Raw genomic sequence first — 55872 nt, forward strand, 5'->3', positions numbered from 1 at the left:
ACCGACGGCTTCCCGGCGAAAGCGCGGCCCGATATCCCGGGGACCGCGGTTACGGCGCTTGTGCCGGATCACATCCAGCACCTGGTCGACCTGGGCTCCGTCGGCCTTGCCGACGCAGACCACCAGTGTGTCGTCCTGCGTCTCCAGAACCTGGCCGCGCATCAACACGTTGTGGCGGAACCCGCCTTCGCTCGCGGAAGCAGCCCCCGGCAGTGCGAAGGAGAAGGCAAAGGCGCCCGCCAGCGCCAGCGCGGCGAACCAGCGATTGGGATTGGTGCGTGGGCCAGCAAAACAGGCGGCATGTGTGACGTTGTTCATTGTGTGGACTCCTTGAATGGATGTGAGGCGAAACAGCGAGACTGCGAGAGCACAAACGGATGGAACACGACGGTCGGCCTTCATCGGACTTCCCCCGCCGATCGGACAGGACCGCGCCGGCGTCGCGGTATGAAGGCCGGCACCTCCTGCATGTAGCTCACGTAGTCCTCGCCGAAGCGGCTCAGGCAATCTCTCTCCTCACGACGCGCGAGGCGGGCATAGGCCCACACCAGCACCGGATAGCTGGCGAGCGTGAGCAGCGTGGGCCACTGCAGGAGGAAACCAGTCAGTACGAGTACGAAGGCGACGTACTGCGGGTGACGCATGCGTGCATACGCGCCCTCCCGGGCAAGCCGACCCTCACGCTGTGCCCGATACAGCACGGGCCAGGCTGCCGACAGGAGCCAGAACCCGCCGCCGATCAGGATGAAACTCGCCAGGTGGAATGGACCGAAATGCGGATTGGCGCGCCAGCCGAACCACATCTCCAGCAGATGGCCGGCGTCGTGGCTGAGCCAGTTGACCTGCGGATAGTTGGCGCTGAGCCACCCGCCCAAGACGTACAGCGTCAGCGGGAAGCCATACATTTCCGCGAACAGGGCCAAGACGAAGGCGGAGAACATACCGAACCCACGCCAGTCCCAACGGGTCAGCGGTTTGTAGAAGCTCCAGGCGAAGAAGATGAAGAACGCGGCGTTGATGGCGGCGAGGAGCCAAAGACCGTAGCCGGAGTCAGGTGCGTGCATGTCGGTGTCCTTCGTTCGAGGTGTCGGACGTTTCGTCGTTCCATGCCCGGTTCCGACGGCTCTGATGGTGGCCATGGGGTGGGTCGTCGGCATTGCCGTCGCGCCCATGACTTCCGTCGCCTCCATGACCGCCATGCCCTTTGTGCATGAACACATGCATCAAGGGACACAGCAGCAAGATGGCCAGCGGCAGCCAGCGGAGCGTCCCCGCAAGGTGGGCGCGGTGCTCGACGCCGAGATAGAACAGGGCCAGCGCCAGGAAGATCCAGAAGACCCAACGTCGGGACCCTGAGGTGGCAGGACCAGGAACAGTCATGGCAAGTTCTCCTGAGTGGGGCGGCGTCCAAGGAGTCGCCCCGGGGTGGACCTGACGAATCCGCCGCCCTCAGCGGCGGCAACGGATTCGATCAATGCGCAGACATCGTCGCCAGTCGGGATGGAGTCCGGCAGCGAAGTCCAGGCGTGGACGGCATGCTCCATCCGCCCGTGCATGGCCAGCAGGTTGTCCAGTTGCTGGCGGGTGTCTTCGAGTCTGCGTCGGATGATGTCGCGCACCAGCGGGCAGGGACTCCTTCGCAGAACACTGTGGCGGACGATTTCCTCGATCTCCGCCAGCGTGAAGCCGAGCTGTTGGGCGGTGCGAATGAAGCGCATGCGCTGGAGCTCCGAAGCCGAGAACAGCTGGTAGCCGCTCTCGGTGTGCCTCGCCGCCTGCAGCAGGCCGCGCCGCAGGTAGTTGCGCACCACATGCACCGTGACATCGCCCTGCCGTGCCAGCTGGCGGACCGTCATCAGCGGCAGCGTCACTTCTTCCTTGGTCGTCATCGGCTTGCTCCCGGCGAGGTGTTGATCAGGCTAGACCTGTGTCTCGCACACAGGTCAACCGGCCTTGCGGTGGGCGAAGCCAGTAACGCGCGAATTGGCCCTAGACGGACGGATGTTCGCGGCCACAGTTGCATGAACCGTCGGTCCCTGCCTGCGTTGAACGGCCCCATCACTACTTCTCCTTGGGTAGTGCGGAGGAGGGGTGCGGCTTCCTGGCCAGCTGCCGCTGCTTGATCAGCGAGTACAGCGCCGGGATCACGACCAGGGTGAGGATGGTCGAAGACACCATGCCACCTACCATCGGCGCAGCGATTCGGCGCATAACTTCCGAGCCAGTACCGCTGCTCCACATGATGGGCAGCAGGCCCGCCATGATCGCGACCACGGTCATCATCTTCGGGCGCACGCGGTCGACCGCGCCTTCGATGATGGCCTCGCGCAGGTCCCGTGAATCCAATGCCCGGCCTTCGGCCTGCCTCTGCGCGGCACGCGCTTCAAGTGCGTGGTCGAGGTAGATCAGCATCACCACGCCGGTTTCCGCGGCGACGCCGGCCAGCGCGATGAAGCCCACGATCACCGCGACGCTGGTGTTGTAGTCGAGCATCCACATCAGCCAGATGCCACCGACTAGTGCGAAGGGCACCGACAGCATCACGATCAGCGACTCGGTGACACGGCGGAAGTTGAGGTACAGCAGTAGGAAAATCAGCGCCAGCGTCACCGGAACGACGACACGCATCTTCTCCGCGGCACGTTGCATGTATTCGTACTGTCCACTCCAGGTCACGTAGTAGCCAGGCGGGAACTGCACCTGCTCGGTGACCGCTTCCTGCGCAGCCTTCACGTAGCGGCCGAGATCGCTCTCTCGGGTGTCGACGTAGATGTAAGCCGCCAGCATCGCGTTCTCGGTGCGGATGCTCGGCGCACCCTTCCTGACCTCAATCCGCGCCAGTTCGCCCAGCGGCACCTGGGCGCCGCCGGGCACCGGCACAAGGACTTGGCTGCCTATCCGGTGCGGATCGTCGCGGAGTTCGCGGGGATAGCGCACGATCGCGCTGAAGCGTTCGCGGCCCTGGAGGATGGTGGTGACGATCTCGCCGCCCAGCGCGGCGGCCACCACGTTCTGCACCTCGCCCAGGGTGACGCCGTACTGGGCCAAGCTGCCAAGGTCGGGGGTGATGTCGAGGTAGTAGGCGCCGGTCAGGCGTTCGGCGAACGCGCTGGTCGTGCCCGGCACTTCGCGCACCACGGCTTCGATCTCGGTGGCCAGCGCGTCGAGTTGCTCAAGGTCCGTGCCGAAGAGTTTGATGCCCACGGGCGTGCGGATGCCGGTGGCCAGCATGTCGGTGCGCGCCTTGATCGGCATCGTCCAGGAGTTGGCGACGCCCGGGAACTTCAGCGCCGCGTCCATCTCGGCGATGAGCTTGTCGGTGGTCATGCCGTCCCGCCATTCGTCCTCGGGCTTGAGGTTGATGACGGTCTCGAACATCTCCAGCGGCGCCGGGTCGGTGGCGGTCAGGGCGCGACCCGCCTTGCCGAACACCGACTCCACTTCCGGGAAGCCCTTGATGATCCGGTCCTGCTGCTGTAGCAGCTCCGATGCCTTGGTCACCGACATGCCGGGAAGCGACGCGGGCATGTACAGCAGCGTGCCTTCGTTGAGCGTGGGCATGAACTCGCTGCCCAGGCGCGATGCAGGCCACAGGCTGGCAAACAGGGCGACCAGCGCGAACATGACTGTGGCCATGCGGTGCCGCAGAACGACGTTGATGACCGGCCGATAGGCCGCAACCAGGAACCGGTTCACCGGATTCTTGTGCTCGGGCACGATCTTGCCGCGCACGAACAGCAGCATGAGTACCGGTACCAGCGTGATCGACAACAGCGCGCCACCGGCCATCGCGAAGGTCTTGGTGAAGGCCAGCGGCTTGAACAGGCGCCCTTCCTGCGCCTCCAGGGCGAACACCGGCAGGAAGGAGACGGTGATGATCATCAGGCTGAAGAACAGCGCCGGCCCGACCTCGCGACAGGCATCGATGATCAGCTGGGTCCGGCTGCGGGAGCCGTCGGAGCGCTCGATATGCTTGTGCGCGTTCTCGATCATCACGATCGCCGCGTCGACCATCACGCCAATCGAGATCGCGATGCCGCCCAGGCTCATGATGTTGGAGTTCATGCCCAGCATGCGCATCGCGATCACCGCGATCAGCACGCCGACGGGCAGCATGACGATCGCGACCAGCGCGCTGCGCGCATGGAACAGGAATACCAGGCACACCAGTGCGACGATCAGGCTCTCCTCGAGCAGCGTCGTGCGTAGCGTCTTGATCGCGCGCACGATGAGATCGGAGCGGTCGTAGACCGCCTGGACGCTGACGCCCTCGGGGAGTCCACTCGCAAGCTGGGCGATCTTGTCCTTCACCCCCCCGATCACGGCCAGGGCGTTTTCGCCGAAGCGCGCAATGACGATCCCGCCCACAACGTCGCCTTCGCCGTCCAGGTCGACGATGCCACGGCGCTCATCGGGTACCAGTTCGACCCGGGCGACGTCGCCGATCAGCACCGGTGCGCCCCCTTCGGCGCGCAGAACCAGGCTCTCGATATCCTCGATACCGCGCAGGTAGCCGCGGCCCCGCACCATGTACTCGGTCTCGGCCATCTCGATCACGCGGCCGCCGACGTCGCGGTTGCTCTCGGCGATCACCTCGGACACGCGTGAAATCGGGATGTCGAACTCGCGCAGCCGGACCGGATCGACGGTGATCGAGTACTGGCGCACGAAGCCGCCGACGCTGGCGACCTCGGCCACGCCGGGCGCGGTGGTGAGCTGGTAACGCAGGTACCAGTCCTGCATCGCGCGCAGCTCGTCCAGCGAGTGGCGGTCGCTCTGCAGCACGTACTGGTAGACCCAGCCCACGCCGGACGCGTCGGGTCCCAGTGCCGGTGCCACGCCAGCCGGCAGGTTTTTCGATGCGACGTTGAGGTTCTCGAGCACGCGCGAGCGCGCCCAGTACAAGTCCGTGCCTTCTTCGAAGATGACGTAGATGAAGGAGGCGCCGAAGAACGAGAAGCCGCGGACGTCCTTCGACTTCGGCGTCGCGAGCAGGGCGCTGGTCAGCGGATAGGTGACCTGGTCCTCGACCACCTGGGGCGCCTGCCCCGGGTACTCCGTGAACACGATCACCTGCACGTCCGACAGATCCGGTTGTGCGTCCAGCGGCGTCTTCATCAGTGCGTAGATGCCACCGGCGACAATCGCCAGCGCCATCAGCAGCACCAGGAAGACGTTGCGCACCGACCATTCAACGAGACGGCCAAGCATGTCAGTGCCCCTCGTGGCTGGTGGCGGGAGCAGGTGTGCCGTGGTCGTTCATCGTTCCATGGTCGCCATGGCTGTCATGGCCGTCGGACGCGCCAGGATCGCTGGCGGCAGCCGGTGGATCTCCCGATGTCGCCGGTATGGCATGGCCTGCGTGGGGATCAGCGACCTCGTCAACATGACCTGCGTGCGGATCGACGGCGTCCTCACCGTGCCCGGCGTGTGGATCCTCAGTGGTGCCCGAAGGCGCGCCGTGTCCTGCATGACCCTCAAGCCCCTGGAGTGCCGACTGCAGGTTGCTTTCGGCGTCGATCAGGAAGTTGGCGGAGACCACGACCTGTTCGCCTTCGGCGATCCCGTCGAGCACTTCGATGCGATCGCCGCCACGGCGACCCAGGGTGACGTCGCGCGGTGCGAACCGGCCGGGGCCGGTCTCGACCAGCACCACCTGGCGCGTGCCGCTGTCGAGCACGGCCGAACGCGGAACGGTCAGGACCGGTCCAGCCCCCGGCTCCTCCAGCACCACCGTCCCATACAGCCCGGGACGCAGGTCGCCAGTAGGGTTGGGCAGGGCGATGCGCACGTCCACGGTGCGCGTCATCGCATCGATGACGGGCTGCACGAAGGTGACCTCGCCCTCGGCCACCTGGCCCGGCAGGGCCACGGTTTCGAAGCGGGCGGGCTGGCCGGGCTGGATGCCCGCGGCCTGCGCCGCCGGGACCTTGGCGATCACCCACACCGTCGACAGGTCCGCCAGGCGCAGGATGGTTTCGCCGGGCTCGAAGCGTGCGCCCTGGACCACCGGCTTCTCGATCACGACCCCGTCCGCGGGCGCGGTGAGCACCAGCCCCGTCTTGCCGAGTTGCGCGTCGCTGATTTCCCAGTTGCGCAGGCGGGTGCGTGCGGCATCGCGCAGGCGGGTCATCGATGCCGCGCTCGCGGGATCGGACCCGGCCAACCTGCGGGCGGTCTCGTCGGCCAGCCGGTATTCCTGCTGCGCCGCCGCCAACTGTGGGCTGTAGACGGAGAGCAGCGGCTGCCCGGCGCGGACGCGCATGCCGGTCTGGTTCGCGTACAGCCGCTCCACCCAGCCTTCAAAGCGGGGCGCGATCGCGTACTGCCGGGTCTCGTCGACCTCGACCGTGCCGCTGGTGCGCACGGTGGCGGACATGGCTCCTCGCTTGACCGCCTCGGTGCGCACGCCCAGCGCCTGCACCTTGTCCGGGGGCAGCACCACCGTACCCGGCGCCGCCGGCGGGGCGTCGTCGGCATAGACCGGGACGTAGTCCATGCCCATCGAATCCTTCTTCGGCACCGGCGACGTGTCCGCCAGGCCCATCGGATTGCGGTAATAGAGCACCTTGCGTTCCGCGGCCGCTGCCTCGGCGGACGTGGCTGCGGTGGGCGAATCGTTCGTGGCGCGGCCCGCCATCCAGCCGACGGCGAGTGCGGCGAGTGCGACGCCGATGGCGAGCGACAGGGTCTGGACACGGGTCATCGGATCTCTCCTTCGATGGCGCGCACGGCGGCGGCGCCCAACAGTTCGTCACGCAGTGCATCGACCCGTGCGAGGTCGGCGCCCTGCCATTCATTGAGTGCTTCCAGCAGCGTCCCGAAGTCGACTTCGCCGACCTGGTAGCTGGCCAGCGCGGACTGCCAGGTGGCGTCGGCCTGCGGCAGCAGCGTGTTCTCGATCAGCGCGCGGCGCTCGCGTGCGCTGGTCCACTGCGACCAGGCGGAGGCGCCGCTTTCCTCGACGGCCCGCAACGTGGCATCTCTGCGGGCCAGCGCCGCGTCTTCGAGCAGGCGCGACTCGCGCTCGCGTTCGCGGCGGGCGCGCTGCTGGAACGGGATCTCGACCTCGAGCATCAGCTCGGTGCTTTCGAGGCCGTTGCCGAGCTGCATCGCACCCACGCCCAGGGTGATGTCCGGAAAGCGGTTGCGACGCTGCAGCACCACGTTCGTGCGCGCCGCCTCGGCGCGGGCCTGCTGCGAGCGCACCGCGGGATGCGCATCGGCGTCATCCAGTGCCTCGGCAAGCGAGGCGCTGTGGACGGCGAGGCGCGGCGCCTCGCCGGGAGTCGCCAGCGGTGCATCGGACCGGCGCCCCAGCACCGCGTTCAAGGTGGCGGCCGCCTCCTGCTTGGTCGCGAGGCGTTCGATCCGCTCGCGCTGTAGGCTGGTCTGCTCGACCTGGGCGCGGATGGCATCCTGCTGCGCCGCGCGACCCAGGGCGTAGCGCACGCCGGCTATTTCCTCGACCTGCCGGAGCAGGGCGATGCGGCGGTCGAGCACGGCCACGGCCTGATCGGCATGCCAGTAGCGCACGTACGCCGCTTCAGCCTCTGCCAGCAGGTCGCGCGCCGCGGTGATGCGGTCAAGCCCGACCGCGACCGCGTCCTGGCTGGCCGCGGTCCGCGCCAGACCACGCTTGCCCCAGAGCGGGAAGCGCTGGCGCAGCGCGTAGTTCACCTCGCGCTCGGCACCGGCGGTGCGCCAGGGCTTGTCCGGATCGAGGCCGCGGAATCCAACCGAGGCCATCGGATCGGGCAGGGCACCTGCGGGAAGGATCCTCGCTTCGGCGGCCTGGGTTTCGAAGTCCATGGCCCGCAGCTCGGGGTTGTGTTCCAGAACCCAGGTGCGGATCGACTCGAGGCTGTGCCCCGGGATGGGGTCGGTGGCGGTCGCGGGCAGCGCCAGCGTCCACAAGCCGCCGGCGAACACGCAGGCAAGCAGGTGCCGGAGCAGTGGCCGACGGCGGAACAGCGGGTAAGGGTGCAGGCGCCTGGCCTGCATCGGGTCGAACAGGGATGCCATATCAGTGTCCTTGGGCCGACGCGACGCAGGTCGCTCGGACGAGGCAGAACACATGCCGTGACGCGCACGGCACGAACGCACAGCACTGCGCCGCACAGAGGCGTGCGGAGCAGTCAGCGTTCGGGCATCAGATCAGCAGGAGAGCCGCTGGATGGGCGGTGGGGCGGTGCCAGGCGGGCCTGGGTGGTGCATCCACCCATGCAGACGAAACCCCGGGACCGGCGTCTGCGGTCTGAGCGACCGCGAACCAGGAGAGCCACGCACCGACAATAAGCGGTGGCACCGGGGGGATGCGACTGCTGTCAGCCGAAATGCCCCCTTCGCTGCAATGTGCGGCACACAGCGCCGTGTCCGCTGAGGGAAGATCGGCGTCACAGCCGTGGTTGGGGTCGTGTTGGGCGTATGCGTCAGCCCCCTCTGCGGTGGTCGCTCCCGGGAGATCCAGGCAACCGCCATGACCGGCCAGCGCGAACTGGGACCAGAGTAGCGCCACCATCGCGAGAAGGGCGGTGCGCTGGAACCAGTTCCGGTGGCGACGGCGGATCATGACTCGAGGTTACCTCTAGCGCGGTCCAATGCAACTGATTCAGATCAACCCTGGGCCAGATCGGGCGTCTGGTCGGGCGTGGTCGCCTTTGGTGACGCCGGAACTGCGGCCGACCTTGCCAGGCGCAGCGCGTTGGCCACCACCGACACCGAGCTCAGGCTCATGGCAAGCGCCGCGACCATCGGGCTCAGCAGTATCCCGAACGCGGGGTAGAGCACCCCGGCCGCAACCGGAACCCCCAGCGCGTTGTAGAGAAACGCGAAGGTGAGGTTCTGCTTCATGTTGGCCACGGTGGCCTGCGAGATCTTCCGGGCGCGCAGGATGCCGCGCAGGTCGCCCTTGACCAGGGTGATCTGCGCGCTCGACATCGCGACGTCGGTGCCCGTGCCCATGGCGATGCCGACGTCGGCGGCCGCCAGCGCCGGCGCGTCGTTGATGCCGTCGCCCGCCATGGCCACCCGCCGGCCTTCGCCCTTGAGGCGCTGCACCAGCTGGGCCTTGTCCTCGGGGCGGACCTCGCCATGTACCTCGTCCAGGCCCAGCTCGGTGGCCACGGCGCGTGCGGTGGTGAGCCCGTCGCCGGTGGCCATGATGATGTGCAGCCCGGCAGCGTGCAGCTCGTTGATGGCGGCCGCAGCCGATGCCTTGATCGGGTCGGCGACAGCGACCAGGCCCGCCAGCCGCCCGTCCACGGCCAGGAACATGGCGCTCGAGCCCTCGCGGCGCATGCGCTCGGCCACGTCGACATGCGCGCCGGGATTGGCGCCCAGGTCGTCCATGAGTGCGGTATTGCCCAGCGCAAGCGCGTGGCCGGCCACGGTTCCGCGCACACCCATGCCGGTGACCGAGTCGAAGTCCTCCACGCGGTCGAACTCGAAGTTCCGGCGCCGGGCTTCGGCCACGATCGCATCGGCTAGCGGGTGCTCGCTGCCCTGGTCCAGGCTGGCCGCCAGGTGCAGGACCCGGTCGGCGTCGAAGCCGTCGAAGGCCACGACTTCTCTGAAGGCCGGGCGGCCCTCGGTGAGTGTGCCGGTCTTGTCGACGATCAGGGTGTCGATGCGGCGCATGTGTTCGATGGCCTCGGCATCCCGGAACAGCACGCCGACCTGCGCCGCCTGTCCGGTGGCGACCATGATCGACATCGGCGTCGCCAGGCCCAGCGCGCACGGACACGCGATGATCAGCACCGAAACCGCGTTCAGCACGGCATAGGTCCAGGACGGATCCGGGCCGAAGTAACCCCAGATGAAGAAGGTCGCGACCGAGATCGCCAGCACCGCCAGCACGAACCAGTAAGCGACGGTGTCGGCCATCCGCTGCATCGGCGCGCGGGAGCGCTGCGCCTGCGCGACCAGCTGCACGATCTGCGACAGCACGGTGTCGGAGCCCACCTTGGCGGCGCGGATCACGAGCGCGCCGGTGCCGTTCTGGGTCGCGCCGATGACCTGGTCGCCCGCGGTCTTCCCGACCGGGATGGGTTCGCCGGTCAGCATTGACTCGTCGACGCTGGAGCGGCCTTCCACCACTTCGCCATCCACCGGCACCTTCTCGCCGGGACGCACCCGCAGGTGGTCGCCGACGTGGACGTGGGTCAGCGGGATGTCTTCCTCGGTGCCATCGGGATTGAGCCGGCGGGCTTCCTTTGGCGCCAGGCCCAGCAGTCCCTTGATCGCCGCCGACGTTTTCGAACGTGCCCGCAGCTCCAGCATCTGGCCCAGCAGCGTCAGCGACACGATCACCGCCGCCGCTTCGTAATACACGCCGACGCGGCCATGCTCGTTGAACGAGGCCGGGAACAGCCCGGGTGCAAAGGTGGCGACCAGGCTGTAGCCAAAGGCCGCCGCGACGCCGATCCCGATGAGCGTGAACATGTTCGGGTGGAGGTTGCGGATCGACTGCACGCAGCGTTCGAAGAACGGCCAGCCGGCCCACAGCACGACCGGGGTGGTCAGCACCAGCTCGACCCAGGTCTGCACGTCGATCGACAGCGGCAGGAGCTGCACGCCGCCCAGTTCGAGGCTTGGGAGATGCCGGCCGAACATGGCCAGCACCAACGTCACCACCGTCAGCGGAAGCGTCCACCAGAACCGGCGCGAGAAGTCGCGAAGTTCCGGATTGTCATCGTCCTCCAGGCTGGGCATTTCCGGCTCCAGCGCCATGCCGCAGAAGGGACAGGTGCCGGGACCGGGTTGCCGGACTTCCGGATGCATCGGGCAGGTATAGATGGCGCCGGGCTGTGCCACCTCGGGCTCCCGTGGCGACAGGTAGCGCTCGGGATCCTCGACGAACTTCGCGCGGCAGCGCTCCGAACAGAAGTGGAAGGGGACGCCGGCGTGGTCCGCATGATGCGGCGTGGTGGCGGGATCCACCTGCATGCCGCAGACCGGGTCGGTCACCCGACCATTCGCGGTTCCAGCAGTGGTGGTCGCGTCATCAGGGTGGGAATGGTGGTGGGAAGACGGTGGGTTCATGCCAGATGATCTTCGAATTGGAATGGACTGCCAAGGTTCCAGTTGCACTGCATCCGTGAAGTCTGCCTGATGCTGGAGCCAGGCCGGGCGGAATCCCCCTCCGAAGACGGGCAGCAGATGGAGATGGTTAAGAAGCCTAGTCGAGACGGGATCTGATGCTCTCCATCTGGTCGATTTCGGAGCGCTGCGCCTTGGTGATGTCGTCACACAGTGCCAGCAGCTCGGCGTCATGCAAGCCGGCTTCCCGGCACATGAGGATCGCACCCGAGTGATGGGGGATCATCGAATCGATGAACTGTCGGTCATCCACGAGCGCCTGCGCCCGGGTTGCGGCGAATGAGCCGATCGTCACTACGGCGAAGATCGCATGGAGCGCAAGGTTCAGGCGCTTCTTGGGGAACATGCCAGGCATGGTGGCGAGCATAAATATCCCCATGGGAGCCCACATGGTCAGTGCCATGTAGAACATGTTCAGGTTGTTCCGGAAGTCGTGGACACCGTCGATCATCGAGAACATGACGATGTACATGACCGCAAGACCGAACACCATGTTGACCCAGAACAACAGATAGGGACGACCGCCGCCCTCGGAATTCTTGTGACCTGTGCCGTGATCAACGTGTGCCATGTCGATTCTCCTGGTGTTTCCGACTTGATATCCCACCCCGATGCCCAGCATCCTCAAAAGCCTTGCACTGCCAAAGTTAGGGAAACGTGTGCGGTCGGGACCATGTTGCTTCGGATGCATCGGGCACGCATGACCTGCCAGCATGTGCCATGGAAAGGAATAGTCAAACGGGGCTGAGCGTCCCGAGCACTGAAACGACAATCAGGATCAAGATGGCCAGCGCGGCCTCGGCCGTCACACTCTGCCGCAAGACCCGCACCTGTCGCGCAGGGTCACCGCTGCTCAGCGCCCGTCCCAGACGCGGCACCAGCGTCCATCGGTGCAACGCTCCCAGGACGAGCATTCCACCAAACAGGGAAAGCTTGAACAGCAGCAAGTTTCCGTAGGTGCTCTGCAGCAGCGCCGACAATGACCATGCGGTGAGATCTCCATAGTGCGCGATTCCGGACAAGACGAGCGCAGCAACGAAAATCGTTCCCAGCGTCGAAAATCCATGCAGGAAGTCATGCGTCGATCGCAGACGCCCGATGTCCGAGGGCTCCTTGTCGCGCAGGAGCATCCCCAGAAACATCAGGACCGCTGCGATCCAGCCACCTGCCGCGAGAAGATGGATGAAGCCCGCAGCAAGCCGGACCGCGCCTGCCACGCCCTCGCCAGCAGCGGCGTGGCCGTTCCATGCCAGCGAAGCGAGTGCGCCGCCCGCCAGCGTCGCCGCCAGCGGGAAGGCGGACTCCACCTTTCCGCGGCGGCGATGCCATCCGAGCACACACACCATGGCGATCAGCAGCGCGCCTCTCGCCATGGCTGCGCGGCCTGCGGACGTCTCAAACAGATACCAGCCAAGCGATTCGCGATCAACGTCGGCGACCGGCATTCCCATGATGCCGGCGGTCTTGAAGACGACATCGGCCCCGGTCAGCACGAGCCCGACGGCGGCACTCACCAACAGAACGCCCATGAATGGCCACCCGGCCAGGGCGTCGGCGAGTGCCGGTCGACGCGAACCGTACCAACCGAACAGTGGAACCCCGAAAAGAACCATGAGAACCAGATATTCGAGGAATCTCAGTGCATAAGCCGACAGGTCGAACATTCGCGACTCCTCAGCGCACCGTGAAGCTGAAGCTGCCCGGCATGGGGTGGTTGTCACCACCGACCGCGCGGTACTCCACGGTGTAGACGCCCGGAGCAAGCGGACCAGTCAACCTGGCGCGCAGGGTCTTTCCGTTGTTGACGATCTCGGTGGTGAAGTTCTCGATCGGCATGGCGGAGCTGCCGTGCTTCATGAGCAACTTGAGACGCGACGCCCGCGGAATCAGTGTTTCGTTGAACACGAGATCGATCTGGCCTGGAGAGGCCACCACCGCATCTGCCGCCGGTGTGGACTGCTGCAGCGCAGCGTGGGCATGCGCGATCTGCAGCGAGAACTGCCCTGCAGCGATCGCCAGGACGAGCGCGAAGGAGCGGAAAAGGTCTGACGACTTCATGGATTGTCCTCTTTGCGAGTGTGATGCAAGGTCCCGTTCCTGGGGCCGTGCAGTGGTGGACCCGACAGCGTTGGCTGCCTGCTTGTCAGTGAAACAACGGTTCGTCGACTCTTGATGCTTGTGGTTTCGCGAAGTGAGGATCCCGCTGGTTACGGCGGGATCCCCGACGCATCAGGCTGCCATGGCACTACAGCTTTCCGCGCAGCGGCGACAGGCATCGGCGCAGCGCGTCATCTCGGGGTCGTTCATGGCATCGCATGCATCGGCACACTGGCGGCAGATCTCCGCGCAGGCACCGCAAACGACGGAGTGAACGCTGGCGCCACGCAGCATCGCGTCGGCGCTGGTGGCGCAGATATCGGCACACGTCGCCAGCAGGGCGATGTGCTCCGGGGCTGCGTGGGCACCTCCTTTGCTTAGGCAATAGTTGATGGTCTCAAGGCAAATCGCGTGGCATTGCGTGCAGTTGTCGATGCACTCGTTCATGGCCTGAGACCGGTGGTCTTCGGAATGGTGAGTCATGTGGATCTCCTGCTTCATCGCGGACGAGAATCGGCGCGCCCGCAACACCGCCCCCTGGTGCTCTTGCGGATCAATGCTGTGCGAAGGGTTCGGTGGTTCCGTCGTGATGGACCAGCTCGACCGTATACGGCTGCTGGCGTCCTTCCGGGACCTCCATGCCCGGCGAACCGAGCGGCATTCCGGGCAGGACCAGGCCGCGTGCGTCCGGCTTTTCTTCGAGGAGGCGCTTGATGTCCTCGGCCGGGACATGGCCTTCGATGACGTATCCGCCGACCTCGGCCGTGTGGCAGGAGCCCTTTGCATAGGGGACACCCAGGCGCTCCTTGACCGGACCCAGGTCATCCATGTCATGCACATCCACGGTGAACCCCGCCTTCTTCACGTGGTCGATCCAGCTACCGCAGCACCCGCAGGTCGGGGTCTTGTGGACGGTCATGCGTGGCAGGGCGGCTGGAGTCGCGTCGGCTGTTTTCGGGACGACCTGTGCAGTGGGCGCGATGGTGGATTGCGCGGGTGTAGCCGCTTGGGTGCAGGCACCCAGGCCGGCGACCGCAAAAGCCGCCCACGCCAGTCGGTTCAATCTGCAGGTTTTCATTTCTGGTTCTCCGCTCAGCGCTTGGTCCGCGAAGACCAGTGGATGTGGGCGATCCGCCAACCGTCGGTGGTCTGCTTCAGCACCATGGTCTCGGTGCTCTGGACGGTCAGTGGCTTACCGTCTTTCTGGGCGTGCAGCTCGCTTTCGGTTCCGACCCATGCGAACTCACCAGCGGTGCGTGCACGCTGACGGAGCAGCTGGCGATGGGCGCCCTTGAGGAATGCCGCATCGCTGACTGCGTGATGACCCAGGTATTCCTCGCGGCTGCGCTCGGCACCACCGGACTCGAGGATGAGGACGTCGGGAGCGAGCAGGGATCCGACCGTGGCCAGGTCGCCGCTGGAGAGGGCGGCGTTGAAGCGCTCCGCCACGTCGACGGCGGCCTTCGCGGCGGCCGGCACGTCTACGTCCGCCGCTGCCGCAGCGGCGGGGTGATGTGCATGCGACTGTGCCGTCTGCGCCATTGCGGGCGACACCATTGCCAGCATCAGCGCGAGGCCAGACGAAATTGCTGTTGCATTCATTGTTCAACTCCAGGTTTTCAGTGAGTGTGCGCAGGGCCGTCTTCGGCCTCGGTCATATGGGGTGAAGGTGGAGACTGCACTTTGCCATCGGCATGGCGATGCTCTACCGCGCGGACTTCTGTGTCGGTAACACGCTTTCCGTGGTCATCGTCCATACCCGGCGACTGCGCGTGCGGCATCGCGTCGCTCCCGGCTGTGGGCTGGGCAGGGTGATCCTCCGTCGCCGCCTCGTCATGGTCGTCGTCGTGTGTCTCGCCGCCGCCATGCGCGTGGCCTTCGCTGCTGTCGACCAGTTCCCTGTATGCAGCCGCGTCGAGCGTGGGCAGCACCTGCAGGAACGCGGCCATGTTCCATATGTACTCGTCCTCCATGTTCTTGCCCCAGGCGGGCATGCCGCTTGCTTTGATCCCGTGCTTGATCACCCAGAACGCTTTTGGCGCATCGACCCCGTACTGGCTGAGGTTGGGCGGGGCTGGATACAGGCCTTGGCTCATCTCTGTTTCGGCCATCGATGGAGCCAGGTGGCACCCGGCGCACATCGCTGCGTAGTTGCCCGCGCCCTGCACGATTCTCGCTGGATCGTCCAGGCCCGGCGGGACGTCCAACCTTCCCGCACGCGCCAGGATGGAGCGCTCGCGTGCGGTCTCGAGCACAAAGTGCACGGGCCTGGTGTGCATGTCATCCGCGGCGACGTTGTATACGCCGCCCCAGATAAAGCCCGCCGCGCCCACTGCGGCAACCAGGGGAACTCCGATCAGCCAACCACGCTTGCGAGTCTTCGGTTGCATACGAGTACTCCGATCAGAACCAGATCCTCACGCCCGCCACGATACGGGTGTCGTCGACATCACCGGACTCCGCGCGACGGAAGTCTGCGGTTCCGCCGTAGGCACGCTCCCAGACCACGCCGACATACGGCGCGAACTGTCGATGGAACTCGTAGCGCAGCCGGAAACCGGCTTCGACCTTGCTCAGCCCGCTGCCGATTCCAACCGCCGGATCATCCTTGCTCCAGGCTTCGCCCTCGACCAGCCACTGGCCGATCAACCGGTTGGTGAACAGCATTTCGTATTCGGCTTCCGCGCCGAGACCGACCTGGCCGGACTCGCCCACGTAGGCGGTCGCTTCGACTTCGAACTTGTACGGGGCGAGACCGATGACACCAAGCGCGGCATAGGTGCGCGATGGACCGCCGTCGAAACCGAAGTCATGGCGGACACCGGCGACCGCGTCCCACCAGGGGGCGATGGCCCGACCGTACAGGACTTCCACATCCGCCGACTCGGTGGATCCGCCCGCACGCTCGCCCTCGCTGCGGAGCCAGAGCCGGTTCAAGTCGGAGCCGACCCAGGCTTTCGCTTCCCAGGCCATGCCGGTGCCGTCCTCATCCGCGTCCCAGGCCTCAAGCCGGTCAAGCGACCAGTAGGAGTTGATCGATTCGCCGTGTATCACGTGCGCGTCGAGGTCCTGGAACGCCGCGGCCCGATCGGCCGCGGTGATGGCAGGAATAGGCTCGCGCGGCTCCGCGGTCGCCGGGAGATCCTGGCTGGCACCAGGCTGATGGCCCATGGACGCATGGTCCATTCCCGCGTGGTCCATCCCGGAGCTGTCCATGCTGGAGTGGTCCATTCTGGAGTGATCCATCGTGGAGTGATCGTCGCCGGTCGTGTCTGCGGCCCCTTGCTTCATGGCGCCGTGGTCCATGCTGGCGTGGTCCATGGTCCCGTGGTCATCGGAACTCTTGGCGGGCGGAGTTGGCTGATGACCCGCGTGCGGGTCATCAGGCTTGGCCGGCGCCGGAGTTGCAGCTGGAGCTGGCTTCGCTGCCGCGTGGTGCGCGGTGTGGTCCGTCTCCTGCGCCCACGCCGGCGCGAAGCCCGCTGCGAGAGACAATGCGGAGGCCAGGCCGACGGCCAGGGGATGACGACTTGAAAGGATCATGGCGTTCATTCCTCCACCCGCACTTCGCGGAACATGCCGGCTTCCATGTGGTAGAGCAGGTGGCAGTGGTAGGCCCAGCGGCCAAGGGCATCCGCACGCACGCGGTAGCTGCGCTTGGTGCCCGGCGGCATGTCGATGGTGTGCTTGCGCACCATGAAGTTGCCCGATTCGTCCTCGAGGTCGCTCCACAGGCCGTGGAGGTGGATCGGGTGCGACATCATCGTGTCGTTGACCAGCACGATCCGCATGCGCTCGCCGTAGTTCAGGCGCAGCGGTTCGGCATCAGCGAACTTCACTCCGTTGAACGACCAGGCGAAACGCTCCATGTGCCCGGTCAGGTGCAGCTCGACCGTGCGACCGGGCTCACGCCCGTCCGGGTCGCTGAACGTGCTGCGCAGGTCGGAGTAGGTCAGCACGCGGCGGCCGTTGTCGCGTAAGCCGATGCCCGGGTCATCCAGCCTGGGCGCGGGCGCCATCGTCTGCATGTCGACCAGGGGGTTGCCGGTTTCGGTGGCAGGGTGTTCCTGCATGCCGCCGGCACCGTGGTCCATCCCGGCCATGCTCCCGCCGGTGCCATGATCCATGCCGGCCATGCTTCCGCCGGCCATTGCGCCTCCAGCCATCGCCGACATGTCGTGACCGCTGTGATCCATGCCGCCGGTTGCCCCACCGGCCATTGCGCTGTGAGACATCGAAGACATGTCATGGCCGCCGCCACCCATTCCGCCGTGGCCCATGTCGTCCATGGTGAGAATCGGCTTGGGATCGACGTTGGGCACGGGAGCCCGCAGCCCTTGCCTGACGGCGAGCGTGCCGCTGATGTAGCCGGTACGGCCACTGTCCTGGGCAAAGATGGTGAACGCATCCTGCCCGGTCGGTTCGACAATGACGTCGAAGGTCTCGGCGGTGGCGATGCGGAATTCGTCGACCGTGACCGGATGCACGTACTGGCCATCGGCTGCGACCACGGTCATCTTCAGGCCCGGGATGCGCACGTCGAAGTAGGTCATCGCGGACCCGTTGATGAAGCGCAGGCGTACCTTCTCGCCGGACCGGAACAGTCCGGTCCAGTTGCCGAGCGAGGTCGTGCCGTTCAACAGGTAGGTGTAGGTGTTGCCGTTGACGTCCGACAGGTCGGTCGGTGTCATCCGCATCTGGCCCCACATCTTGCGATCTTCGACCGTGGCGGCCAGGCCGTGCTGTTTCACGTCGGCGAAGAAGTCGCCCACGGTCTGCTTGGAGAAGTTGTCGAAATCCGACCGCTTCTTGAGCCGGGCGAACAGACGCTGCGGATCCAGGTCGGTCCAGTCGCTGAGCATGACCACGTAATCGCGGTCATAGGCGAAGGGCTCGGGCTCGAGTGGCTCGATCACCAGCGGCCCGTAGAGGCCGGCCTGCTCCTGGAAACCGGAGTGACTGTGGTACCAGTAGGTGCCGCCCTGTACGACGTTGAAGCGGTACTGGTAAGTCTCGCCGCGGTCGATGCCGTCGAAGCTGAGTCCCGGCACGCCGTCCATGTTGGCTGGCAGCAGGATGCCGTGCCAGTGGATCGATGCCTGGTGGCCATGGATGGAGCCTGGCGGCAAGGCATTGCGGACCCGCAGGTTGACGGTAGTGCCCTCGCGCCAGCGCAGCAGCGGTGCAGGAATCGAGCCGTTGACCGTGATGGCAGGACGCGTGGCGCCGGTGAAGTTCATCGGCGTCTCGCCGATGGTCAGGTCGAACTCGGTGCCAGAAAGTACGTTGGGCACGCCTTCAGCCTTGACGGCCCAGCTGGTGCGCGGCCAGAGGCCAAGCGCCGCGGCGGCGCCTCCGGCGGCAAGTCCTTGAACAAAGAGGCGGCGCGACGGGGCAGACAGCCCTCCGGCACGGCCGAAAGAATCGGATGACATGGGAACTCCGGGAAAGGTCGAGGGCTCGCGAAGCGAGCGTGACCCTGTCGGTGCGGACAACGCGGACAGGGTCCATCGGCGCCTCAAAGGCGCTCAGCGACACTTAGCCGATCGGAGGTCGGAAGAGATTGGTCAGGGCCGCGGACGCGTGCACCGACAGAAACGGTTCGGCGATCTGCCGGTAAAGAACTTCCACGACGGGAGACGCCGACCCTGCGAAGGCCGCGAAGCAATGGTGCATGCACGCACAGCAACTGTCCGTCTCACAGCAGTCGTCCCACGGCGATACCGCTCCGGCCTCGTCAGTGGCCTGGGGGTGATGGTGTTCATTGGCCCCCGTAGCAGCCGCTGCTCCTCCATGGCAGGCCGCCATGGCCTCGGCTGCTGTCGGTGCCGAGGTGACGTCACCGGCGGAGTCGCGCACGTGCTCCATGTGCATGGACGCGCCAGCGATGCCCGGACCGTTGGCGAGCAAGGCAACGACCAGGAACAATCGCATCAGGAGCGCGCGGAAAGGCATGCGCCTTAGTATACGTGCGGATATAAACTCCGGATGAATACAGTGACAACGCACGGGGGATCGAGCCGCGGGTCTTCGTCGCCTGCCTGACCCAACGTCGCCTCCCGCTTTTCGGCTACAGGGCCATGTCTTCGTAGCTGCGGGGATCGGAGACCGGTTCCAGGTGCCGGGTCACGCGCATGGCGGGAAACTCCGCCACGATCTTCTCCACCAGGTCTTCCATGGCGTCATGCCCGCGCAGCACCGTCCAGTCGCCGGGCACCAGCATGTGCATCTCCATGAACTGGCGGGCCCCGGACTCGCGCGTGCGCACGGCGTGGAATTCGATCCGGCCCGGTTCGGCGTGCGCGTCCAGGATGGCCTGGATCCGGGCGTTGTCCTCGGGGGACAGGGTCGCGTCCATCAGGCCGGAGGCGGATTCGGACATCAGCCGGTAGCCGACAACCAGGATGTTCACGCCCACCAGGATCGCGATCACCGGATCCAGCCAGTTCCAGCCTGTCAGCCACGCCAACCCCAGGCCCACCACGACCCCGACCGAGGTGTACACGTCGGCCATCAGGTGCTTGCCGTCGGCGCGCAGGGTGATGGAGCGGTGGCGCGTGCCGACCTTGATCAGGATCCGCCCGACGATGCCGTTGAGGACGGCGGCCATGATCGAAACGGCGAGGCCGATGCCGAGCGATCCCAGCGGCCGGGGGTTGAGCAGGCGATCGATGCCCAGGTAGATGATCGAGGCCGCGGCGACGAAGATCATGATCCCTTCCAGCGCGGCGGAGAAATACTCCGCCTTGCTGTGGCCGAAGTGGTGGTCGTCGTCGGCCGGCCGGGCGGCGATGGTCAGCGAGACCAGGGCGACGATGGCGGCCACCAGGTTGACCATCGATTCGGCGGCGTCCGACAGCAGGCCCACCGAGCCGGTGATCGCCCAGGCGCTGCCCTTGAGCAGCACCGTCAGCACCGCGGTCACGATGGCCAGCCAGGCGTATTTCCTCAGGTCCGGCGTGGCTTCGGCCGGTCTGTCGCGGGGTTTCATGGCGACCATTGTCTGCTGTGCGCGCGGGTCCGGCCAGCCGAAGCCTGTCGCCTCACGATCACCAGGGTCGCCCGGAATCTCCACGTGGCCCGTACGTACACGTTATCATTGCGGCGCGCGCCGGGCGATTTCCTCGCGCGGCGGAGGATGCCCCCGTTGGTCATGGTCTACCACACCCACCGCATCCCGAGCAGTTCGTCGCTGACCTGAAATCGCTCAGCAACAGCTAGCCGTTGGGGCGCCGAGTAAACGATACCGGCGCCGTGATCGTAGGCCGCTTTGGCCGGAAGCGAACATCGATAGGGCAGGGGATTAGGGATGTTTATCCCGTGTCAGCCGCCTGAGGCCTGCACCAGGGGGGGCATTCAGTACGAAACTGGAATGTGCCGCCGCGTGCTAGCGCTCGGTAAGCGCTGCATTTTCCGTTTGTCAGAATCATGGCCGGCAGCGTGCTGACGAGAAGCAAAAGCGGTCAAGGGCGCGCAGGCTCTCTTCATGAGCCCTGCCGCGTCTAGCCAACGTGGGTTCGGTACGCCAACAGCCGCAGCGCATTGAAAACCACGAGCAAGGTGGATCCTTCGTGAATAGCGACTGCTGGTCCGATCCCCAAGCCCAAAATCGTTGCGGGCACGAGGAAGGCGACAATGCTCAGGCTGACGAACACGTTCTGACGGATCACCTTGCGCGTGTGACGGCTCAAGTCCACCGCAAATGGCAGGTGGCGGAGGTCATCGGCCATCAGCGCGACATCCGCGGTCTCCAGTGCGACATCCGAACCCGCGGCGCCCATCGCGATGCCGACCGTGGCGCTGGCCATCGCCGGCGCGTCGTTGACGCCGTCACCCACCATCGCGACCTTGTCCTGCGCGCGCAGCTTGCGTATGGCCTCAACCTTGTCCTCGGGCATCAGGTCGCCCCAGGCTTCATCAAGGCCGACTTCCGAGGCGATCGCCTCGGCGACCCGTTGGTGGTCGCCGGAGATCATGATCATGCGGGTGATGCCGAGTTCACGCAGTGCCTTCAGCGCTTCAGGCGCACCGGCCCGCGCGGTATCGAGCAGGCCGATGGCGCCGAGATCGCGCGCCCCTTGCCTGACGACCATCGAGGTGCGCCCTGCAGCGCGAAGTTGTGCGATGGCGGCAGCCGCCGATTCCCCCAGCGGAGCGACGCCGTCGGCGCCGAACATCTCGGCCTTGCCAATCCAGACCGTCTCGTTGTCGAAGGTGGCAGTGACGCCGCGTCCGATCAGATTCTCGAGCCCGTTTGCGGCCGGGATCTCGCGCCGACCCAGCCGCTCGCGGCCATCCCGGGCGATCGCCGCGGCCAGCGGATGGTCGCTGAGAGACTCAACTGCCGTTGCAACGGTGAGCAGTTCCTCCTCCGCCACCCCATCGACGGCGATGACATTGGTGATGCGCGGACGCCCTTCGGTCAGGGTACCCGTCTTGTCGAAGGCCATTGCACTGAGCGAGCCGAGTTCTTCCAGGGGCGCGCCGCCCTTGATCAGCACGCCGCCGCGGGCCGCGCGGGCAATGCCTGACAGCACCGCGCTGGGCGTGGCGATGGCCAGCGCGCAGGGACTGGCGGCCACCAGCACCGCCATCGCGCGGTAGAAGCTGTCCCGGAAGGGTTCGTCGACGACCACCCACGCGAACAACAGCAGGAAGGCCAACACAAGCACCGCAGGTACGAAGATGCGCTCGAACCGGTCGGTGAAGCGCTGGGTCGGCGACTTCCGCGTTTCGGCCTCGCTGACCATCTGGACCACTCGCGCCAAGGCCGAATCGGTGGACTTGCGCGTGACCTCGACCTCGATTGCGCCGCTGCCATTGATGGTCCCGGCGAACACCCGTGAGGCGGCATCGACGCTATCCGGCCGTGTGCGCGCGGTCGAGGGGTCGTCCACGGGCCGCTTGTCAACCGGGATGCTTTCGCCGGTCACCGGTGCCTGGTTCACGCTGGAGGTACCGAGTACGAGAAAGCCGTCGGCGGACAGGCGTTCGTTCGGCTTGATCAGGACGACATCGCCGACAACCAGTTCTTCAACTGCGATCTCCTGTATCCGGCCGTCGCGTCGTACGGTCGCGGTGGCCGGGGCGAGCTCAGCCAGGGCCTCGATGGCGCGCTTCGCCCGGCCCATCGCATAGTGCTCCAGGGCGTGTCCGAGACTGAAGAGGAACAGCAGCAACGCGCCCTCGGCCCACGAGCCGAGGGCCGCAGCACCGGCCGCCGCCACCAGCATCAATGTATCGATCTCGAAACGCTTCAGGCGCAGGTTGTCGATCGCCTCGCGCAGCGTATAGAAGCCGCCGAAGAAGTAACCCGCGACGTAACAGGACAACGGCAGCCAGGCTGGCGCGCCGGCAACGAAGGTGTCCACGAGAAAGCCGGCGAGGAGCAAGCTGCCGCACGCCAGCGAAAAGATCAGCTCGGTGTTCGGGCCCAGCAACCCGGCATGTACGTGCGCCTCCCCACCCGTGCCATGGAGATGGTCGTCGCCCTCGCGGTGCACGTGTCGCGAATCGTCTGCTCCATGTGCATGTTGATCGTCAGCCAGAGTCTTCACCGGAACGACCTGCATGCCGGCCAACACGCTCAGGATGCGCGCTTCGGACACCTCGTCGCGGTCGAACTCGACACGGACGAGACCCGCCGCGCTGGCTTCGGCTTCGAGCACACCCCCGAGCGACTTGAGTTGCTCGGCGACGGTGCCGGCACGACGCTGGTGGCCAATGCCCCTCACTTCCCACAGGGCATGACCGTAGCGTTCGCTGATCGCCGCGCCGGCACGCTCGACCACCTCGCGAATGCTGGCGAGTGGCACGACGTCCGGGTCATGGTGGACGCACAACTGCGTCGGCGTGCCGTCCGACCCCGCGCGCAAGTGCACCTGCACAATGCCATCGCGGCTTTCCAGGTCGTGAATCAGCCGCCTGACGCAGGCGTCGGACTCGTCCGGCACCTGCGGTAGCAGTATCTGCAGGTCGATGCGGAGCTTTCCGGTCATTGTTGTTCTCCCACGATTCGAGCGCTGGTGTCGCGCCTGCGCAAGCGTCTTGTGCATAGACCCGTCGGCAGGCCACGGCGGCATGGCCGAACTCTATCCATCGGATCGCTTGTTCTCGCGGACGCTCTGCAGGATCTCGATGCCGCCTTTGAACGCGACAGCAGCAATCAAGGCACCTGCCACCAGGTCCGGCCAGGACGACCCGAGCCAGAGCACCAGTACCCCGGCCACGACCACGCCGCCATTCGAAATGAAGTCGTTGAAGCTAAAGGTCTCGGCCGCCTTCATGTTCACGTCGTCGGAACGGAGGCGGCGCAGCAGCACCAGGCACCACAGATTGATGGCTCCGGCGACGAGCGCCAGTCCGATCATGACGGGGCCGAGTGGCTCGGCCCCATACATCCATCGCCGGACCACGTCCGCCAGCACCATACCCGCGAAGATCAACAGAAGGACCCCCGACACGTTCGCCGCTCCCCGCTTCCAGGTGGGGCGGCGCTCGAGGGCAAGGTAGCTCAGCAGATAGACGGCCGCATCCGAACCGTTGTCGAGGGCATTGGCGAGCAGCGCGCTGGAATCGGCCACCCAGCCTGCCACCCCCAGTCCTGCGAACAGCGCGAGGTTCCATAACAAGACCTGCCGCAGAACACTCCTTTGCCGGGCCAGATTCGGGGTCATGTCGCGTGCCGCTTCGGACGATGCGCGATGGCCCGCGCCGCGAAGGTGGGCAGCACCAGCAGCGTCAGCACTGTCGCCGTGATCAACCCGCCGATGACGACGGTGGCCAGCGGCTTCTGCACTTCGGCGCCGGCACCGACCGCGATCGCCATTGGAATGAAGCCGACGATGGCCACCAGCGCCGTCGTGAGCACGGCGCGCAGACGGTTGGCGGCGCCGGTGGTCGCCGCTTCCAATGGCGCATCTCCAGCCTCGAGCCGCTCGCGGATGGCCTGCATCAGGACCAGACCGTTGAGCGTGGCAACACCGGAAACCGCGATGAAGCCCACGGCTGCCGTCACCGAGAACGGAATGCCGCGCACCAGCAGTGCCAGTACGCCTCCGACCAGTGCCAGGGGCACGCAGAGGAACACCAGCGCTGCCTCGCGGATCGACCCGAGTGCCATGTAGAGCAAGCTGCCAATCATCAGGAACACAATAGGGATCACCAGAGCCAAACGTGCTTCGGCACGCTGCAGGTTCTCGAACTGGCCACCCCAGTCCAGGTAGACGCCACTAGGCAAGGAAACGTCTGCAACGGCGGCCTGGGCTTCCTGGACGAAGCCGCCCAGATCCCGGCCACGCACGTTGGCCTGGACCACGATGCGGCGGCTGCCGTTGTTGCGACTGATCTGGTTGGGACCTTCGCTGACAGCGATGCGCGCGACCGATGACAGCGGCACCACGGTGCCGTCGGGAGCGACCACCGGCAAGGCGGCGAGCTGCGCCGGATCGTTGCGTGCGTCCTCTTCGAACCGTACCACCACATCGAAGCGGCGATCGCCCTCGAAGATCTGGCCGGCCGCGGTGCCACCAACGCCGGTCGCCAGCGCCTCGCTGACGTCAGCCGCGCTCAGGCCGTACTGCGCCGCGGCCGCATGATCGACCCGCACGGTCAGCGTAGGCAAGCCAGAAACCTGTTCCACGCGAACGTCGGCCGCGCCGTCGATGCCGCGCAGATGGACCGAGATACGTTCTGCGACCGGCTGAAGGACGTCGAAGTCGTCGCCGTACACCATCACAGCAAGGTCGGTGCGCACGCCGGAAATCAGCTCGTTGAAGCGAAGTTCGATGGGTTGGCTGAACTCGAACGCATTGCCAATCTGTTTGTCGACAATGGACTCAAGTCGGCCGATCAGCGCTTCCTTGTCCACCGACCTGTCCGGCCACTCGGCTTTCGGCTTGAGCACGATCACGCTATCGGAGATGTTGACCGGCATCGGATCGATCGCGGCCTCCGCGGTGCCTGTCCGCGTGAAAATCGTCTCGACCTCCGGCTCGCCGGTGATGGCTTTCTCCAGCGAAAGTTGCATCGCCAGCGACTGCTCCAGCGAGGCGGAAGGCACCCGCAAGGCCTGCATCGCCAAGTTGCCCTCGTCGAGGGTCGGCATGAATTCCCGGCCCAACGAAGCGAATGCGGCGAAGCCGATGGCGAGCATGGCGACCGCCCCGATCAGCACGCGGCGCGGCCGCATCACCGCAGCGCGGATGACCGGTTCGGCCTTGCCGCGCACGAAACGGATGATTCGGGTCTCGTGTTCGCCGTCGTGCTTGCCTTCGTGGCTGTTGTCCTTTTCACGCGGCGGCGCTGCTGGCGCGGGCCGGGGCTTGGGATCACGCACGAACAGCGCGGCCATCGCCGGCACGAAGGTGAAAGAGAGGATGAACGCGCCGACCAGGGCCAGCATGAAGGTCGCGGCCATGGGCTGGAACGTTTTGCCCTCCACGCCCTCCAGCGTGAGGATCGGCGCGAACACCAGCAGGATGATGAGCTGACCAAACGCCGCCGGTCGCACCATCTTGCGTGCTGCCCGGATCGCCACGCCCACTCGCTCGCCTGCGGAAAGTGCGCGTCCCAGTTCGGCCCGTTTCTGGCCGAGCATGAGCAGGGTGGCCTCGATCACGATCACCGCACCGTCGACGAGGATGCCGAAGTCGAGTGCACCCAGGCTCATCAGATTGCCGCTGATCCCGAAGCGGTTCATGCCGATCACCGCGAACAGGAACGACAGCGGGATCACCAGTGCGGTGATCGCCGCCGCGCGTATGTTGCCCAGCAGCAGGAACAGCACCACGATGACGAGCAGTGCCCCTTCGGTGAGGTTCTTGGCTACCGTCCTGACCGTGGAATTGACCAGCACGCTCCGGTCGAGCACCGGCTCGGCGACGATGCCCGGGGGCAGTGAGCGGTTGACTTCGGTCAGGCGCTCCGCGGCCGCGAGTGCCACCGTGCGGCTGTTGCCGCCGGCGATCATCAACGCCGTCCCGAGCACCGCTTCGTGGCCGTCCCGCGTCGCGGCACCCAGCCGTGGCGCCTGTCCGATGCCAACGCTGGCCACGTCCGCGACGCGGATCACAAGGCCGTCGCGATTGGCGACCGGCGCCTGTGCCAGATCACCGACGGTCTGCGCCAGCGCATCTGCCCGAACGATCAGGCCTTCGCCAGCGCGCTGGACGATGCCCGCACCGGCCTGGACGTTGGCGCGTTCCAGCGCCTGAACCAGCTCGCCCAAGCCGATGCCGTAGGCCGCCAGCCGCTCGGCATTCGGGCGGACGGCGTATTCCTTGACGTAGCCGCCGATCGTATCGACACCGGCAAGGCCGGCGGTGGAGCGCATCTGCGGTGCGATGATCCAGTCCTGCACCGTGCGCAGGTAGGTTGCGCGCTCCTGTGCCGTCGCAAGCCGGTTGCCTTCCGGAGTCAGGTAGACCTCTTCGGCCTGCCAGCCAGGCTCGTTCGGCTTACTGACGTTCGCCGGGTCGAACGGCACGTAGTCCACCGTCCACATCAACACCTCGCCGAGGCCCGTGGTGACCGGCGACATCATCGGCGTCACGCCCTCGGGAAGATCCTCCTGCACCTCGCGCATGCGCTCGGCCACCTGCTGGCGCGCGAAGTAGATGTCGGTCTGGTCGGTGAAGATCGCCGTGACCTGCGAGAACCCGTTGCGCGAGAGCGAGCGCGTACTGGTCAGTCCGGGGATGCCCGCCAGCGCGGTTTCAAGCGGATAGGTGATCTGGCGTTCGATCTGGCCCGGGGCGAGCGCGGGCGCAATGGTGTTGATCTGCACCTGCCGGTTGGTGATGTCCGGCACCGCATCGACGGGCAGCCTGCCGAGCTGGAAGAGGCCGTACACAGCGATGACCGCCGCGGCGAAGACCACGGCCCATCGGAAGCGGACCGCTGTTTCGATAATGATCTTGAACATGTCGGGTCCTCAGTGGCCGTGTTCGGCCTCGCCCTTGGCGAGTTCGGCTTTCAGCAGGAACGCGTTGCTGCCAGCGACGCGCTCGTCGCCCGACAGCCCGTTGAGGATCTCGACGCGGTCGCCTGCGCGGCGGCCTGCGAGCACAGGGGTTACGCGGAAGCCTTTTTCATCGGTCACGAACACAACCGAGCGACCTTCCACCGTCTGCACGGCATCGACCGGCACGGTCAGCGTGTCGTCCTGGCCTGCCGCCACCACGACACCGGACACCGGTGAACCCGCTGGCGGCAGCGTCCCGGATTCAGGGCGTGCACGGATAATCGCCATGCCGCCCTGTTCGCGTACGTCGGCGGCCACGCCGATCACGACGGCGCTGAAGCTCTCCGTGGCCCCGGTAACTTCGATGCGCGCATCAGGCGCGATCTGCGCGGCGAGCGCGGGCGGCGCGGAAAAGACCAGTTCGGTCTGCGCAGGATCGGACACGTTCGCCACGAGGTCACCCGCGGCGACGAAGCCGCCTGGCGTCACCTGCACCGCGCCGACGATGCCGGCCACGGGAGTGGTGATGGTCACGCGGCCGCCTGCATCCGGTGAGCCGGCCGCGGCGACTTGGGCCGCGGCAGCCCGCGCAGCCGCATCGGCTGCCAGCGAGCGCGCGCGCGAGGCTTCGAGTTCCTGCCGTGCGACCACGCCCTGGGTGACCAGGGACTGGTCGCGCTGATACACCAACCGGGCCGCTTGGGCCTCCGCGCGTGCGGCATCGGCGCCTGCCCGCATGGTCGCCGCTTCGCCGCTGACGATCACGGCGAGCGGCTGGCCGGCGCGCACGGGGGTGCCAGGCGCCACGACGACGCGCTCAACGCGGCCGCCAACGGAGGCTGCAACGGCAGCGCGGGCGCCAACGGCGGACTCGACGCGACCGCTCAGGCGTGTCTCGCCGCCACCGCCGCGGCCCAAAGCCACGACCTGGATGCCCGACGCTTCGATCTGCGGTTGCGTGAGGACCACCAAGCCTTCTTCGCCCTCGGCCTCTTCATCGCCATGTTCGTCTTGGCCGCCACCGTCGACATGACCCGCAGGGCTGGGGCGGGCGTCCTGCCCGCCGGTGAGCTTCGCAAGGCCGTAGCCTGCGAGGACGGCGAACAGGAGCGCCGCGGCGAACATCATCAGTCGCCTGGTATCGGTTTTCATCGGGAATCTCCAAACGGGGCGCGGCCTTCCAGGCGCGCCAGGTCGATTTCGGCACGGACGCGCGCGATCCGCGCGTCCACGGCGGCGTTACGCGAGGCGATCAGCGCCGCACGTGTGCTGCGAAGTTCCAGCTGCGAGATACGGCCGGCCTCGAAGCCGATGCGGGACAGGCGATAGGCCTCTTCGGCGGCTGCGACGCCGTTGTCGGCGGCGCGCGTGCGGCTGCCGGACGCGGCAAGCGCCGCCACGGCGGCAAACCGGCCTGCTCGCGCTTCCTGCTGCTGCGCGATCAGTCGGGCTTCGGCGGCTCGCTCCTCAGCGTAGGCAGCGCGGATACCGCCCCGGTTGCGATCGAACAGCGGGACGGTCAGTTCGATGCCGACCGTGAACGCCTCATCGTCGGTGTCACGATATCGGCGCATGCCAAGAGAGGCGTTGACATCCGGGCGGGCGCGGCGCCTTTCGACCGTCACCAGCCGACCGGCGGTGACGAGTTCAGCCTGGGCGACCTGGACCGCCAACGGATCGGCGTCGCCTGCTTGCGGCGTCCCCGGCGCGCGATCAAGCAGGCTCGCGCCGATGGCCTGGACCGGCCGGTCGAGCAGGGCTATCGCCGACAGCCGCGCAAAGGCGGCGTCCCGAAGGGCGCTGGCCTCATCAACCGCAGCCCTGGCGGACGCGACCTCACTCTGCGCCTGGATGTCCCGCAGGGTGGCTTCACGCCCTTGTTCGACCATGGCGGCGACCCCGCGCGCATCCTGCTCGGTCAGGGAAAGGGCCTCGGCCGCGAGCTCGTGTCGCCGTGCCGCGGCTTCGGCCTCCGCGTAGACCAGCGCCACCTGAGCTGCGACCTGCCAGCGGACTTGTTCGCGTCGCAGGCCCGCAGCATCGGCGTCAGAGCGCGCCGCCTGGACCCGGGCGCTGCGCTGGCCGAACAGTTCGAGAGGTTGGTTGATCGACAGGGTCGTTTCGGCGTTGCCGATGCCGTTGTACGGACCGGTGCCGTAAACGTTCTCCATGTCGTACGCGATGGAGGGGTTGGGCAAGGCGCGCGCCTGGTCGGCGCGGGCGACGGCCGCGTCGTATCGGGCAACGGCCTCGAGCGATGACGGCAGTGCGTCGAGTCGAGCGATCAGATCTTCGTAGGTCGGGGCGGTATCGACGACCGGTTCGACCGCCAACGAGGGCGAGGCGAACAGCAAGGCAGTCACCAGCAACCCGACCGCCAGGAGCGGTCGGACAAGTTGCGTGAGCATGGGAACTCCAGAAGCAAAAGTTGACGTGGGAGCCCGTCATGACGGGCACGGCACGTCAGCTCTGCGGAGGTCTCATCGGTCCTTCGGACAGCGCAGATGCACGACTGGGGTCATGCTGTGCGTGCTGAACGACGTGCGCGGCGGGGTAAACAACGGCGGCACTGCCAAAGAAATTGGCTGTCGAATGATGGCAATGGTTGTGGACACAACCACCATGCGCGCTGTCCGGAGCGTCGCCCTCACCAGCCTCATCCTGGGGCGCTGGTCCAGCGTGATCGCTTGCTGCGTGAGTGTCGACTTCGAACGAGCAAACGAATGCATCGGCCACAGGCATGATCACCAACACTGCGACAAGCAGCGCGGCGATAGAACCTCTCAGTCGGAGAAGGGGGCGGTACATCTTTCGCAAAATATCAGGCTCGCGTATCCGGATACAATTACAACGCCGGTCGAAGACCTCAACCGACTGCAGGCCCGCCACTCTCTTCCTTTCACGACACGCATCTGGTGCCCCGGAGTTCCTGCCGCGCACCGCGCATCACTCGGACGGCGGATCGCAGAAACAGCAGCAGCAAGGCGGAGGCGATTACCAGGTCCGGCCAGCCCGCCCCGAACACCCACACCGCCAAAGCCGCCAACAAGACCGCGCAGCCCTCATAGATATCGTTCCGGGAGCACTCCCAGGCGGAGGACAGGTTGATGTCGCCGTTTCGATGCGGGGTCAGCAGCCAGAGGCAGAATGCGTTGGCGGACAGGTTCAGCATCCCCGCCAGTCCCATCGCCTCGAATACAGGCACGCCGGGGTTCTTGAGCCGCCACGCGATCTGGGCCGCGACCGCAACTGCTGCGCCCAGGATCAGCAGCCCTTTGAGGAAGGCGACTTTGGCCTTGGTCTGCAGGGACGAGCCAACGACGGCCAGGCTGACCGCGTACGTGAGGGCATCGCCAAGGTTGTCCAGCCCACCTGACAGCACTGAGGAAGAGCGGCTGAACCAAGCCGCGCCCATCATCATGACGAAGGTGGCGAGATTGATGGCCAGCACGATTTTCAAGGTGCGTCGCTGTGAGGCCTGCATCGACGCCACATCCACGATATTTCCACAGTCGCTGCAATCAGACATCACCAACTCCGTTAGCCAATATCAAGACTTCAATCGCGATCAGCTCGATCGCATACACCGGTTGCGCCCAGTAGCAGTCCAACTCATTGGCGGCCAGGCCGCGGGGTTAGGCAATCCTCCAGCCTTTCCACCAATGAAGGCCATCGCGGCATTCGGCGCCAGTGCAATCCACAGCACGCCCCTTTCCCGGGACTCCCTGGTCTGGTGGCAGTGAGAGTCGACACAGGGTAAAGTCCGTAGCCGCTACAGAGTCAAGCGCGGTGCCCATGAAGATCAGCGAAGCCGCCGCCGCCAGTGGCTGCCACCTGGAAACCATCCGGTACTACGAGCGCGTGGGACTCATCCAATCGCCGAACCGGACCGGGAGCGGCTATCGCGCCTACACCCCGGCAGACGTGGAGCGGTTGCGTTTCGTCAGTCGCGGGCGCGAACTGGGTTTCAGCCTGGAGGAGATCCGCAGCCTGCTGCGCTTGAACGACGATCCGAAGCTGTCGTGCGGCGACGTCGATGCGCTGGCGCGCGTGCACTTGGCCGACACCCATCAGCGGATCGAGGCGCTGACCCGCATGGCGGGCGAACTGGAGCGAGTGATTGCCCAGTGCGCTGGCGGCGAGCGCGGAACATGCACCATCCTGGGGGCACTGCGGCACACGGGCCACGATGTGACTTCGTGCGCCGATCCGGGGTGTCGCCCATGACCTTGGAACGATACCTGGAGGCCGCCGAACGCGAAAACACGCAGCGCAGCTACGCCTCGGCGCTGCGGCACTTCGAGGTCGAATGGGGTGGCCACCTGCCGGCCACGCCGGACAGCGTCGCCCGTTATCTGGCCGATCACGCCGCGCTGTTGGCGAATAACACGCTCCGACAGCGGCTCGCTGCGCTGGCGTCCTGGCATCGCGAACACGGGTTCGTCGATCCCACCCGCGCGCCATTGGTGCGCAAAGTGCTCAAGGGCATCCAGACGGTGCACCCCTCGGTGGAGAAGCAGGCCGAGCCTTTACAACTGACCCGACTGACGCAGGTCGACGACTGGCTCCGCACTGCGATCTCGGTCGCCCGCGAACGCGGCGATCGCGCGGACGAACTGCGCCATCGCCGCGACCGATCCCTGATCCTGCTCGGCTTCTGGCGCGGCTTCCGCGGCGATGAACTGATCCGCGTGCAAGTCGAGTACTTGCACCTGGTCCCTGGCGAAGGGATGACCTGTTTCCTGTCGCGCAGCAAAGGCGACCGTCAGGCCTTGGGCACCACCTACAAGGTGCCGGCGCTATCGCGATTGTGCCGGGTGACTGCGATCGTGGATTGGACGACCACGGCCGCCCTGACGGAGGGCGGCTGTTCCGCGGCATCGACCGCTGGGGGCGTGTGAGCGAGACGCCGCTGCACCCGAATAGCCTGATCCCGCTGGTGCGCCGCCTGCTGACCGCCGCCGGGCTTCCGGATGCGGAGGAGTACAGCAGCCACTCCCTGCGTCGCGGGTTCGCCGGTTGGGCCAACGCGAACGGCTGGGACGTGAAAGCATTGATGGAATACGTCGGCTGGCGCGACGTGCACTCGGCGATGCGCTACCTCGACGGCAGCGACCCATTTGCGCGCCATCGTATCGAGGCGAGCCTGCCGCCGCCTGCGTTACCTGCACCTTGACCAAATGAGGCTTCAATGGCGTCGATCGAACGGACCGCGTATCCCCAGTTCAAACGCAATCCCGTCGTCCGCGAATTGGTCGTCGCCTACACGCCCACCGACGCCGAACTGACCTTCATTGCCGACAATGCCCGGCAACCCGGCCATCGATTGATCTTGGCAATCTTGCTGAAATCTTTCCAGCGACTGGGCTATTTCCCCGCAATCGATGAAGTGCCCGCAGGGGTCATCCGGCACCTCCGCAATGCGCTGCGGTTCCGGGTCCAGATCAAGCCCGCCGACATCGCGCCGAACAAGCGCTACCGCTATTTCCAGCGGATCCGGGCCTATCTGCAGGTCCGGGCCTATGCCGACGGCGGCCTCGACGTGGCGGCCCGCGCCATCCATGAAGCCGCCGCCGTCATGGACAATCCGGCCGACCTGATCAATGTGGCGATCGAACAGCTCGTACGCGACCGGATCGAGTTGCCCGCGTTCTCCGCCCTGGATCGCCTGGCCCGCCGAGTTCGCACCCTGGTCAATGGCCGTTACTTCGCCCTCATCGACAAGCGGCTGACGGCGGACGAGAAGCAACGGCTGGACGATCTGCTGGTCGTCACCGACGCTCGCATCAAGAGCCCGCTGCAGGCCATCAAGCGGCTGCCGAAACGATCTTCTCTGCAGCACTTCCAGGAACTGCTCGACCACATCGCGGCGTTGGACGAGTTGGTCGGCAGCGAACGGCACCTGGCGGACGTGCCGGAACTCAAGCGCAAGCACTTCGCCGCCGAAGCCCGGGTACTGGACGCTGCCGAGTTGCGCGATTTCGGCCCGGCCAAACGACACGCGCTGCTGCTGTGCCTGATCCATCGCGCCCGGGTGCAGACCCGCGACGACCTAGCTGAGATGTTCATCAAACGCATGGGCAATCTCCACAACCGCGGCAAGGAGGAACTGGAGCGGCTGCGTGCGCGCTACCGCGAGAAGACCGAGGCCATCGTCGCCACGATGTCGGATGTGATCCAGGTGCTCGACCGTCACCCGGGCGACACCGACGCAGGACGGGAGATTCGCCGCCTGGTCAGCACGCGCGGGGGCGTCCAGACCCTGCAGGCTGACTGCGATGCCATCGCCGCCCACAGCGGCGACAACCACCTGCCGCTGCTGTGGCCGTTCTACAAGAGCCACCGCGCCACCATCCTGCGCATGGTGCGCATGCTGGACCTGGAATCCACCACCGAAGACCGTTCGTTGATCGACGCGATCGAGCTGATCCTGTCGCAGGAGCGTGCCCGCGGCGACTGGCTGGACGAACCGGTCGATCTGGCGTTCACGACCCAGGTCTGGCGAAAGACCATCACCCACCGCACCGAGCAGGGCGAGGAACGCATCCACCGCCGCCTGTTCGAGGTGTGCGTGTTCTCCTCACTGGCCAACGAACTGAAATCCGGCGACGTGGCCGTGCGCGGTTCGGAAACCTACGCCGATTACCGCGAGCAGTTGCTGCCCTGGGAGCAGTGCGAGCCGTTGCTGGACGACTACTGTCGCCAAGTGGGTTTACCGGCCTCCGCGGTGGGATTCGTCAATGCCTTGCAGTCCAAGCTGATGCAAGTCGCGGACCTGACGGATCAGGGTTACCTGGAGAACGGCCAGGTGATCATCGGCGACGACGGGTTTCCGGTGCTCAAGCGCCACAAGGCCAAGGACATGAGCAGCGGCGCTCGCGCCCTGGAGACCGCGATCCTCGACCGCCTGCGCGAGCGCAGTGTCATCGAGATCCTCTGTGACGTGGCGCACTGGACCCGCTGGCCGCGGCATTTCGGACCGCTGTCCGGGTCCGACACCAAGATCGACCAGCCCACCGAACGCTACGTGCTGACGGCGTTTACCTATGGTTGCAACCTCGGCCCGGCCCAGGCCGCACGGCATCTGCGAGGCGCTGCGTCGGCGCACATGCTGTCGTTCGTCAATCGCCGTCACGTGGATGCGAACAAGCTGGCAGCGGCCTGCCGCGACATCATCAACAGTTACGCCGGCCTGCAGCTTCCCAAATTCTGGGGCGATGGCAAGCGCCGCGGCCGACGGCACCAAGTACGACCTGTACGACCAGAACCTGCTGGCGTCGTACCACATCCGTTATGGCGGCTACGGCGGCATTGCCTATCACCATGTGTCCGACACCTACGTGGCGCTCTTCAGTCACTTCATCCCGTGCGGCGTCTGGGAAGCGGTGTACATCATCGACGGGCTGCTGAAGAACACCTCCGACATCCAACCCGACACCGTCCATGCCGATACCCGGGGTCAGTCGCTGCCGGTATTCGGGCTGTCGCACTTGCTGGGCATCCAGCTGATGCCGCGCATCCGCAACTGGCGCGACTACCGGTTCTTCCGTCCGGACGAGGACAGCCGCTACGAGCACATCGATGCGCTGTTCCGGGAAGATGTGGACTGGGACCTGATCGAGACCCACTGGAAGGATCTGATGCAGGTCGTGCTATCGATCAAGTCCGGCAAGATCGCGGCCTCGACGCTGCTGCGCAAGCTGGGCAACTACAGCCGCAAGAACCGCCTGTACCAGGCCTTCCGGGCACTCGGTGCTGCGGTGCGCACGTTGTTCCTGCTGCAATACATTTCCGATCGCGAGCTACGCGAACAGATCACGGCCTCCACCAACAAGGTCGAAGCCTATAATGGGTTTTCGAAGTATTTCTTCTTCGGCGGAGAGGGTGTGATCGCCGATAACGACCCGCTCGAACAGGAGAAGGCGGTCAAGTACAACGACCTGGTCGCCAACGCCGTCATCTTTCATAACGTGGTCGAACAGACCCGCATCATCAAGACGCTGATGCGAGCGGGTTGGAAGATCACCCCGGAGGACGTGGCGGCGCTCAGTCCCTACGTGACCAGCCACGTGAAGCGGTTCGGCGATTACCTGATCGACGTGGACGCGCTTCCGGAACCGTACGAAATCGAGCTGGCCCTGGCGGCGTAGCGTGGGTCAACCGGTACTGCCACAGCAGGGACTATGTTGCTGGATGGGCGGGCACGGTACCGTGCCGTAGGAACAGAACACGCAGCAATCGCCTGTTTTCGGGCGCAGGAGCGTGTGGCAGGCCGAGCACTCGTAAAAGAATTGGCACGCCGTAGTGGGCATGGTTTCGGTCGCCTGGTGCCCGCATGTCGGGCACGTGAGCGTGCTTTGCAACTGCACCTCAGCCACCGTTCGCTTTCGCCTTTGCAGTGGCTGGAAAACCGGCGTCGGTGATGGCCTTCGCGATGGCGGCCGCGTTGGTGCGCTCGGCATCGAATGCCACCGTCACGGTGGCGGCTCGGGTGTCAATACGCTTCGCCGTCACGCCCGGCACTGTATCCAACGCCTTTTCGATCGTGATGCTGCACGCCGGGCAGGTCATGTTCTCCACCTGCAGGACGACCTGCTTAGGGGTAGCCGCCCAAGCCAAGCCCATCCATGCCGTGAATACCAAACTGAGAAGAATCTTGCGCATGTGGGACTCCTACAGGAACCAACCGATGTAGTAGGGAAAGAGCAGCAGCAGAGCGATCAGGCCGGTAGCGATCCATAGCCAGCGCCGGCGGCGTCGCAATCGCGAGGGATCGACGCAGGCGCCGTCGATGCGACAGCGCGAGGCCGGGCCATAGAGCATCCAGAACGCCCAGCCCAGGCACACCAACGTGGCCGCGCTGAACCACGGACGCCACGCGTCCAGGGCAGTGAGATTGGCGATCCAGGCACCGCTGATACCCAACAGGACCAGCACCAGGGGCACGACGCAACACACGGACGCGCCAATGGCCGCGACGGCGGCGCCCAAGAGGGCGGGCAGGGAGGACTGTGGGGGAGGTTGGACCATACCCGCATGGTAATCTCCGTACCTAAGTACGGAGTCAAGCTGATGGCCACCCACGTAATGACAATCAGCCGGCTGGCCGCGGCCGCTGGTGTGCATGTCGAAACGGTCCGTTACTACCAGCGGCGAGGCCTGCTGCCGGAGCCTGAGCGCCCAATGGGCAGCGTCCGCCGGTACGGGCCCAACGAAGTCGGCCGACTTCAGTTCATTCGCAGAGCACAGGCGATGGGATTCAGTCTCGACGAGATAGCGGGGCTGTTGGAGGTCAAAGGCCAACGCGCTTGCGAGCAGACTCGGCGGCTGACCGAACAGAAATTGGCCGAGGTACGGCGGCGTCTGGATGAGCTACGACAATTGGAAGTCGACCTTGAGCATTTGGTGGAGGAGTGTCGCCACGTGGTGACAGGCGCACCGTGCCCGACGCTCGATCTTCTGGCGCAACCGGCCGAGAAGAAAAATATCGGCTAAGTCATTACGACGAAAGAATTATTTGAGTTCTGTGGGGCATTTTTACGCGTATCTCGGCTGAACCCCGTGGAGACCTGCCGCAGAGTAGCCAACTACCTTATTTGAGCAGCCGTGCCGCGGGATTGTCCTCTGCTGCACCTGCTTGAAAATACCCAATCACGCTCGCCACGGATCGGTGCTCGGTCATCGCCATCACCGCCGGCAAGGGCACGCCTTGCTTGCCAGCTTCGGTGACAAATCCCGACCTGAGACTGTGCGCCCCGAAGTCGCCTTCCAGCCCAGCCAGACGAGCACGACGTTTGACGATTGCGGCTACAGAGCCCGGAAGCAGGGCAGGGCCGACCCGCCCCTTCCATACCCGCCGGAAGATCGCCCCCTCATGAATCCCCGCCGCTTCCAGCCAGGCGGTGAGCGCGTCGGCGCTGCGTCCCAGGATCGGCTTGTCTGGCGTCGAATCTGCCTTCACCCCAGCCTGCTGGGTCTTCGAGTACTCCAGCCGATAAATGTAGCCGTCCTCGCCGACCTTGCGCAGGTCGCGCATATCCGCGGCCGCGATCTCGCTACGCCGGCGCCCGCCACTGGCAAAGCCAAAGCAGAGCAGGGCACGGTCACGCAGGCCTTCTAGCGAGTCATCGCAGATGGTCAGCATGGCTTCGAGCTCGGTTCGGGTAACCGCGGTCTTCTTGGTCGGCCGCTCACCGCGTTTGACCGCGGCTCGCCGGGCTCGGCTGAGCAACGTCCTGACAGTGGGCAACTCACAGGGGTTGGCCAAGCGCTTGAGCTTGTGCGCGGTCGATAGCACGGCCATGCGCTGGACCACGGTCGACAGTTTCAACGGCCCAACTCTGGCCTTGAGGCCGGCCGCAACCAACGCCTGATCCAACGCTGGCGGCAGTTCGCTGACCAGCCCCGTCTTGTTCTTGCGCTGGATGTGGTCTACCAGGAACTGGATCACCACAGCCTCGCTGACCGGCAGGCTTAGGTCGATGCCGTAGCGGCCTTGATGCCAGCCAGCCCAGTAGCGCAGGGCGGTCGCGTAGCTGCGCGTGGTGTTGGCGGCAGCCGCTTCCGCGAGCAATTCGCGCACGGCGTCCGCGGCTTGCTGTGCCAACTGCTCGGGCAGCACTAGGTTGGAGGCCGTCGCGGGGCTGGTCAGTAACGTGCCATTTCTTTTCATACTATGTAATGTACGTTATGGAATAGGTTGCCTACTAACGATAATCATCACTTATCGCAAGTATCGAATCAACAGAGCAGGGCACTTCTGTAGGAGACCTTCCAATGGCCCGTGGCATCACGGAAATAGACGTACATCAGGCAGCCGACGCCTTGGTGGGTAGCGGGGAACGTCCGACCGTGGAGCGAATCCGGGCCCATCTCGGTACCGGCTCTCCAAATACGGTGACTCGTTGGCTCGACACTTGGTGGCGAGGCTTGGGCTCGCGCTTGCAGGGACGGGCGGCCCAGCTGGCCATTCCGGACGCACCCGAGGCCGTGACCACGTTGGCCGGGCAGTTGTGGGCGCAGGCGCTGACTGCGGCCCAGCAATACGAAGCTGCCGGATTGGAACGTGACCGGGCGGTGCTCTCCCAGGAACGCGCCCGTCTCGAAGCCGAACAAGATGCGGCGAAGAACGAACTCGTTGCCCTCCGAAATGAGGCATCTAAAGCCCGCGCACAGCGAGATCTGACCCTTGCCCAGGCCGGCGAGCTCCAACAACTGATTGACCAACTCCGAGCCCAAGTGGCGGATCTGACCTCTCAGCGTGATGGAGTCCAAGAGCGCGTGGACCGACTGGAAGCCGAACGGACTGCTTTATCGGCGCGACTCGACAAGTACAAGGCGGCCGGCGAGCGCGAGCGAGAGGCATTTGAGCTCCATCGACGCACATTCGAGGACCGGGCATACAGGGAGGTGGATCTGGCGCGCCAGGCCGCCAAGGATGCGCGGACAGAAATGGCTGCTCGCCTCAAGACACGCGATGTCCGGGAAGCGACTCTAGGGCGTGAGCGCGACGATGCGATAGCACGATCGGCTAGCCTACAGGCCGAACTGGACGTGGAACGGGCTCACCGCCAAGGACTGGAAAATGAACTTAAGGTCCTTCGGCCCGCGCTGGCTCATCTGAGCAGAGAAGAGTCCATCAACAAAAGAAATAAAGGCTCAAAAGCGAAGAGCCAGGCACGTAAGGGCAAATCACATTCGAACGACTGAGCAGCAACAGGTCGTCGAGCTCAAATCTCGACTACAAAATTGGGATCGAAAGCCAGATTCTCTGAAGCACCATCTCTTTGGCTTGGATAGCCTAATGGATTGCAGACGACGCGCCCGCGGCCGATGCGGTAGTCCACAGATGTGTGAGTGTGGCCATGAATCCACAAATCTGCTTGCTCAACCAAGTACTCTAAACTTGATGCGTACGCTGCGGACAGTATTTGGCCTCGAAATTCTTCCGGAATGGATCGCTCAGATGGAGCCATATGTGTGATGACGACGGTCCGGCCGTCGAATGGCTCGGCTAATCGCGCCTCCAACCAAGCTCGTTCCATTGAGTGCCAAGCTTGAGTGTCAGAGGGCCTTAACTTGCGATAGCCTTGGTTTGCCAGTCGGATTCGTCGATAGTCGTTCATCATGTTCTGGACATCGTAAACAACGGTTGGAAATAGCTCCCTACCGTAGAGCATGAAGTCCGTCCAAAGTGTGGTACCAAGGAATCGCACACCTTCAATTCGAACCTCTCGTCGATTGAGGTAATGTATTTGACTGGTTGCTTCACAAGCAGCCATGAGCTTCTGCTGGACGTCATCCAGATTCCGGCCATAGCCTTCATGGTTGCCGGATACGTAAAGGACTGGCAGGCCAATGAAGGTCGCTCTTACCCAAGCAATCGCATTAGTCCCAACGTCAATATCACCGGCTAGAACTACTGCGTCGGGGCGCGAGATGGCTAGCTCGGTCTTAGGGAAACAATCTATCCATCTCGGGCACCAAAGTTCCCGATGCAGGTCTGAAAGAACCAGCAGGCGCACGGATCATCTCCGAGTACATGGTCGATAAGAATGCCCTAATGGGAGAATGCTGCGGTTTGAGTGATTGGAGGAGTGGCTTAAGTTATTCCTAGTTGATGCCGATGTTGAAAAAAACGCTTCGCAATCAACGAGTGGCGCGATCAAGGCAAAAAGGGCAGCAATTGGGATCAGCGACAACGACCTTGTATGCCGTTGGATGACACTCCCGTAATTTCGCATAATGCACATTATGTCCTTACAGATTCGAGGCTATTGCCCCCACGGCCTATGGCGGCCCCTCCGGACCTGCGGTAAATCTGGCCGCGCCACGGGTCCGGGGTCGTGGCCAGGGTCGGTGTCGTGTTCCCCGTACTCGATACCGGGGCAGTCATGGTGCGAGCGACGCGAAGCTTGAGGACGATGCGCCAGGTCCGCGCGGTACTCCTGGGGATCCTGGCCGGCCTGCTGCTAGCGGCCGGTGGCACGTCCGCCGCGACGCCGGCGCCATCGTCCCCGGTGCTGGCCACTGGCGCGACCCAGGCCTCCGCGCCGGCCAGCTCGCCGGCTGCCGAGGCGACGGTCCGCTTCTACAACCGCGACATCGTCACCCTCCGCAGCGAGTTCCTCGGGCGTGGGCCAGAACTGCGGGCGCGAACCAGCGAAGCGACAATCCGGCGAGTGGTCGAACGTGGCACCCCGGCGAAGATCGAATTCAAGGAATCGTCGGAAGGCACGCTGGTGCTGCTGGGTGACGAACTGACGATGATCCTGACGCCCGCCGACCTGGACGTGCTCAACGGCGAGACGATGGCCCAGGCCCGCGCTGGCGTGGCGCGTCGCCTGGGCGATGCGGTGACCACTGCCCAGCGCGAGCAGGCGCCGGCGCGGCTGTTCCGCGGCGTGCTGTGGTCGCTGCTCGCCACGGCGGTCGCGATCGCCGCGGCCCTGGCAGTGCTGTGGCTGGGCCGGCGGCTGCGCGAGCGCGTCAAGCGCTGGATCCAGCGCACCGAGGCCGCCGCCTCCCAGGGCTCGGTGCGGCACCTGCTGACCGGCGTGCGCATCGTCGGCGACTGGCTGCTGCGCATCCTGGTCGCGATCGCGCTGTTCCTGGTGGCCGAGGAATGGTTGCGCTTCGTGCTGGGCCAGTTCGGCTTCACCCGGCCCTGGGCCGATGCGATGACCGGCTGGATGCTGGACCTGCTGCGCGGTTGGGGCCACTCGATCGCCGGTGCCCTGCCCGGCCTGTTCGCGGCGATCCTGATCTTCCTGCTGGCGCGGCTGCTCACCCACACCGTCAGCTTGACCTTCCGCGGCGTGGCCGAAGGCCGGTTCCAGCTGTTCGGCATCGACCAGGTGCTGGCCGAGCCCACCCGCAAGCTGGTCAACGTGATCATCTGGCTCTTCGCGCTGGCGATGGCCTATCCCTACCTGCCTGGTTCGGATACCGATGCCTTCAAGGGCCTTAGCGTGCTGGTCGGCCTGATGGTCTCGCTGGGTGCCTCGGGCATCGTCGGCCAGGCCGCCGGCGGCTTCACCATCCTCTACTCGCGCACGATGGCGGTCGGCGACTACGTGCGCAGCGGCGAGGTCGAAGGCGTGGTGTTGCAGATCGGCCTGTTCACCACCCGCCTGCGCACGATCGCAGGTGTGGAAGTCAGCATTCCCAACAACGTGGTCCTCGGCGGCCAGCTGCACAACTTCTCACGCCATCCCGATGGGCCCGGCATGTGGATGGAGACCGGCGTGACCATCGGCTACGACACGCCGTGGCGGCAGGTGCACCGGCTGCTGCTCGCGGCGGCCTCGCGCACGCCGGGCGTGGCGCGCGAACCGGCGCCGTTCGTCCTGCAGACCGCGCTTTCGGATTTCTATGTCGACTACCGGTTGCGGGTGCGCGTGAACGATCCGCTACGGCGCTTCCCGGTGCTGAGCGAGCTGCATGCGCAGATCCAGGATGCGTTCAACGCCGAAGGCGTGCAGATCATGTCGCCCAACTACGAGGCCGACCCCGATCGGCCGAAGCTGGTACCGCGCGAACACTGGGACGGATTGCCGGTGCCTGAGCCTGCGCCGGACCTGCCGTCGCGCCTGGATTGAACGGAGGCGTGTCCCGTCAGCAGCGGCCTCCCCTACTCCGCCGGCAGGCCCGGGGGCGAGGTCCGCCATGCCTGCCCGGACAACGCGGCCCGGTAACCGGCGTCGTAAAGCACCGCCATCTGAGAGGGCCGGAACGCGGTCAGGTCCGGCAGCGCCACGCCTTCGCCGATGGTGGTCCAATGGAAGCGCGCATCGTGGCGGCGGGCGTAGGCGTACTCGCGGAACAGGTCGCCGACGATGCCCGCCCGGCCTGAGATGTCGATCGAGCGCACCGCGATCGCCCGCAGCGAGCGCGGGGTCGAGGCCGGGGGCGCGCTGAGCTGGCCATTGTGGATCACGTAGATGTCCTCCCGGCCCGGTTGTGCATGGGCTTGCCGGTGCAGGACGGCCGGCTCGAAGATGCCGGCGTGGAGGAACACGTTGGCCCACACGAAACCGTCCACGTGCATCTCGTCGTAGCGCCGGCCGCCTGCCTCGACCTCGAACAACACCGGCGGGAATGCGATCGGTACCGACGAGGAAGCCAGCATGACCTTGCGGAACAACGCCAGCGACTGCGGCCCGCCGTACTCGGCGATGCGGCCCATGTTCCAGACGGTGAAGCTCCGCGTATCCAGGTCGACCGTGCCCACGTACAGCCGCCGTCCCTGCCGGTGCGCGCGGGCAACCTCTTCCAGCAACGGCGCATCGACATACTGCTCCAGCAGTGCAGCCAGCGGCGCGGTGCGGGCGAGCGCGTCGCCGCGCATCAGCGCCATCATCCGCGAGCGCTCGGTGAACACGTCGGCGGTGGTGGTCGTGGTGTAGAACCGTTGCAGGGCTTCATCGTACTGCGGTCCGAGGAACGCGAACGGTGCCATCAACGCCCCGGTGGACACGCCGGTGACGATCTTGAAGACCGGCCGGGTGCCGCTTGCGGTCCAGCCCTTGAGGAACCCGGCGCCGAAGGCGCCATTGACCCCGCCGCCCGATAGGGCAAGGTGCGGATGGGAGACCAGGCCGTCGGCCCCGAGCGGGAAATCGCCCGCCGATTCCTGCTGCATCGAGCGCAGGTAGTCCTGCACCATCGCCGGGTCGGGGCGACCGGCCTGCGCACGGATGTCGGGCATGCCCGGAATGGTCGCTTCGCGCGCCAGCTCCGGAGGCACCGGGTTGCGCGGCAGGCTCGAACAACCGGCCAGGACCAGCACTGTCGCCAGCGCGGCCACGCATGCCACGGCTGCCCGGGTCAGCATCGTTGCCATCTCCATTCCCTCGCGCCAGCAGGTCGAACGACAGTACGCTGCCAAGGGCGACGTGCCCGGGTGCCGCGCCCTGCCCTGGCGGTGCGCGCCTGTCGTGCTGCGCCGCAGTTTCACCGCAAGCGCGAGGCCCTGCAACGGTGTCCCCCGGACACCGCCGCTGCACTTGACGCGGCATCGCCGCGGCGCGATGGTGGGCGCAGGCAAGTCCCTCCCGTTACAGGTCCAGGGGTGAGCGTCATGATGCGGATCGCGGTCCTGTCGGCACTGGTTGCATCGCTCACTGCCTGCGCGCATTCCGGGCCTTCGCTGGACACGGCCCAGCGCCTGGAAATCTACCGCGCGCACGCCGGTCCGCCCGTCGCCAGCTTCCAGATCAACCGCGTCGCCGGCGTCACCCGCTGGACGCCGCTGGGCGACCAGGCGCTGGCGATCTGGAACACCCCGGCGCAGGGCTACCTGCTCGAGTTCCGGGCGCGTTGCTCCGGGCTGTCCATCGCCAGCTCGATCACCATCAGCAATTCGATGGGCATGGTGAACGCGCGCCTGGACAGCGTTCAGCCACGCGCGGCGAACGGCTCGGCGATCTCGCAGCCGTGCCGCATCTCCAGCGCCCGACCCCTCGACGGCCGCGCATTGAGCGAAGCCAAGCGCGAGTTGCGCCAGGCCAGCGTGATCGACAGGCCCGAGGGCGTCACGCCCGAAGAGGAGTGAAACCAGCATCCCGGCCATCGCCGGGATGCTGGCATTCGAGCCCTCGGTTCATTGCCGCAATGCAATCGATGCAGCTCCCTGACCGCGCGGACGCGGGCCATCCGACCGACCCATTGCCCCCTCAAGAAAGCAGGAAACCATGCGCACCACGACGGCACGCCGGCGCTGGGGATCCCGGCAGCCAGCACTGCCTTGAGCACGGTGCTGGCGATGGCGCCCACTCTCCTCAAACATCCGAGCGAGAACCGGGTGCCGTTCCACACCGTAGCGGTGGCGGCCGCGGCCTTCATGCATGGCACGCTGGCCTGGCTGGCCCATCGCGGGCTGGCCAGGCTGCAGTCGCCATCGGGGAACTGAGGGGCTGTTGCGGCCTCAGACGGCCGCGGTCACCACGATTTCGACCTTCCAGCCCGGGTTGGCCAGTGGTGCCTGGACGGTGGCGCGCGGCGGCGTGTGGCCGGCGGCAACCCAAGCGTCCCAGGCCTGGTTCATGCCGGCGAAGTCGGCGATGTCGGCCAGGTAGATCTGCGCGCGCAGGATCCGGGTCTTGTCGGTGCCGGCATGGGCCAGCAGCGCGTCGATCGCCTCGAGTACCTGGCGGGTCTGGCCGACGATGTCGAGGGACGCGTCCTCGGGCACCTGTCCGGCCAGGTAGGCCACGCCGTTGTACACGGCCAGTTCGGACATGCGCGGGCCGACATCGAAACGCTGGATCACGGGGAATCTCCTGGGAGGGCGATAGGACCGCCGGCGGCGGCGGCGCAGCATACACCGGCGCGCCTCAGCGGATGCGCTGGGGTTCCAGGGCCGCGGCGCTGGCCTCCAGCAGTTCGCGCAGCACCTGCGGCGAGGCGTCGGCCAGGCGCCGCAGGTACAGGCACGACTTGCCGATGCGGTGGCGTCCCAGCCGGGCCAGCAGGGACTCGCGCCCGGCGAAGCCATCCATGACGTACAGCGACAGCTCCCTGCCCTTCGGCGAGAAACCGAGCAGGGGCCAGGGCTGCAGCCGGCCGTCCGCGTAGCGCTGCGCGTACTGGCCGAAGCCGACGATGTTGCCACCCCACACCACCGGAGGTTCCCCGGTGACGGACTGCATCAGCGCGGCGAGTTGGCGGGCGTCCTCGCGCCGGGCCTCGTCCAGCCCGGCCAGGCACGCCTCCAGCGACATGGCGGTGGGTCGGGTCTTGGGTTCGCTGGCCATGGGCCGGTCTCCTCCATCTGCCGCTGGCAGGCGCCGCGCCGCCCGGGCCACCGGCGCGGCTGCACGGCCCGGCCTGCCGGCTGCGAGTGTACGCGTCCGCGCGAGCGGGCTTAACTTCGGGCCGGCCACGCCGATACGGCAACGACACCCACGCGCGCGCCCCCCATGCTCATCATCGTCGGCTTCATCATCGTGATCCTCAGCGTGCTCGGGGGGTTCGTGCTCTCGCACGGCAAGCTCGGCGCGCTGTGGCAGCCCTACGAGGTGCTGATCATCTGCGGCGCGGCGTTCGGCGCGTTCCTCGTGGCCAACCCGCTGAAGGTGGTCAAGGGCGCGCTGCTGGGCATCCCCGGCCTGCTCAAGGGCGCGCGCTACAAGCGCTCGGACTACGTGGACATCCTGTCGATGATCTACGACGTGCTGGTCAAGGCGCGCAAGGAAGGCATGATCGGGATCGAGAAGGACATCGACAACCCCGGGTCCAGCCCGGTGTTCTCCAAGTACCCCAGGCTGCTGGCCGACCACCACCTGATGGAGTTCACCACCGACTGCCTGCGGCTGATGGTGAGCGGCAACATGGAGCCCCACGAGCTGGAGCAGCTGCTGGAGATCGAGGTCGAGACCCACCACCAGGAGGCGGTGGAGCCGGCGCATGCGCTGCAGGTGCTCGCCGACTCCCTGCCCGGCTTCGGCATCGTCGCGGCGGTGCTGGGCATCGTGATCACCATGGCCGCCATCGGCGGCGAGGTCGCCGAGATCGGCCACCACGTCGCCGCGGCGCTGGTCGGCACCTTCCTGGGCATCCTGCTGGGCTATGGCTTCGTCGGCCCGCTGGCGGCCTCGATGCAGCACCGCGCGCACGAGGAAGGCAAGGCGTTCGAGATCATCAAGATGGCACTGGTATCGAGCCTGCGCGGCTACCCGCCGACGGTGGCGGTGGAGTTCGCCCGCAAGCTGCTGTTCTCGGACGTGCGCCCGGCCTTCGCCGACCTGGAAGCGCACCTGCGCGGCAACCGCTGAGCGGCCATGGACAAGACCCAGCCGATCATCATCCGCCGGATCAAGAAGACCGCCGGCGGCCACCATGGCGGTGCCTGGAAGGTCGCCTACGCCGATTTCGTCACCGCGATGATGGCGTTCTTCCTGGTCATGTGGCTGGTGGGCATCGCCAGCAAGGAACAGAAGGCGGCGGTGTCCGAGTATTTCAAGAACCCCAGTGCGGTCGAGGGCACCGCCGCCATTCCCGGGACCAGCTCGCTCGGCCCGGGCGGTGCCTCGGACAAGATGATCCCGACCGCCAATGCGCTGTCGATGCCCGGTGGCGTGGGGCCGCGCGTCGGCGACCCGGGCGAGGCCACGCGCAGCCGTATTCCCACCGACGCGCAGGAAGACGCACGCGCGGCGGCCGCGGCCGAGGACCGTCGCCAGCTGGACGAACTGCGCAAGGAGCTGGAAGCGGCGATCGAGAAGAGCCAGGCGCTGGCGCCGTTCAAGGACCAGTTGCTGATCGACCTCACGCCGGAGGGATTGCGGGTGCAGATCGTGGACCGCATGAACCGGCCGATGTTCGACCTCGGCAGTTCGAGCATGAAGGACTACACGGTCGAGGTCATGCACGAACTGGGCACCCTGTTGTCCGGCACGCCGCACAAGATAGCGCTCGCCGGCCATACCGACGAGACGCCGTTCCAGGCGCCGCGTGGATACGGCAACTGGGAGCTGTCCAGCGACCGGGCCAACGCCGCCCGACGGGCACTGCTTGAGGGCGGCCTGGACGAGGCCCGGATCGCGCGCGTGGTCGGGCTGGCTTCCTCGGTGCCGTTCGACCGCGCCGATCCGCGCGCGCCGACCAACCGCCGCATCAGCATCGTGGTCCTGAACCGGACGCCCGATGCCGGCATGGACGCGCTGGCGAGCGCGCCGGCGAACCCAGCGACGCAGGCGATCGCAACGGCGCCTGAATTGGTACCACCGCTGGCGCCTCCCGCACCCCCCGCCAGCGCGCCCTTATAGGCATACACTCGGGGCATGGTCGGCTCATCCGGGAGGGTGCCATGCTGCCTGCATTGACATTGATGGCCGCGCTTGCGCTCGCGCCGCAGGCGACGAACGCCGGAACACCGGCAGCGGTTCCCACCATCGAACAGGTCATGGCCGTGCCGGCGCCGTTGCGCGCCGAGGTCCACGCGCGCGTGGTCGAACCCGGCGGTACGCGCAACGAGCAGCTCGAACGGCTTGCCGACTACGTGTTCGGCGACGATGGCCTGGCGCTCGAGTACGACAACGAGGTCACCCGCACGGTGGCCCAGGTCTACCAGGACCGCAAGGCCAACTGCCTGTCGTTCACCCTGCTGTTCGTGGCGCTGGCGCGCGAGGCCGGGCTGGAGGCGCAGGTGCAGGAAGTCGGCGAAGTGCTGGCGTGGTACCAGGACGAGGGCGTGATCTACAACGCCAACCACGTCAACGTCGGCGTCCGCACCACCATGCAGTGGCAGGTCGTGGACGTGGACACCAACATCCTGGCCGCCCGCAACCGTCCGCGCAGCATCGATGACCACCGCGCGATGGCCCATTTCCACAACAACCGCGGCGCCGAGCGGATGGCTTCCGGGGATGCGCCGGGCGCGTATGCGCTGCTGCGGGCCGCGCTGGAGGACGACAAGACCTTCGTCCCGGCCTGGAACAACCTGGGCGTGCTGCTGCTGCGCGAGGGCGACGCGCGCGGCGCCGAACGCGCCTACCTGACGGCGTTGCGGCTCAAGAAGGACCACGCCGCCACCCTGAGCAACCTGGTCACCCTCTATCGCCGCAACGGCGACGAAGCGATGCAGCGGCGCTACGAATGGCGCCTGGACCGGGTACAGCGCACCGATCCGTTCCACCAGTTCATGCTGGCGCTGGAATGCGAGAACAGCGGCGACTACGATTGCGCGATCGCCCGCTACCGGCGCGCGATCGCGCTGCAGGGCGAGGAGCACCAGTTCCACTTCGGCCTGGCCCGGGCCTATTTCCTCTCCGGCGACCTGGCCCGCGCGCAGCGTGAGCTGGGTCGCGCCTATACGCTGGGCGGCAACGAAAGCGTACGCAACGTCTACCGGCAGAAGCTCGACGGGCTGCGCCGCTGGCGCGAGCAGGCTTCCAGCCAGTTCGTGCCCTGAACACGACAACGGAAGGCATGGATGGTCGATTTCGAACTGGAAGGCGAATACGTCGAGTTGAACCAGCTGCTGAAGCTGGCCGGTCTCTGCGACAGCGGCGGCGCGGGCAAGGCCCTGGTCGCCGCTGGCCAAGTGCGCGTGGACGGCGCGGTGGAACTGCGCAAGACGTGCAAGATCCGGGCCGGGCAACGTGTGCAGTGCCACGGCGTGGAGATCCGGGTGGTACCGGCGGCCTGATCCGGCCGCCTGCCGGCCCGCGGACCGGTATCATGGCGCCTCGGATCGTTGCGCGAGGGGGACGCCGCATGCCGACACGGGCTTCCCCGGAACCAGAGGTTGCCGCCTTGCCGGGTGCCGCGCTTTCGAGCGTGGCGCCGGAACGACTGGCGCGCATGCCGCGCCGGGTCTATCCGTTGCGCATCCTCGGCATGGGCCTGGGCGGCCTGCCGCTGGCGGTAGTGCTGCACGAGATCGATGCCCCCGCTGCCTGCTGGGCCTGGCTGGTCTTCACTGCCCTGCTGTGGCCGCACCTGGCCCTGTGGCTGGCACTGCGCAGCCGTCATCCGCACCGGACCGAGGTGCGCAACCTGCTGTTTGATTCCGCCCTGGCGGGGTTGTGGGTGCCCCTGATGCACTTCAACCTGTTGCCAAGCGTGTTGCTGTTGACGCTGGCGACGGTGGACAAGATCAGCACCGGCATCCCGCGCCTGTGGCTGCAGTCGCTGCCGGTGGTCCTGGCCGGCATGGCGCTGGGCTGCGTGATCGCCGGACCGGCGTTGCAGCCGGTCACCAGCATGGCGGTGATCCTGGCGTGCCTGCCGATGCTGCTGATCCACACCATCGCGGTGAGCCTGGCCGCCAACCGCATGATCGGCCGGATCCGCGAGCAGAACCGCGAACTGGACCGCCTGCACCGGGTGGACGCGCTCACCGGGCTGGCCGGCCGCCGCCATTGGCAGCAGCAGGCCGACGCCACCCTGCGGCGCCTGCGCGAGCAAGGGGCGCCGGCCGCACTGCTGATGCTCGACATCGACCGGTTCAAGGACATCAACGACCAGTACGGCCATGCCTCCGGGGACGACGTACTGCGCCTGGTGGCCGGCGTGCTGCGTCGCCGCCTGGGCGAGCACGACAGCGCGGGTCGCTTCGGTGGCGATGAATTCGCGGTCGTGCTCGCCGGCGTCGATCGCGACACCGCGCGTGGCCTGGCCGAGGGCATGCGCCGCGACCTGGAGGCCGCCGCGGCGACGCTGCGCCTGCCAGGCCTGTCCTGTTCGATCAGCGTGGGCGTGGCGCAAGCCGATCCGCGCCATGCCAGCGTGCGCGAATGGATGGAGGCGGCCGACGCGGCGCTCTATGCGGCCAAGCATGCCGGACGCAACCGGGTGGTGGTGGCCGACGCGGCCGGCTTCTGAAGACGGCCCAGTTCCCGCATCCTTGTCGCCGCCTGCCGGCCGGTCCGGCCGCCCATCTCCTAGAATGGGCCGCCGCAGGCCGCACGAGCCGCTGGCACGACGAGGAACGTGATGACGGAGCGTTTGCCCACCTGGGTACAGGACTGGCTCGGCACGGTGTTGCCGATCGGCGAAGTGCTGCTGGTCCTGGCGGTGGCCTGGTTGCTGCAACGGCTGGTCCGGGCCATCGTCCGGCGCCTGGTGGCCAACCGTGGCCTGCCGCAGGAGATGGCCACGGTGCTGCGGCGGGTGTCGGCCACGCTGATCAGCTGCGCGGCGGTGCTGCTGGTGCTCGAACGCATGGGCGTCTCCGGCACGGTGCTGTGGACCGCGTTCACCGGCTTCGCCGCAGTCGGCGCGGTGGCGTTCTTCGCCGCCTGGAGCGTGCTGTCGAACATCTTCTGCACGGTCCTGATCTTCAGCACCCGGCCGTTCCGGCTGCAGGACCACATCGAACTGCTGGAGAACGGCGAGAAGCCCGGGCTCAAGGGCCGCGTGGTCGACATCAACCTGATCTACACCACGCTGCTGGAGGTGGGCGCCGACGCCAGCGACGAGGGCAGCGTGCTGCAGGTTCCCAACAGCCTGTTCTTCCAGCGGACGGTGCGCCGCTGGCGGGGCCAGGGCGTGCCGGCGCGGTGGCTGCCCCCTGCCCCTTCAGGCGACGGCTGAGCCAGGCCGGCGCACGCGCGTCAACGCAGCTGGCTGTCCTTGCTGCCGCGGCGGTTGTAGGCGCTGAAGCCGTTTTCCTGGTCATGCGCCTCCTGGCAGGCCACGCACAGGCGTACGCCCGGTATGGCCCTGCGCCGCGCCGGCGGAATCGGCGCATCACACTCTTCGCAGCGTTCCAGGCCAGGCCCCGTCGGCAGTTGGCGGCGCGCGCGCTCGACCGCGTCCTTCACCGTTGCGTCGATCTGGTCGTTGACCGCCCCGTCGCCTGCCCACCCGGTCGCCATGTCGTTCTCCTGGATGCGTCGCCTTCCACCACAGCCTGCCCGGAGGGACTTGAACAAAGCCTAAGGCAGTCCTCCTGACCAGCCACGCCCGGTTTGACCAGCGTCCGTCCCGGGACGACACCCGGGCCGATGCCTGCCGCGCCACCTGGCTGGCGGCGGGCATGCGCTTCGTACCTGAACCCCGGCATGGATCCCGGCTCCGGGGTCAAGGCTTGCATGCCCGGTCGCGAGTGGCGAGGCTGGTCCCTTCCGCGTGCCCCGCAGGAAGCCCGATGCCCGATCTGCTGCGCCGTCATCTGTTGTGGACCGGTGCCCTTGCGCCGTTGGCCCTGGCGTTGCCGTCCCCGGCCAGAGCCAAGGTGCCGCCCGCACCCGCAGGCCTGTCCGCCGGTTCGACCGCCGAGCAGGCCACCGCCGGCCTGGACCTGCGCGGCCGGACCATCCTGGTGACCGGCTGCAACTCGGGGATCGGCCTGGAGACGATGCGCGTGCTGGCATTGCGTGGCGCGCACGTCATCGGCACCGCGCGCACACCCGACAAGGGAAAGGCGGCCTGTGCCAGCGTGTCGGGCCGGGCCACGCCGGTGGTGCTGGACCTGGCCGACGTCCGCTCGGTGCGCGACTGCGCCGGGCAGGTGCGCCAGCTTGCCCCGCGCCTGGATGCGCTGGTCTGCAACGCCGGCATCGTGCTCGACGACTGGGAGAAAGTGGACGGGTTGGAGAAGCAGTTCGCAGTCAACCACATGGGACATTTCCTGCTGGCCGAGCAGTTGCTCGACCGCGTGGTCGCTGCGCAGGGACGCGTGGTCGTGCTTGGCAGCGGCGACCATCGGAATGCGCCGGCAGGCGGGATCCAGTTCGCCCGCCTTTCCGGCGAAGGCTGGTACCGCAGGGGCTACAGCCATTCCAAGCTGGCCAACGGCCTGTTCTCGCTGGAGCTGGCGCGGCGCCTGCAAGGCACCGGCGCGACCAGCAACTGCGTCACCCCGGGCCACACCCGCACCGCGATCCTGCGCAACAGCGGCAACAACTACCGCGAAGATGCGCGCACGCCCGCGCAAGGGGCGGCAACGCCGTGCTATGCAGCGGTCCACCCGGCGATGGCCGGAGTCAGCGGCGCCTACCTGCGCGACTTCACCGCCGGCGAGCAGAGCGCCCAGCAACAGGACGCGGCGATGGCCGCGCGCCTTTGGGCGGTGTCGCGCGAACTGGTCGCGCGTACCGCCTGATCCCCACCCTGGCCTGCAACGCCCGCGCGTGCGGCTCAGGCCGCCGGCTTGGGCAGCGCGTGCCAGGCCTTGAGCAGTTCGGCTTCCTTCTCGCGGCTGATGCCCGCGCGCAGCTTGGCCTGGCGTTCGGGCGGCTGCGAGGCCAGCCAGGCCAGCAGCTCGCTGATGGTGGTGTCCAGCGGCCGGAAGGTCAGCCCGGCGGCGACGGCGCGGGCATTGCTGACCTGGCCGTAGCCGCCGTACGGACCCTGGTCGCGCGGCACCCAGATCGGCAGTTCGATCTGCTTTTCTTCGACGAAGGCCGGGCTGACGTGGGTGAAGCTGGCCGTGCTTCCGGTGACGCGCTTGCTGGCCTCGAGCATGGCGTCCATCAGCAGCGGCTCGCGTGGGCCGACGGCGTTGAAGGTGCCGAAGGTGCGGGCTTCGGCCAGCCGGATCATCCACTCGCCCAGGTCGCGGCCGTCGATGACCTGGATCGGATCCTTGCCGTCGCCGGGCACCAGCACCTCGCCACCCTGGGCCACGCGGTGCGGCCAGTAGGTGAAGCGGTCGGTCTCGTCGCGCGGGCCGACGATGTAGCCCGGTCGCACGATGGTCACCGCATCGCCGAACTGCTTGCGCGCCTCGGCCTCGCTGAGCGCCTTGAGAGCGCCGTAGAGGTTCTCGATGTCGGCCATCAGCGTCTGCTGGGTCTCGGCCATCGCGTCGGCGCCCTTGTAGGCGGCCAGCGGCGCATCCTCGGTAATGCCCGGCCTGCTCCCGTCGGCATAGACCGAGATGGTCGAAATGAACAGGTAGTGGCCGACATTGCCCGCCAGCACCTGGCCGGCATCGCGCACCCAGAACGGCAGGCTGGTCGGGTTGTCGATGCATACGTCCCAGGTGCGGCCCTTGAGCGCCGACAGGTCGCCGGCGTTGCGGTCGCCGTGCAGCTGCTCCACCTCGCCCGGCCATTCCGGCGAGGGGCGCTTGCCGCGGTTGAACAGGGTCACCTGGTGGCCACGCGCCAGCGCGTAGGCGACCTGGAACGGTCCGGTGAAGCCGGTACCGCCGAGGATCAGGATGCGCAGCGGCTTGGCCGCGCGCGCGACCGGCGCCGGGTTGGCGGCAAATCCCGGAATCGCCGCCGCGGCGGCCGCCAGGGCGCCGATCCGGATCAGGTCACGACGTGTGGTGCGCATGCGGCTGTTCTCCTGGCAGGCGGGGAGCACGTCCGTTCGGTGCCTCCCCATGGCGTCGGGATTGATAGCATTCCTCCGGCACTGCCGCCCATGACGGAAGTGGGGGGGCGGACCGGCATACGGTGATGCGATCGGTCCCGGCGGCCCCTCCACTGAAACTCGATGACCGGCTCTTCATGGGCGCGCCGGCACGATGCGATGGTCCCCTTCCCCCAGTCCCCTGCCCGTCCGGAGCCCGTACATGGAACCCACCGTCCACGCCTTTTCCGAACTGTTCGCGCAGCTGGGACTGCCGGACGATGCAGCCAGCATCCGTGCCTTCATCGCCACGCATGCGCCGTTGGCCGACGACGTCCGCCTGGAGGAAGCGCCGTTCTGGACGCCGGCGCAGGCGCAGCTGCTGCGCGAGGAACGCATCGACGATGCCGACTGGGCGATCGTCGTCGACCAGCTCAACCTGGCGCTGCGCGCACCGTCGCATTGAGGCCGGCCGCAGCAGGCGACGCGGCGATCAGGCCTTGCGCAGGAACTCGGTCTTCAGCACCAGGCCCTTGATCTTCTCCGAGTGGCCTTCGATGTGCAGCGGGTCGTCTTCCACCAGGCGGATGTTGCGGATCACCGTGCCCTGCTTGAGCGGGATCGAGGAGCCCTTGACCTTGAGATCCTTGATCACGACCACCGTATCCCCGGCCGCCAGCGGGTTGCCGTTGCTGTCGCGCACCACCATGGCCTGCTCGGTCACGGGATCGGCGGTCCACTCGTGGCCGCAATCGGGACAGGTCCACAGCGCACCATCGACATAGGTGTTCTCAAGCCCGCACTGCGGGCAGCTCGGCAACGTAGGCACGACCGTTTTACTCGACGTCAGGGGCCGCACAGTTTACCCCGCGACACCGACCGGGCCCGTGGCGCGGATCTTCAAGCCGCCATGTCGCAGGCTACTGCGGCTCGCCCGGTGGCGGCATCGATGCCGGGCGGGCGCAGCCGTTGATGGGCGTGCCGCCATCGATGACCAGGACTGCGCTGTACGGGAACTGCGCTCCGGACATCGAGTCCTGGCAGGGAGCCGCCGTGACGGTGAGCTCGACCGCACCGCTCGCATCGACCGCGCGCACGGTGCGGGTATCGCCGGTGGTCTGGCTGCTGGCCACCGCCAGTTCCCGCTCGCCCTCGATTCCGCGCAGCAGCAGGGACGGTCCCGGACCGCTCACCTGCGCCTGCCAGAACGGCTCGTTGGTGGAGGCGACCAGCTCGCCGTCCAGTTCCGACTCCGCTGCCGGCGCCGCAGCATCGGGCATGGCGGTCGCGTCGGTCTCGGCCGCCGGCGCGGGGGTGGGCGTCGTTGCGGCCCGGTCCTGGCAGGCGGCCATGGCGAGGCAAAGCGCGAGGCCCAGTGCGGTCCGGGCGGTGAACGGAAGCAGGTGCATGCGGGTTCTCCTCGGCGGCGTTCGTCGCGCCGATCATGCGCCGGCACCGCCGCCTGCGCCACTGCTCAGCGCGAAGCGGTGGCTTCCATGCCATCGGCCGGGTTGGCGACTAGCAGCTGATCCACCGGATAACCCAGGCCGCGCGCCTGCTCTACCAGCGCCGAGTAGCGGTCGGGTGCCAAGGTGGGTTCGCGCGACAGGATCCACAGGTGGTCCCGGTCGGGACCACCGACCATCGCCCAGCGGTACTCCGGATCCACCGCGATCACCCAGTACGGCGCCCAGGCCAGCGGCAGCCAGGAGGTCCAGCCGGGCGCGAAGCGCACCCGCAGCGACCCCGGCGCCCCGGGCACGGGCTGGGCGACGCCGACCGCCTCGATCCGCTCGCCGTCCTTGCGCACGCAGGTGTTGCGCACTTCCAGTGTGCCGTCTTCCCTTGGCGTGTACGTGGCGGTGGTATCGCGTGCGCACTTGCGCTGGAAGAACATGGGCAGGTGCGCGACCTGGTGCCAGGTGCCGGCATAACGCTGCAGGTCCAGCACCGGCACCGGCTTGTGCATCGGCGGCTGCGCCGCAGCCCTGCCGGGTACGGCCAGCAGGCAGGCCAGGCCCAGGGCGATCGTCGTGGAAGCGCGCATCAGTTGGCTCGTGGGTCTCCGGATGGAAAAAGGTTGGCAGGGCCGGCGTGACGGGACGGTGTCGCCGGTGTTATCGCGGCGTCACGTGGCGGCCCACCGTGGATACGGTCACAGCTGCGACTCCACCGGCAGCACTTTCATCAGCCAGGCCTGCGCGCGTTGCGCGGTGGTCGCCTCCGGCTCGCGGGTCCAGGTCGCGTTGCCATCGCTCCAGCGCAGGCGGCCCTGCGCGTCCAGGGTGGCTTTCCAGGCATGCGCCGGCGCGGTCTGCCGGGCGAACAGCGCGGCCAGCTCGGACGCCAGCGCCGGGTGCTCGACCAGGATGCCCTGCTCGCTGTTGAGCGAGGTCGAGCGCGGATCGAGGTTGTAGGAGCCGACGAAGATGGTCCCGTCATCGATCACCATCGCCTTGGTATGCAGGCTCGATCCCGATGAACCCTTCAGGCTGAAGTTGGCCGGACCGCCGCCGGGCTTGAGCTCCCATATCTCCACGCCCTGCTCCAGCAGCGGGCGCCGGTAGCGGCTGTAGCCGCCATGCACCGCCGCCACGTCGTTGGCCGCCAGCGAGTTGGTCAGCACCTGCACCGTCGCCCCGCGCGCTTCCGCCGCCGCCAGTTCGGCGGTGCCGCGCGCGCCGGGCACGAAGTAAGGCGAGATGACCAGCAGCCGCCGGGCCGCCCGCTGCAGTTCCGGCAGCAGGACCTTGACCACTTCCGAGCGTTGCTCCGCCGGCAGCGTGGCCTTGAGCGGATCGTCGCTGACGAAACGCCAGCGTGGACTCCAGTGCAGCGCGCCGCCGCCTTCCAGCAGCCGCTGTACCTTGGGATCCTCGCGCAGCACCTGCGCGTACGGGCTGCCGTGCAGGTCGGCCGCGGCCTGTTCGAGCACGCCCCGCAGCGCCTGCAAGCGTTCG

At 66.7% G+C, this 55872-nt stretch carries 53 protein-coding genes and 2 pseudogenes (2 of these 55 running past the window's edge); 16 read left to right on the top strand and 39 right to left on the bottom strand.

The features are described 5' to 3' along the window. The 25 genes from ABKA19_RS09225 to ABKA19_RS09345 all read right to left on the bottom strand — a co-directional run. Positions 1 to 318, bottom strand: the 5' portion of a protein-coding gene (locus ABKA19_RS09225) for a hypothetical protein (RefSeq protein WP_024867875.1). Its footprint begins 102 nt before the window's first position; only the first 318 of its 420 coding nucleotides appear in the window; the start codon lies at positions 316 to 318; the stop codon falls past the left edge of the window. Positions 319 to 398: 80 nt separating this feature from the next. After that, positions 399 to 1064 carry a methyltransferase family protein gene (locus tag ABKA19_RS09230; protein WP_353688656.1) on the bottom strand — a complete coding sequence of 222 codons (666 nt, stop codon included), beginning with the start codon at positions 1062 to 1064 and terminating at the stop codon, positions 399 to 401. After that, positions 1051 to 1380, bottom strand: coding sequence for a DUF2933 domain-containing protein (locus tag ABKA19_RS09235; protein ID WP_081759952.1), 330 nt, complete (start codon positions 1378 to 1380; stop codon positions 1051 to 1053). The genes ABKA19_RS09230 and ABKA19_RS09235 overlap by 14 nt, the downstream gene beginning before the upstream one ends. Beyond that, positions 1377 to 1889: a MerR family transcriptional regulator gene (locus ABKA19_RS09240; protein ID WP_353688657.1), complete on the bottom strand. Its 513-nt coding sequence runs from the start codon at positions 1887 to 1889 to the stop codon at positions 1377 to 1379. Before ABKA19_RS09240 ends, ABKA19_RS09235 begins: the two co-directional genes overlap by 4 nt. Positions 1890 to 2061: 172 nt before the next feature. Further along, positions 2062 to 5211: an efflux RND transporter permease subunit gene (locus ABKA19_RS09245; RefSeq protein ID WP_353688658.1), complete on the bottom strand. Its 3150-nt coding sequence runs from the start codon at positions 5209 to 5211 to the stop codon at positions 2062 to 2064. A gap of 1 nt (position 5212) precedes the next feature. Continuing rightward, entirely contained in the window at positions 5213 to 6706 is a 1494-nt protein-coding gene (locus tag ABKA19_RS09250) for an efflux RND transporter periplasmic adaptor subunit (RefSeq protein ID WP_298855026.1), read from the bottom strand. Beyond that, entirely contained in the window at positions 6703 to 8025 is a 1323-nt protein-coding gene (locus ABKA19_RS09255; RefSeq protein WP_353688659.1) for a TolC family protein, read from the bottom strand. The genes ABKA19_RS09250 and ABKA19_RS09255 overlap by 4 nt, the downstream gene beginning before the upstream one ends. Before the next feature lie 591 nt (positions 8026 to 8616). Further along, positions 8617 to 11043 (bottom strand): heavy metal translocating P-type ATPase, encoded by a 2427-nt coding sequence (locus ABKA19_RS09260; protein ID WP_502945771.1) that lies wholly within the window; start codon positions 11041 to 11043, stop codon positions 8617 to 8619. Between the two features lie 136 nt (positions 11044 to 11179). Continuing rightward, positions 11180 to 11671: a DUF305 domain-containing protein gene (locus tag ABKA19_RS09265; RefSeq protein WP_353688661.1), complete on the bottom strand. Its 492-nt coding sequence runs from the start codon at positions 11669 to 11671 to the stop codon at positions 11180 to 11182. A gap of 163 nt (positions 11672 to 11834) precedes the next feature. Then, positions 11835 to 12764, bottom strand: a complete 930-nt coding sequence (gene copD, locus ABKA19_RS09270; RefSeq protein ID WP_282884646.1) for a copper homeostasis membrane protein CopD — start codon at positions 12762 to 12764, stop codon at positions 11835 to 11837. A gap of 10 nt (positions 12765 to 12774) precedes the next feature. Next, positions 12775 to 13158: a copper homeostasis periplasmic binding protein CopC gene (gene copC, locus ABKA19_RS09275; protein WP_353688662.1), complete on the bottom strand. Its 384-nt coding sequence runs from the start codon at positions 13156 to 13158 to the stop codon at positions 12775 to 12777. Between the two features lie 171 nt (positions 13159 to 13329). Next, positions 13330 to 13698 (bottom strand): four-helix bundle copper-binding protein, encoded by a 369-nt coding sequence (locus tag ABKA19_RS09280; RefSeq protein WP_353688663.1) that lies wholly within the window; start codon positions 13696 to 13698, stop codon positions 13330 to 13332. Positions 13699 to 13750: 52 nt separating this feature from the next. Beyond that, positions 13751 to 14275 (bottom strand): DUF411 domain-containing protein, encoded by a 525-nt coding sequence (locus tag ABKA19_RS09285; RefSeq protein ID WP_502945756.1) that lies wholly within the window; start codon positions 14273 to 14275, stop codon positions 13751 to 13753. Between the two features lie 14 nt (positions 14276 to 14289). Then, complete coding sequence (locus tag ABKA19_RS09290) at positions 14290 to 14799, bottom strand: YybH family protein (protein ID WP_353688664.1); 510 nt, start codon at positions 14797 to 14799, stop codon at positions 14290 to 14292. A gap of 17 nt (positions 14800 to 14816) precedes the next feature. Continuing rightward, positions 14817 to 15587: a c-type cytochrome gene (locus tag ABKA19_RS09295; protein WP_353688665.1), complete on the bottom strand. Its 771-nt coding sequence runs from the start codon at positions 15585 to 15587 to the stop codon at positions 14817 to 14819. A gap of 13 nt (positions 15588 to 15600) precedes the next feature. Then, positions 15601 to 16749 (bottom strand): copper resistance protein B, encoded by a 1149-nt coding sequence (locus tag ABKA19_RS09300; protein ID WP_353688666.1) that lies wholly within the window; start codon positions 16747 to 16749, stop codon positions 15601 to 15603. Then, positions 16746 to 18632 carry a copper resistance system multicopper oxidase gene (locus tag ABKA19_RS09305; protein WP_353688997.1) on the bottom strand — a complete coding sequence of 629 codons (1887 nt, stop codon included), beginning with the start codon at positions 18630 to 18632 and terminating at the stop codon, positions 16746 to 16748. The genes ABKA19_RS09300 and ABKA19_RS09305 overlap by 4 nt, the downstream gene beginning before the upstream one ends. Positions 18633 to 18735: 103 nt before the next feature. Beyond that, positions 18736 to 19131, bottom strand: coding sequence for a CopL family metal-binding regulatory protein (locus ABKA19_RS09310; protein ID WP_353688667.1), 396 nt, complete (start codon positions 19129 to 19131; stop codon positions 18736 to 18738). A 136-nt stretch (positions 19132 to 19267) separates the two neighbouring features. Continuing rightward, positions 19268 to 20188 (bottom strand): cation diffusion facilitator family transporter, encoded by a 921-nt coding sequence (locus ABKA19_RS09315; RefSeq protein ID WP_353688668.1) that lies wholly within the window; start codon positions 20186 to 20188, stop codon positions 19268 to 19270. 511 nt (positions 20189 to 20699) lie between these two features. Continuing rightward, the gene (locus ABKA19_RS09320; protein WP_353688669.1) at positions 20700 to 23195 is read right to left on the bottom strand and encodes a heavy metal translocating P-type ATPase; all 2496 of its coding nucleotides are present in this window, start codon (positions 23193 to 23195) and stop codon (positions 20700 to 20702) included. Positions 23196 to 23288: 93 nt separating this feature from the next. Then, on the bottom strand, positions 23289 to 23873 hold the full coding sequence (locus tag ABKA19_RS09325; RefSeq protein ID WP_191122637.1) for a cation efflux transmembrane domain-containing protein: 585 nt from the start codon (positions 23871 to 23873) through the stop codon (positions 23289 to 23291). Beyond that, positions 23870 to 27121: an efflux RND transporter permease subunit gene (locus ABKA19_RS09330; protein ID WP_353688670.1), complete on the bottom strand. Its 3252-nt coding sequence runs from the start codon at positions 27119 to 27121 to the stop codon at positions 23870 to 23872. The genes ABKA19_RS09325 and ABKA19_RS09330 overlap by 4 nt, the downstream gene beginning before the upstream one ends. 9 nt (positions 27122 to 27130) lie before the next feature. After that, on the bottom strand, positions 27131 to 28312 hold the full coding sequence (locus tag ABKA19_RS09335; protein ID WP_353688671.1) for an efflux RND transporter periplasmic adaptor subunit: 1182 nt from the start codon (positions 28310 to 28312) through the stop codon (positions 27131 to 27133). Then, entirely contained in the window at positions 28309 to 29568 is a 1260-nt protein-coding gene (locus ABKA19_RS09340) for a TolC family protein (RefSeq protein ID WP_353688672.1), read from the bottom strand. Before ABKA19_RS09340 ends, ABKA19_RS09335 begins: the two co-directional genes overlap by 4 nt. A 491-nt stretch (positions 29569 to 30059) precedes the next feature. After that, positions 30060 to 30689, bottom strand: a complete 630-nt coding sequence (locus tag ABKA19_RS09345) for a cation efflux transmembrane domain-containing protein (RefSeq protein WP_353688673.1) — start codon at positions 30687 to 30689, stop codon at positions 30060 to 30062. A gap of 266 nt (positions 30690 to 30955) precedes the next feature. Between ABKA19_RS09345 and ABKA19_RS09350 the strand changes: the two genes are divergently transcribed. From ABKA19_RS09350 to ABKA19_RS09360, 3 genes and pseudogenes are all read left to right on the top strand, one after another. Further along, positions 30956 to 31387: a MerR family transcriptional regulator gene (locus ABKA19_RS09350; protein WP_353688674.1), complete on the top strand. Its 432-nt coding sequence runs from the start codon at positions 30956 to 30958 to the stop codon at positions 31385 to 31387. Continuing rightward, positions 31384 to 32333 (top strand): annotated as a pseudogene (locus ABKA19_RS09355) (site-specific integrase); the annotation flags it as partial. The gene ABKA19_RS09350 and the pseudogene ABKA19_RS09355, both read left to right, overlap by 4 nt. Positions 32334 to 32351: 18 nt before the next feature. Then, positions 32352 to 35310 (top strand): annotated as a pseudogene (locus ABKA19_RS09360) (Tn3 family transposase). Positions 35311 to 35316: 6 nt separating this feature from the next. Here the strand turns inward: ABKA19_RS09360 and ABKA19_RS09365 are convergent. Genes ABKA19_RS09365 through ABKA19_RS09375 form a run of 3 tightly spaced genes read right to left on the bottom strand, consistent with a single transcriptional unit; the run spans position 35317 to position 36286 of the window. Next, a complete protein-coding gene (locus ABKA19_RS09365; RefSeq protein WP_425480060.1) occupies positions 35317 to 35622 on the bottom strand; it encodes a GDCCVxC domain-containing (seleno)protein in 306 nt (101 codons plus the stop codon). Further along, positions 35531 to 35824: a heavy-metal-associated domain-containing protein gene (locus ABKA19_RS09370; RefSeq protein WP_096209249.1), complete on the bottom strand. Its 294-nt coding sequence runs from the start codon at positions 35822 to 35824 to the stop codon at positions 35531 to 35533. Before ABKA19_RS09370 ends, ABKA19_RS09365 begins: the two co-directional genes overlap by 92 nt. A gap of 9 nt (positions 35825 to 35833) precedes the next feature. Then, positions 35834 to 36286 carry a mercuric transporter MerT family protein gene (locus ABKA19_RS09375; RefSeq protein WP_338419429.1) on the bottom strand — a complete coding sequence of 151 codons (453 nt, stop codon included), beginning with the start codon at positions 36284 to 36286 and terminating at the stop codon, positions 35834 to 35836. Between ABKA19_RS09375 and ABKA19_RS09380 the strand changes: the two genes are divergently transcribed. Beyond that, entirely contained in the window at positions 36233 to 36655 is a 423-nt protein-coding gene (locus ABKA19_RS09380) for a MerR family transcriptional regulator (protein WP_133322067.1), read from the top strand. The genes ABKA19_RS09375 and ABKA19_RS09380 overlap by 54 nt on opposite strands. Before the next feature lie 97 nt (positions 36656 to 36752). On the opposite strand, the gene ABKA19_RS09385 is transcribed toward ABKA19_RS09380, so the two are convergent. Continuing rightward, complete coding sequence (locus tag ABKA19_RS09385; RefSeq protein ID WP_353688675.1) at positions 36753 to 37832, bottom strand: site-specific integrase; 1080 nt, start codon at positions 37830 to 37832, stop codon at positions 36753 to 36755. 104 nt (positions 37833 to 37936) lie between these two features. On the opposite strand from ABKA19_RS09385, the gene ABKA19_RS09390 reads away from it, so the two are divergent. After that, entirely contained in the window at positions 37937 to 38869 is a 933-nt protein-coding gene (locus ABKA19_RS09390; protein WP_353688676.1) for a DNA-binding protein, read from the top strand. 20 nt (positions 38870 to 38889) lie between these two features. On the opposite strand, the gene ABKA19_RS09395 is transcribed toward ABKA19_RS09390, so the two are convergent. After that, positions 38890 to 39684 (bottom strand): metallophosphoesterase family protein, encoded by a 795-nt coding sequence (locus ABKA19_RS09395; RefSeq protein WP_353688677.1) that lies wholly within the window; start codon positions 39682 to 39684, stop codon positions 38890 to 38892. Between the two features lie 399 nt (positions 39685 to 40083). Here ABKA19_RS09395 and ABKA19_RS09400 point away from each other — a divergent pair, with 399 nt between their 5' ends. Beyond that, on the top strand, positions 40084 to 41760 hold the full coding sequence (locus ABKA19_RS09400; RefSeq protein ID WP_353688678.1) for a mechanosensitive ion channel family protein: 1677 nt from the start codon (positions 40084 to 40086) through the stop codon (positions 41758 to 41760). Between the two features lie 32 nt (positions 41761 to 41792). On the opposite strand, the gene ABKA19_RS09405 is transcribed toward ABKA19_RS09400, so the two are convergent. Further along, positions 41793 to 43004 (bottom strand): patatin-like phospholipase family protein, encoded by a 1212-nt coding sequence (locus tag ABKA19_RS09405; RefSeq protein WP_353688679.1) that lies wholly within the window; start codon positions 43002 to 43004, stop codon positions 41793 to 41795. A 240-nt stretch (positions 43005 to 43244) separates the two neighbouring features. On the opposite strand from ABKA19_RS09405, the gene ABKA19_RS09410 reads away from it, so the two are divergent. Together ABKA19_RS09410 and ABKA19_RS09415 are read left to right on the top strand one after the other, a co-directional pair. After that, positions 43245 to 43715: a DUF6491 family protein gene (locus ABKA19_RS09410; RefSeq protein ID WP_353688680.1), complete on the top strand. Its 471-nt coding sequence runs from the start codon at positions 43245 to 43247 to the stop codon at positions 43713 to 43715. Between the two features lie 210 nt (positions 43716 to 43925). Next, complete coding sequence (locus ABKA19_RS09415) at positions 43926 to 44072, top strand: hypothetical protein (RefSeq protein ID WP_353688681.1); 147 nt, start codon at positions 43926 to 43928, stop codon at positions 44070 to 44072. Between the two features lie 15 nt (positions 44073 to 44087). On the opposite strand, the gene ABKA19_RS09420 is transcribed toward ABKA19_RS09415, so the two are convergent. Both ABKA19_RS09420 and ABKA19_RS09425 read right to left on the bottom strand, forming a co-directional pair. Next, a complete protein-coding gene (locus ABKA19_RS09420; RefSeq protein WP_353688682.1) occupies positions 44088 to 44432 on the bottom strand; it encodes a RidA family protein in 345 nt (114 codons plus the stop codon). A 64-nt stretch (positions 44433 to 44496) separates the two neighbouring features. Next, complete coding sequence (locus tag ABKA19_RS09425) at positions 44497 to 44916, bottom strand: DUF1801 domain-containing protein (RefSeq protein ID WP_353688683.1); 420 nt, start codon at positions 44914 to 44916, stop codon at positions 44497 to 44499. Positions 44917 to 45081: 165 nt separating this feature from the next. Here ABKA19_RS09425 and motA point away from each other — a divergent pair, with 165 nt between their 5' ends. From motA to ABKA19_RS09455, 6 genes are all read left to right on the top strand, one after another. Further along, a complete protein-coding gene (motA, locus tag ABKA19_RS09430) occupies positions 45082 to 45936 on the top strand; it encodes a flagellar motor stator protein MotA (protein WP_162375398.1) in 855 nt (284 codons plus the stop codon). Positions 45937 to 45942: 6 nt separating this feature from the next. Beyond that, the gene (motB, locus tag ABKA19_RS09435; protein WP_353688684.1) at positions 45943 to 46929 is read left to right on the top strand and encodes a flagellar motor protein MotB; all 987 of its coding nucleotides are present in this window, start codon (positions 45943 to 45945) and stop codon (positions 46927 to 46929) included. A 41-nt stretch (positions 46930 to 46970) separates the two neighbouring features. After that, complete coding sequence (locus ABKA19_RS09440; protein WP_353688685.1) at positions 46971 to 48074, top strand: tetratricopeptide repeat protein; 1104 nt, start codon at positions 46971 to 46973, stop codon at positions 48072 to 48074. A 21-nt stretch (positions 48075 to 48095) separates the two neighbouring features. Continuing rightward, positions 48096 to 48311 carry an RNA-binding S4 domain-containing protein gene (locus tag ABKA19_RS09445; protein WP_353688686.1) on the top strand — a complete coding sequence of 72 codons (216 nt, stop codon included), beginning with the start codon at positions 48096 to 48098 and terminating at the stop codon, positions 48309 to 48311. Between the two features lie 155 nt (positions 48312 to 48466). Beyond that, complete coding sequence (locus ABKA19_RS09450; protein ID WP_353688687.1) at positions 48467 to 49489, top strand: sensor domain-containing diguanylate cyclase; 1023 nt, start codon at positions 48467 to 48469, stop codon at positions 49487 to 49489. Positions 49490 to 49600: 111 nt separating this feature from the next. Continuing rightward, positions 49601 to 50200 (top strand): mechanosensitive ion channel domain-containing protein, encoded by a 600-nt coding sequence (locus tag ABKA19_RS09455; protein WP_353688688.1) that lies wholly within the window; start codon positions 49601 to 49603, stop codon positions 50198 to 50200. Positions 50201 to 50220: 20 nt separating this feature from the next. On the opposite strand, the gene ABKA19_RS09460 is transcribed toward ABKA19_RS09455, so the two are convergent. Continuing rightward, on the bottom strand, positions 50221 to 50484 hold the full coding sequence (locus ABKA19_RS09460) for a DksA/TraR family C4-type zinc finger protein (protein WP_162375393.1): 264 nt from the start codon (positions 50482 to 50484) through the stop codon (positions 50221 to 50223). A 272-nt stretch (positions 50485 to 50756) separates the two neighbouring features. On the opposite strand from ABKA19_RS09460, the gene ABKA19_RS09465 reads away from it, so the two are divergent. Then, complete coding sequence (locus ABKA19_RS09465) at positions 50757 to 51713, top strand: SDR family NAD(P)-dependent oxidoreductase (protein ID WP_353688689.1); 957 nt, start codon at positions 50757 to 50759, stop codon at positions 51711 to 51713. Between the two features lie 35 nt (positions 51714 to 51748). Here ABKA19_RS09465 and ABKA19_RS09470 read toward each other — a convergent pair whose 3' ends face one another. Next, a complete protein-coding gene (locus ABKA19_RS09470) occupies positions 51749 to 52894 on the bottom strand; it encodes an NAD-dependent epimerase/dehydratase family protein (protein WP_353688690.1) in 1146 nt (381 codons plus the stop codon). Positions 52895 to 53135: 241 nt separating this feature from the next. Between ABKA19_RS09470 and ABKA19_RS09475 the strand changes: the two genes are divergently transcribed. Continuing rightward, the gene (locus ABKA19_RS09475; RefSeq protein ID WP_353688691.1) at positions 53136 to 53378 is read left to right on the top strand and encodes a DUF2789 domain-containing protein; all 243 of its coding nucleotides are present in this window, start codon (positions 53136 to 53138) and stop codon (positions 53376 to 53378) included. A gap of 27 nt (positions 53379 to 53405) precedes the next feature. Here ABKA19_RS09475 and ABKA19_RS09480 read toward each other — a convergent pair whose 3' ends face one another. From ABKA19_RS09480 to ABKA19_RS09495, 4 genes are all read right to left on the bottom strand, one after another. Continuing rightward, positions 53406 to 53741, bottom strand: a complete 336-nt coding sequence (locus ABKA19_RS09480; protein WP_353688692.1) for a zinc ribbon domain-containing protein YjdM — start codon at positions 53739 to 53741, stop codon at positions 53406 to 53408. A 91-nt stretch (positions 53742 to 53832) separates the two neighbouring features. Next, complete coding sequence (locus tag ABKA19_RS09485) at positions 53833 to 54321, bottom strand: hypothetical protein (protein ID WP_353688693.1); 489 nt, start codon at positions 54319 to 54321, stop codon at positions 53833 to 53835. Between the two features lie 65 nt (positions 54322 to 54386). Further along, entirely contained in the window at positions 54387 to 54959 is a 573-nt protein-coding gene (locus ABKA19_RS09490) for a lipocalin family protein (RefSeq protein ID WP_353688694.1), read from the bottom strand. A gap of 108 nt (positions 54960 to 55067) precedes the next feature. After that, positions 55068 to 55872, bottom strand: the 3' portion of a protein-coding gene (locus ABKA19_RS09495; protein ID WP_353688695.1) for a phospholipase D-like domain-containing protein. Its footprint extends 740 nt past the window's final position; the window shows 805 of its 1545 coding nt (coding positions 741–1545); the start codon falls outside the window, past its right edge — the gene reads right to left on this strand; its stop codon occupies positions 55068 to 55070.

Source organism: Pseudoxanthomonas sp. Soil82, from assembly GCF_040446535.1.
Taxonomy (GTDB): domain Bacteria; phylum Pseudomonadota; class Gammaproteobacteria; order Xanthomonadales; family Xanthomonadaceae; genus Pseudoxanthomonas; species Pseudoxanthomonas kaohsiungensis.

What these genes read in the sequence shown, in the direction of transcription:
- ABKA19_RS09230 (WP_353688656.1), bottom strand. Translation starts at nt 1,064, where the DNA reads ATGCACGCACCTGACTCCGGCTACGGTCTTTGGCTCCTCGCCGCCATC.
- ABKA19_RS09235 (WP_081759952.1), bottom strand. Translation starts at nt 1,380, where the DNA reads ATGACTGTTCCTGGTCCTGCCACCTCAGGGTCCCGACGTTGGGTCTTC.
- ABKA19_RS09240 (WP_353688657.1), bottom strand. Translation starts at nt 1,889, where the DNA reads ATGACGACCAAGGAAGAAGTGACGCTGCCGCTGATGACGGTCCGCCAG.
- ABKA19_RS09245 (WP_353688658.1), bottom strand. Translation starts at nt 5,211, where the DNA reads ATGCTTGGCCGTCTCGTTGAATGGTCGGTGCGCAACGTCTTCCTGGTG.
- ABKA19_RS09250 (WP_298855026.1), bottom strand. Translation starts at nt 6,706, where the DNA reads ATGACCCGTGTCCAGACCCTGTCGCTCGCCATCGGCGTCGCACTCGCC.
- ABKA19_RS09255 (WP_353688659.1), bottom strand. Translation starts at nt 8,025, where the DNA reads ATGGCATCCCTGTTCGACCCGATGCAGGCCAGGCGCCTGCACCCTTAC.
- ABKA19_RS09260 (WP_502945771.1), bottom strand. Translation starts at nt 11,043, where the DNA reads ATGAACCCACCGTCTTCCCACCACCATTCCCACCCTGATGACGCGACC.
- ABKA19_RS09265 (WP_353688661.1), bottom strand. Translation starts at nt 11,671, where the DNA reads ATGGCACACGTTGATCACGGCACAGGTCACAAGAATTCCGAGGGCGGC.
- copD (WP_282884646.1), bottom strand. Translation starts at nt 12,764, where the DNA reads ATGTTCGACCTGTCGGCTTATGCACTGAGATTCCTCGAATATCTGGTT.
- copC (WP_353688662.1), bottom strand. Translation starts at nt 13,158, where the DNA reads ATGAAGTCGTCAGACCTTTTCCGCTCCTTCGCGCTCGTCCTGGCGATC.
- ABKA19_RS09280 (WP_353688663.1), bottom strand. Translation starts at nt 13,698, where the DNA reads ATGAAGCAGGAGATCCACATGACTCACCATTCCGAAGACCACCGGTCT.
- ABKA19_RS09285 (WP_502945756.1), bottom strand. Translation starts at nt 14,275, where the DNA reads ATGAAAACCTGCAGATTGAACCGACTGGCGTGGGCGGCTTTTGCGGTC.
- ABKA19_RS09290 (WP_353688664.1), bottom strand. Translation starts at nt 14,799, where the DNA reads ATGAATGCAACAGCAATTTCGTCTGGCCTCGCGCTGATGCTGGCAATG.
- ABKA19_RS09295 (WP_353688665.1), bottom strand. Translation starts at nt 15,587, where the DNA reads ATGCAACCGAAGACTCGCAAGCGTGGTTGGCTGATCGGAGTTCCCCTG.
- ABKA19_RS09300 (WP_353688666.1), bottom strand. Translation starts at nt 16,749, where the DNA reads ATGAACGCCATGATCCTTTCAAGTCGTCATCCCCTGGCCGTCGGCCTG.
- ABKA19_RS09305 (WP_353688997.1), bottom strand. Translation starts at nt 18,632, where the DNA reads ATGTCATCCGATTCTTTCGGCCGTGCCGGAGGGCTGTCTGCCCCGTCG.
- ABKA19_RS09310 (WP_353688667.1), bottom strand. Translation starts at nt 19,131, where the DNA reads ATGCGATTGTTCCTGGTCGTTGCCTTGCTCGCCAACGGTCCGGGCATC.
- ABKA19_RS09315 (WP_353688668.1), bottom strand. Translation starts at nt 20,188, where the DNA reads ATGAAACCCCGCGACAGACCGGCCGAAGCCACGCCGGACCTGAGGAAA.
- ABKA19_RS09320 (WP_353688669.1), bottom strand. Translation starts at nt 23,195, where the DNA reads ATGACCGGAAAGCTCCGCATCGACCTGCAGATACTGCTACCGCAGGTG.
- ABKA19_RS09325 (WP_191122637.1), bottom strand. Translation starts at nt 23,873, where the DNA reads ATGACCCCGAATCTGGCCCGGCAAAGGAGTGTTCTGCGGCAGGTCTTG.
- ABKA19_RS09330 (WP_353688670.1), bottom strand. Translation starts at nt 27,121, where the DNA reads ATGTTCAAGATCATTATCGAAACAGCGGTCCGCTTCCGATGGGCCGTG.
- ABKA19_RS09335 (WP_353688671.1), bottom strand. Translation starts at nt 28,312, where the DNA reads ATGAAAACCGATACCAGGCGACTGATGATGTTCGCCGCGGCGCTCCTG.
- ABKA19_RS09340 (WP_353688672.1), bottom strand. Translation starts at nt 29,568, where the DNA reads ATGCTCACGCAACTTGTCCGACCGCTCCTGGCGGTCGGGTTGCTGGTG.
- ABKA19_RS09345 (WP_353688673.1), bottom strand. Translation starts at nt 30,689, where the DNA reads ATGTCTGATTGCAGCGACTGTGGAAATATCGTGGATGTGGCGTCGATG.
- ABKA19_RS09350 (WP_353688674.1), top strand. Translation starts at nt 30,956, where the DNA reads ATGAAGATCAGCGAAGCCGCCGCCGCCAGTGGCTGCCACCTGGAAACC.
- ABKA19_RS09365 (WP_425480060.1), bottom strand. Translation starts at nt 35,622, where the DNA reads ATGCCGAGCGCACCAACGCGGCCGCCATCGCGAAGGCCATCACCGACG.
- ABKA19_RS09370 (WP_096209249.1), bottom strand. Translation starts at nt 35,824, where the DNA reads ATGCGCAAGATTCTTCTCAGTTTGGTATTCACGGCATGGATGGGCTTG.
- ABKA19_RS09380 (WP_133322067.1), top strand. Translation starts at nt 36,233, where the DNA reads ATGGCCACCCACGTAATGACAATCAGCCGGCTGGCCGCGGCCGCTGGT.
- ABKA19_RS09375 (WP_338419429.1), bottom strand. Translation starts at nt 36,286, where the DNA reads ATGCACACCAGCGGCCGCGGCCAGCCGGCTGATTGTCATTACGTGGGT.
- ABKA19_RS09385 (WP_353688675.1), bottom strand. Translation starts at nt 37,832, where the DNA reads ATGAAAAGAAATGGCACGTTACTGACCAGCCCCGCGACGGCCTCCAAC.
- ABKA19_RS09390 (WP_353688676.1), top strand. Translation starts at nt 37,937, where the DNA reads ATGGCCCGTGGCATCACGGAAATAGACGTACATCAGGCAGCCGACGCC.
- ABKA19_RS09400 (WP_353688678.1), top strand. Translation starts at nt 40,084, where the DNA reads ATGCGCCAGGTCCGCGCGGTACTCCTGGGGATCCTGGCCGGCCTGCTG.
- ABKA19_RS09405 (WP_353688679.1), bottom strand. Translation starts at nt 43,004, where the DNA reads ATGGCAACGATGCTGACCCGGGCAGCCGTGGCATGCGTGGCCGCGCTG.
- ABKA19_RS09410 (WP_353688680.1), top strand. Translation starts at nt 43,245, where the DNA reads ATGCGGATCGCGGTCCTGTCGGCACTGGTTGCATCGCTCACTGCCTGC.
- ABKA19_RS09415 (WP_353688681.1), top strand. Translation starts at nt 43,926, where the DNA reads ATGGCGCCCACTCTCCTCAAACATCCGAGCGAGAACCGGGTGCCGTTC.
- ABKA19_RS09425 (WP_353688683.1), bottom strand. Translation starts at nt 44,916, where the DNA reads ATGGCCAGCGAACCCAAGACCCGACCCACCGCCATGTCGCTGGAGGCG.
- motA (WP_162375398.1), top strand. Translation starts at nt 45,082, where the DNA reads ATGCTCATCATCGTCGGCTTCATCATCGTGATCCTCAGCGTGCTCGGG.
- motB (WP_353688684.1), top strand. Translation starts at nt 45,943, where the DNA reads ATGGACAAGACCCAGCCGATCATCATCCGCCGGATCAAGAAGACCGCC.
- ABKA19_RS09440 (WP_353688685.1), top strand. Translation starts at nt 46,971, where the DNA reads ATGCTGCCTGCATTGACATTGATGGCCGCGCTTGCGCTCGCGCCGCAG.
- ABKA19_RS09445 (WP_353688686.1), top strand. Translation starts at nt 48,096, where the DNA reads ATGGTCGATTTCGAACTGGAAGGCGAATACGTCGAGTTGAACCAGCTG.
- ABKA19_RS09450 (WP_353688687.1), top strand. Translation starts at nt 48,467, where the DNA reads ATGCCGCGCCGGGTCTATCCGTTGCGCATCCTCGGCATGGGCCTGGGC.
- ABKA19_RS09455 (WP_353688688.1), top strand. Translation starts at nt 49,601, where the DNA reads ATGACGGAGCGTTTGCCCACCTGGGTACAGGACTGGCTCGGCACGGTG.
- ABKA19_RS09460 (WP_162375393.1), bottom strand. Translation starts at nt 50,484, where the DNA reads ATGGCGACCGGGTGGGCAGGCGACGGGGCGGTCAACGACCAGATCGAC.
- ABKA19_RS09465 (WP_353688689.1), top strand. Translation starts at nt 50,757, where the DNA reads ATGCCCGATCTGCTGCGCCGTCATCTGTTGTGGACCGGTGCCCTTGCG.
- ABKA19_RS09470 (WP_353688690.1), bottom strand. Translation starts at nt 52,894, where the DNA reads ATGCGCACCACACGTCGTGACCTGATCCGGATCGGCGCCCTGGCGGCC.
- ABKA19_RS09475 (WP_353688691.1), top strand. Translation starts at nt 53,136, where the DNA reads ATGGAACCCACCGTCCACGCCTTTTCCGAACTGTTCGCGCAGCTGGGA.
- ABKA19_RS09485 (WP_353688693.1), bottom strand. Translation starts at nt 54,321, where the DNA reads ATGCACCTGCTTCCGTTCACCGCCCGGACCGCACTGGGCCTCGCGCTT.
- ABKA19_RS09490 (WP_353688694.1), bottom strand. Translation starts at nt 54,959, where the DNA reads ATGCGCGCTTCCACGACGATCGCCCTGGGCCTGGCCTGCCTGCTGGCC.